Here is a 57,303-nt window from a genome sequence, read left to right as displayed (position 1 = left end):
CGCGCGCGGAGGAACACCTTTACAACCGTTTTTACAAGCCAATGAACATTCAATTCGAAGACATCAACCCGACGCGCAAAGCGGCGAACGTCGTCGTTCCCGCCGCCTCCGTCGAAGAAGCGCAGAAGAAACTTTTCGGCGAATACGCCTCGCAGGCGCGCATTCCGGGCTTCCGTCCCGGCAAGGCGCCGCTCGCCGTCGTCCGCCGCAAATACGGCAAGGATCTGGAAAAGGAGCTCGTGCAGCGCGTCGTGCGTCTCGCCTACGGCGCCGTCCGCGAAAACAAGGATCTCGAGGTCTACGCGCTCGTGGACGTGAAGGAGCCGACGATCGAGGTCGGCAAGGACGCCGAAGTCCGTTTTGAAATCGACGTCGTTCCCGCGTTCGAGCTGCCGCAGTACAAGGGGCTCGAAGTTCCCGCCGAAGACCTGAGCGTCTCCGACGAGGACGTCGCCAAGGCCGCCGAGAGCATCCGCGCGCAGCGCGCCGAGTTCAACGAAGTCGAGGAACCCGCTCTGAAGGGCGACTACGTGAAGCTTTCCTACGAAGGCAAGATCGACGGCGAAGCCTTTCCGGAAGCCGCCGCCGTTTACGGCAGGCAGACGGGAACGTGGGAGGAAGCCGGCGCGGAAGAGGCGCTCGGCGCGTCCGTCAAGGAAATCGCCGCCGCGCTCGTCGGCGCGAAGGCGGGCGACAAGAAGGAAGTCACGGTGACGTTCGCGGACGATTTCGCCGCCGAGGCGCTCCGCGGCAAGACCGCCGTCTACGCGCTCGAAATCGCGAAGGTCAGCCGCCGCGTGCTCCCCGAGCTGAACGAGGAATTCTTCAAGTCCGTGCACGTCGCCGACGAAGCCGAGTTCAAGAAGCAGATCCGCGAAGGGCTTGAGGCGAACAAGAAGACCGCCGCGACCGCGAAGACGCGCGAGCTCCTCATCAACAAGCTCAACGAAAGCGTCGATTTCCCGCTGCCGGAAAGCGCGATCGACCGCGAAGCCTACAACATCTTCGTCGAATTCGCGAACACGCAGCTCCGCCGCGGCGCGAAGGTCGAAGACATTCAGGCGAAGCGCGACGAGCTGATGAACGAAACCAAGGACGCCGCGAAGACGCGCGTCAAGACGCAGATTCTGCTCAACGCCATCGCGAAGGCGGAAAACGTCAAGGTCGAGCAGGGCGACATCACGACGCGCATTCAGCAGGAAGCCTACATGAGCGGCATGCCGACGGAAAAATTCGTCAAGGAACTGACGAAGGACCGTTCCCGCCTCATGGAAATGCAGGCGAACCTGCTCTGCAACAAGGCGCTCGACCTCGTCGTCGCCGCCGCCGTCACGAAATGATTGCTCTCTGAAATCCTTTCGAGACGCCGTTCCCGCGAAATCCGTTTCGCGGGAACGCGCGTTTTGGGAAAAGCGATGAACTGCGATTCTCCGAAAATCATCGAATGCTCCGGGCTGACGGTCGTCCGGGGCGGCAAAAAAATCTTTTCCGACGTTTCGTTCGACGTTCCCGCGGGCTGCAGCACCGCGATCCTCGGACCGAACGGCGCGGGAAAATCGACGCTGCTCAAGCTCGTCACGCGCGAGCTTTATCCGGCGGCGACGGCGAAGGGCTCTCTGAAGCTCTTCGGCGAGACGAACTGGAACGTGCGCGAGCTGCGTTCCCGCATCGGCATCGTCTCCAACGACCTGCAGCGTATGTTCCCGGCGGATACGAGCGGAATCGACGTCGTGCGCTCCGGATTCTTTTCCAGCATCGGTATGTGGCGCGATCAGCGCGCGACGCCGGCGCAGGCGAAACGCGTCCGCGAGATCCTCGACTTCATCGGGCTCGCGGGCATCGCCGCGCGCGAGTTCGGCACGTTCTCCACGGGCGAGCAGCGGCGCTTCATTCTGGCGCGCGCGCTCGTGAGCCGTCCCGAAGCGCTCGTGCTCGACGAGCCGACGAGCGGGCTCGACCTGAAGTCGTCGATTCTCTACGTCGATTTTCTGCGCGAACTGATGCGCGCGGGAACGACCGTGATTCTCGTCACGCACAACATCAACGAGATCGCGCCGGAAATCCGCCGCGTCGCGCTGATTCGCGCGGGGAAGATCGTCGGCGTCGGCGAGACGGAAAAGATGCTGACGTCCGCGAAGCTCTCGGAGCTCTTCGACGTGCCGCTGAGCGTTTCGCGCCGCAACGGATTCTGGCGCGTCTTTCCCGCCTGAAGAGGTTTCCCGAAAAACAAAAAAACGTTCCCGCGATTCGGATTCGCGGGAACGTTTTTTTCGTGGAAACGCGTCGGCGCTCAGCGGGCGACGAAGTTGCCGGTCACGTTGTAGCGTCCGGTTTCGCCGATGCCCCACGCCGGGACTTCGTCCAGCGGCTCGAGCGTGAACATCGGGAAGTTGTTGTCGTCGTCCTTGCCTTTTTTCTGCAGACCGAGACAGGCGCCGCCGAGACCGCCCGCCGCTTCGCCGAAGGCGACCTCGATCGTGTAGTTGTGGCCCTTCTTCATCGTCTTCCAAGAGCCCTTGTAGAGCGACTGGCGCTGGCCGCGCTGGGGAATGTTGGTGCCGTCCGTGCCGCCCTGGCCGCAGAAGTTCTTGGGTTCCCAGCCCTGCTGGTATTTCACCGCGGGACCGTGACCTTCGCCCGGCCAGAACGCGTAGAGGACGGTCTTCTTGTCCACGCGGACGATCATCGCGTCGTCGCCCATGCCCACGAAGCGGTATTCGCCGTCTTCGGGAACGGAAAACTTTCCTTTGTAATAGCAGAGCCAGCCCGGCGCCTTGAACGGCGGCTTGCCGCCCTTGTCGATCGGCGGATCCGCGAACGCCTCCGTCGCCTTCGTCGCGTCGAGCGCCTGCCCCTTGTCGTTGACGATGAAGACGCGCGTCGCGTAGAGCGCCGTGGGGGCGCGCGCGTAGTCGCGCTTCAGCTCGGTCGCGCCGTAGTTCTTCGTGTCCATGAGGGTGAACACCTTGTGCAGTTCCTCCTTGCGCTTGCCCTGGTCGCCGGGCGCGATCGTGGCGATCGTCGTGCCGTTGGCGCGGACCTTCAGGTCGAAAAGATAGCCTTCGAGCGCGGTCTTGCTCTTGGTGCGGGAACCGAATCCGGCGAGGAAGTTCGAGCCGTTGCCGATGCCCTTGCCGAGCCCCTTGCCGATGCCGCCGCCTCCGCCGCCGCCGAAGCCGGAAGAAGGCTCGCCGCCCATGCTGCCGCCGGAGAACGACGCGTTCATCGCCACGACGGGCATTTCCGGAAGCGCGATCGCGGACTTGGAAGACTTCGACGTGATGCGCGATTTCGTCTGCATCATGGACTGGCGCGGCTTCATGCGCTGGTTGTTCATGCGCGCGTTGTCGCCGTTGTTGCCGCCGCCGGCGCCCGTGACGAACGCGTCAGGCTCCTCGACCGGCTTGTCCACGATGTGGCGTACGACGAGGAAGACCGCGACGACGAGCAGAATGCCGTGGAAAACGAGCGAGAAAATGAAGCCGGGGCCGCCGAAACTCTTCCAGGAGAACTTCTTGCTGCGTTTCAGCGGGTCGATGCCGTCGGCGTCGGCGTGTTCGCCGCCGATGCGGATGAACTCGCCTTCTTTGTGCGTCAGCTGCGTCTGTTCTTCGGCGGACTGGATTTCCGTCGATTCCGCCGCAGGAGGCGTTTCCTGCGTTTCGGCTTCAAGGGTCGGGGTTTCTTTTGAATCTTCCATGGTTCAACGATTATCGGGTAAGAAAGCTTAGATTTTCGGCAAAACGAAAAATTTTTCAAATCATTTTTGACGGCGGAGCCTCCGCCCGCGCGCAAAAAAACGTTCCCGCGCGGAAAGCGGCGGGAACGTTTCGCGGGCGCGCCGCGGAAGCGGCTTACTGCGCGGCGGGAGCGTCGAGCCCGAACGCCGCGTGGATCGCGCGCACGGCGTCGTCCGCCTTGTCCGGAGCGACGCCGACGGAAATCTTGATTTCGGAGGTCGTCACGAGCTCCGAATTGATGCCCGCCTCGGAGAGCGCGCGGAAGAGCGTTCCCGCGACGCCGGGGTGGGACGTCATGCCGACGCCGACGATGGAGACCTTCGCGATTTCGCCGGAGGAGCGGAACGTGCCCGAGCCGATCTTCTTCAGCGCTTCGCCGATCGCCTTTTCCGCGCGCTGCACCTGGTCGGTGTTCACGGAGAAGGTGAGATTCGCGGCGCCCGCGCTTTTGGCGACGTTCTTGACGATGAGGTCCACGCTGACGGCGGCTTCGCCGAGCGCGTCGAAGATCGCCGCGATCGCGGCGGGCGTGTCGGGCAGATCGCCGACGGTGACGCGCGTCTGCGTGCGGTCGAGAGCGACGCCGGAAACGACGGCGTCTTCCATGGTTTTTTCAAACGATTTCACGATGGTTCCTGGTTGATTGTTGAAAGAGGAGCGCACTTCGAAGGTGACGCCGTATTTCTGCGCGAATTCGACCGAACGCGACTGCATGACCTTCGAGCCGTTCGACGCCATTTCGAGCATTTCTTCGTAGCAGATGCGCTGCAGCTTGCGTGCCTTGAGGACGATGCGCGGGTCGGCGGTGTACACGCCGTCCACGTCCGTGTAGATCTGGCACACGTCCGCCTTGATCGCCGCCGCGAGCGCGATCGCGGTGAGGTCGCTCCCGCCGCGGCCGAGCGTCGTGATCTCGTTGTCGGAGGAAATCCCCTGGAAGCCCGCGACGATGACGACCTTGCCTTCTTCGAGCCGGTCGAGGATGTCGCCGCCCGTCAGCCGCGAAATGTGGGCGCGGGAATGGCAGACGTCCGTGATGATGCCGGCCTGCGCGCCCGTGCGCGAAACGGCGGGAACGCCGATCGCGTGCAGCGCCATCGCCGTCAGCGCGATCGTCTCCTGCTCGCCGGTCGCGAGCATCATGTCCATCTCGCGTTCGCTCGGGTTCGGCGAAATCGACTTCGCCCGCGCGATCAGTTCGTTCGTCACGCCGCTGCGCGCGGAAACGACGACGACGACCTTGTCGCCCCGATCCCAAAAGCTCTTGATCTTAGCCGCGACGTTCTTGATGCGGTCCACATTGCCGACGGAGGTTCCGCCGTATTTCTGAACGATGAGTGCCATCTTTTTACTAAATTGCCCGACTATAAGCCTTCCCGCACCGCAACGCAAATACAGAAATGGCGCCGCGCGCGTTCCCGCGACGGGCGCCCTCCGTTAAAAATCCGCGTTTCCGCGTTTCTCAGAACGGGAACCTGCCGCCGCCCATGCCGGGGATTTTCCCGCCGAGGCCGCGCATCAGCGCCTTCATCTTGCCGCCCTTGAGCATCTTCATCATCTGCCGCATCTGCGAAAACTGCTTCAGCAGCGCGTTCACGTCGGACACCTTCGTCCCCGAGCCCTTCGCGATGCGCGCGCGGCGCGAGCCGTTCAGAATCTCCGGGCGGGCGCGCTCCTTCTTCGTCATCGACTGAATGATCGCCTCGGTACGCTTGAGCTTGCGCTCCTCCTTTTCGCCGACCTGAACGCCGCTCATGCCGGGCATCATCTTCATGATGCTGCCGAGCGGCCCCATCTTCTTCATCTGCTGCAGCTGCGCGAGAAAATCCTCGAGGTCGAAATCCGCCTTCTTCATCTTTTCGGCGAGGCGTTCGGCCTCCTTTTGGTCGATCGTCTCCTGCGCCTTTTCGACGAGCGAAACGACGTCGCCCATGCCGAGAATGCGCTGCGCCATGCGGTCGGGATGGAACGGCGAAAAATCCTCGAGCTTTTCGCCCGTGCCCATGAACTTGATCGGCACGCCCGTGACCGCCTTCATCGAGAGCGCCGCGCCGCCGCGCGCGTCGCCGTCGAGCTTCGTCAGAACGATGCCCGTGAGGCCGACGGCCTCGTGGAAATGCCGGGCGACGTTGACGGCTTCTTGCCCGAGCGCGGCGTCGGCGACGAGCAGCGTCTCGTCGGGCCGCACGCGTTCCCGCAGACGCTTGATCTCCTCGATCAGCGTCTCGTCGATCTGCAGGCGCCCGGCGGTGTCGAAGATCACGAGGTCGGCGGAGGCGTTCAGCGCCTCGCGCAGAAATTTTTCGCCGATGGCGGGAACGTCCTTCGACTCGCGGTCGCAGAAGAACGGCGTTCCCGTGGCCTTCGCGAGCGTTTCGAGCTGGTCGATCGCGGCGGGGCGATACACGTCGCACGCGACGAGCGCGGGGCGGTAGTTGCCGTGCGCGCGCAGGTAGCGCGCGAGCTTGCCGGCGGACGTCGTCTTGCCGCTCCCGTGCAGCCCGACGAGCATGATCTTGAGCGGGCGCACGGGCGAGAATTTCGTCGAATCCTCGCCGAGCAGGCGCACGAGTTCGTCGTGAATGATCTTCACCGCCATCTGCCCGGGCGTGACGCTCGCGAGCACCGCCTGCCCGAGGCACTGTTCCTTGACGCGTTCGCAGAACTCGCGCGCGACGCGGAAATGCACGTCGGCGGAAAGCAGCGCGGTGCGCACTTCGGCGAGCGCGTCCGCGATGTTGGATTCGGAAATTTTGCCGAGACCGCGCAGATTGCGCAGCGCGTTGGTCATCTTGTCGGTCAGGTTTTCGAACATGGCGTTTTATCAAACATTGTTCCGCCCCGCCCCGCAAGCGCGTTCCCGCGCGGAAAATCCGCGGGAACGCCGCGCGGGGTTGCGCGGGAGGGCGTTTTCGTGTTTAATGCCCGTTCAAATTTTTTCAGACATGCCGGACCTTCGCCACATTCGCAATTTCTGCATCATCGCCCACGTCGACCACGGGAAGACGACGCTCTCCGACCGTCTGCTCGAACAGACGCAGACCGTCGAGCTGCGGCAGATGAAAGACCAGCTGCTCGACGCCATGGATCTCGAGCGCGAAAAGGGCATCACGATCAAGAGCCATCCGGTCTCGATGAACTACACCGCGAAGAACGGCGAGACGTACCTGCTCAACCTCATCGACACGCCCGGTCACGTGGATTTCTCCTACGAAGTCTCGCGCTCGCTCGCCTCGTGCGAAGGCGCGTGCCTGCTCATCGACGCCTCGCAGGGCGTGGAGGCGCAGACGGTCGCGAACGCGACGCTCGCCATGCAGCAGGAGCTCGAAATCATCCCCGTCATCAACAAGGTCGATCTGCCGAGCGCGCAGCCCGAACACGCGAAGAAGCAGGTCGAGGACGTGCTCGCCATTCCCGCGGACGACGCCGTGCTCGCCTCCGGCAAGAGCGGCATCGGCATCACGGAGATTCTCGAGGCGGTCGTGAACCGCGTTCCCGCGCCGCGCTGGGCGGACTATCCGGCGCCGCGCGCGCTGATCTTCGACTCGAAGTTCGACGTGTACAAGGGCGTGATCTCCTACGTGCGCGTCTTTTCGGGAACGTTCCGCCCCGGCGATTCGATCGAGCTCATGGCGACGGGCGCGAAGAGCCAGATCAAGGAAGTCGGCGTCTTTTCGCCGAAGATGAAGCCCGCCGACGCGCTCGAGCCCGGCATGGTCGGCTACGTCGTGACGAACATCCGCGACGTCACCGAAGTGAAGATCGGCGACACGCTCACGCACGCGTCCGCGCCGGCGAAGGATCCCGTTCCCGGCTTCAAGGAAGTGCGCCCGATGGTCTTCAGCGGCATCTACCCGCTCGACACGACGGACTACGAAAAACTCAAGGCGGGCATCGCGAAGCTCGCCATCAACGACGCCGCGCTGACCTACGTCGCCGAGAGCTCCGTCGCGCTCGGCTTCGGCTTCCGCTGCGGCTTCCTCGGTCTGCTCCACATGGAGATCATCCAGGAGCGCCTGCGCCGCGAATACGATCTGGACATCATTTCGACGTATCCGAGCGTCATTTACAAAGTCTATTCCAACGGCGGAAAACTCTCCTGCGTGGACAACCCGACGCTCATGCCCGACGCCTCCGAAATCGAGCGCATGGAGGAGCCCACGATCCGCGCCCACATCCACATTCCGGGCACGAGCATCGGCGACATGCTCTCGCTCATCCAGGAAAAACGCGGCGTCTGCGACCACATCGACACCATCGACGAGCAGCGCGTCATGCTCTCGTGCACGCTCCCGCTGAACGAAATCCTCGTCGACTTCAACGACCGCATGAAGTCCGTCACGCGCGGCTACGGCTCGATGGACTACGAGCTCGGCGACTACGTCGAGAGCAGGCTCGTGAAGCTCGACATTCTCGTGAACGGTGATCCCGTGGACGCGTTCTCGAGCATCGTGCACGAATCGAAGGCGGAATCGCACGGGCGCAAGCTCTGCGAACGCCTCAAGGAACTGCTCCCGCGGCAGCTCTTCAAGGTCGCGATCCAGGCGGCGGTCGGCGGGAAGATCATCGCGCGCGAGACGCTCGGCTCCGTCGGCAAGGACGTGCTCGCGAAATGCTACGGCGGCGACATCACGCGCAAACGCAAGCTCCTCGACAAACAGAAGGAAGGCAAAAAGCGCATGAAGCAGATCGGCAAAGTCTCGATCCCGCAGGACGCCTTCATCAAAATCCTGAAGAACGAAGGCTGACGCGCGCGTTCCCGCAAGTTTCCGCGTGAAATCTCCGCGCGTTTCTGCTTAAATCGCTCCCGCGAAACGCAAAACATCCAATCCATTTCATTACCCTAAGTCATGATCAAGGAATACTTCAAATCTCAGTTCAACTGCGAACCGACGGCGGTCGCCCAGGCTCCGGGCCGTCTCGAATTCATCGGCAATCACGTCGACTACAACAAGGGCGTCGTCATGGGCGTCGCCATCGAAAACCACATCACCGTCGCGGTCTCGATGCGCGACGACGACGAAATCCACATGGCTTCCGAAGGTCTGCGCTGCTTCGGCAAGGTGAAGCTCTCCGAAGTCGCCCTGCAGGAAAAGAAACAGAAATTCATGAACTACCCGCTCGGCGTCTTCGCGATGCTCCGCGAGGCGGGCATGAAGGCGGACAAGGGCTTCAACCTCGCGGACACCTCGACCGTGCCGACGGGAGCGGGCGTCAGCTCCTCCGCGGCGATCGAGCTCGCGACCGCCTACGCGCTCTGCAAGCTTTACGACTTCCCGCTTTCCAAGATCGACACCGTCCGCATCGGCAAGGCGGCGGAAAACAATTTCGTCGGCATGCCCTGCGGCATTCTCGACCAGGGCGTCTCCGGCTTCGGCGAAAAGGACGCCATCGTCCGCATCGACTGCAAGGCGGAAGAATTCTCCACGCTGCCGCTCCCGGCGGGAACGTATTTCTGGGTCTTCAATTCCGGCGTGAAGCACGCGCTCGTCGCCGGCGACTACGCGAAGCGCCACGCCTCCTGCATGGAGGCCGCCGAAACGCTCGCGAAATACGACCCGAAGATCACCTGCCTCGCGGACGCCGAAGCCAGCGCCGTCGAAGCGAACAAGTCCAAGCTCTCGCCGGAGACCTTCAACCGCGCGATGCACGTCGTCTGCGAAAACCGACGCGTCCATGAAATGGAACGCGCGCTCGCCGTCGGCGACCTCGAGGCCGTCGGCGACCTGATGAAGGCTTCGCACATGAGCTCGCGCTTCCTCTTCGAAAACTCCTGCAAGGAAATCGACTTCCTCGTCACCGAGCTTTCCGCGCAGAAGAACGTGTACGGCGCGCGCCTTTCCGGCGGCGGCTTCGGCGGCATCGCCATCGCGCTCACGAACGAAAACTTCTCCGAAGCCCAGGCGAAGGAAGTCGCGGAAAAATTCCACGCGAAATTCGGCGCGTTCCCGAAGTTCTTCCGCACGACGACCGGTCCCGGCGCCGGCCTCGTCGAGTGACGGAACTCCCTCCCGAAAAACTCCCGCGCCTCCCGCGGGAGTTTTTTTGCGCCCGGAGCAGGAGGCGACATTCCTGCCGCTTTTCGAAATCTGCCCGCACAAACTTCCCTTTAAGCTTTTCTAAACACAGAGGAACAGAAAAACAGAGGAACGGAAAGGAGGGTAAGCGTCTCGCTTGCCCTCGAAATCCGCCCGCACAAACTTCCCTTTAAGCGTTACCCCTTAAGCTTTAAGCTTTTTCCGCGCCCCGACGGGGCGAAACAAACGTAACCCCATGCGCGCGGCGAAGCGCGCGCTTGGGGAACAACCCGCACATGCGCCGCGCCTGAAAGGCGCAACCTCCCGAAACGTTCGACGGTTTCTCGGCGCGGCGTTCCCGCGAGGCAGTTGCGCTTTTCAAGCGCGTGTGGGCTTGCGGGCGCAGCCCCAAGCGGCGTCGCCGCATGGGGTTATTTCTGTTTCGCATTTCATGCGGGAACGCGCTTCGGGAGCAAAGAGAGATTTGCCCGAAGCGACATGGCTCCACGCTTCGCTCACTTGTCGCTTCTCGAAATCCGTCTGCACAAATTTTCTTTTGGGGAAGCGATCTTTCCAGTCGCTTCATCGAAATCCGCAGAGGCAAATTTTTTTGAACCGGGAAGGAACAGAAGAGAAAAAAGCCTTTTATAGGAGGGTAAGCGTCTCGCTTGCCCTCGAAATCTTCCCGCAGAAACTTTTCTTTAAGTCGTTCTTTCTCCGCGGGAGATTTTTTCTTGCGTCCGCGCGGCGGGAAGCCGAAAATCTCCTGCAGTTTAACACAAAACACCAAGAAAAATTCCGCGAACGCCCCGAAAAGGCTTCGCCGCACTAAGAAACAATCATGATCCGCAAAAGCAGTTTTCCGCTGCCTTCGTCGCGTCGCGTTCCCGCGCGTCGCGGGCTTTCGCGCGCCCGTGCCTCATGATTTTTCGCCCCTTTTCAAAATTCAAAAAACACTAAGAAAAATCATGAAAAACTCAAAATTACTCCTCACCTCCCTCCTCGCCGCCGCGAGCGCCCTTAGCGTTCCCGCGTTCGGCGCAGGAAGCGCCGACACGATTCTGATCAACTTCACAGGCGGAAGAAGCGACACCGACGCCGTTTCTGTGGACAACGACACCGAGAACGGCATGTGGAACAACGAAGACGGCGCAAGTCAGTCCACGGCGCAGACGCTCTTCTTTTCCGATGGGACGAATTCTTCCGCGACCATCACGTGGTCGTCCAAGAACACCTATACAACGGGTCTCACTGAAGCCGACGAAGTGCTTACTGGCTACCTCGACGACGGCGACAATCGGGCGCAGATAACAGTCAGCAATATTTCTTATACGGTTTACGACGTCGTTGTTCTCGCCGCGACGGATACCCCGAATGCGAACTTCTCGGCTGTGACCATAAACGGCACAGTTTACACTTCCGCCGGCGGCATCGCCGTCGCGGGCAACGAAGCATGGGGTGTGTCTCAAAATACTACGATTGCTCCGGGTGTGAATTCCATGACGCTTTCGGGAGTTACGGGCGCCTCTCTCTCAATCAAGGGTGGGGCAAGCGCTAACAGTGCTACAACCCGCGGCGGCATCGCGGGCGTTCAGATCTTTAACCAGACGGGACGGATTTGGGGCGCGACGCTCTCGGGAGACGTCAATTGGGGCGACATTTCCTGGTCGTGCACGGACGGCACGGAACCGGAAGCCAAGGCGTGGAGCGCCATTACGGCGGACAATCTCACGGCGGATTTCTCCGGTACGGGAACGGTCACCGTCGGAGCGGAAGGCGTGACGCTCAATCGCCTGCGTGTTTTGAGCGGAACGACTACGCTCGCGGGCGGAACCGTGACGTTCAATGGTTTCCAAAACGAAATCAATGTTCTTTCCGGCGCGACGCTCGCATTGAACGCGGCGGACGTCGCTTTGGGGACGACCGTTTCCGGCGTCAACCTCGTAGGTGCGGGAACGATTAATTTCAAAGACTCCTTTAATTCCGAAACATACGGGAAATTCTCCAATCTCGCATCTTTCTCGGGAACGGTGAAGTTCGACGGCGCGGTGAATCTCGGCACCGACGCGCTCTCTGTTTCTTCCGGAATTCGCGAGTTCGCAGGCGGATTGACGGCGGGGGGCGTGACCGTTGCCGGCGGCACGACGAATTTCAACAGTGCGGCGGAGCTTGGCGGAGTGTACGTCACCGGCGGCACACTGAACCTTTATTCCGCGGTAGAAGTTTCGGGAAACACGTCGGATTCTAAGGGCTTCCGTCAGCAGGGCGGCACGGTCAATCTCGGCGACGGCACGAACGCCGCGTCGCTGACGGTCGTGGATTTTGTAGGTAGCTCCGACGGCAGGGCTAACGGCGAGTTCAACATCAAGAATAATGCCGTGATGACCGTCACGGGAACGAAAACCAATGCGACGGTCGGTTTTGCGCATTCGTTCCAGCTTGCGCACTGGGACGCGACCGAAACCTTCAACGTCGCAGGCGTGCTGAACTTGTCGAACGTCTCGCTCTCCTCCAAAGACGGTACCGGCGTCGTGAACGTCAACGCCGGCGGCGAACTGAATCTTAACGCCGGTCTCGCGATGGCGGTTAACGGCGGCTCCGTCAGGCTCAACTTGTCCGGCGGCACGATGAACATCGGCGCGAGCGGCATCGCGGCCGGGCAGACGCTCAACCTGAACTCCGGCACTATCGGCTCGTTGGCGGACTCGTGGACGTCCTCGCGCGATATGGCGCTCGGCGGCGCGATTGTCGTCGATACGACGAAAAAGATTTACACGGAGGGCGCGGCGGCTGCCGCGACGGCTTCCGGTTCCGAGGTCACTCTCAACGGCGTGCTTTCCGACGCGTCCGAAGCGACCGGCTCGCTGACGAAGCGCGGCGCGGGAACGCTGACGCTCGGCGGCGCGAACACCTACACGGGCGCGACGACGGTCGAGGTGGGAACGCTGGTCGCGGGCAACGCGACGGCGTTCGGTTCAGCCGATACGGCCGCGCTGACGGTGAAGACCGGCGCGGCGGTCAGGGTCGATACAGGCGTTTCTCTGAAAGATCTTACGCTTGAAAGCGGCACGAGGCTTCTGCTCGGAAACCTTGCGGTCGGTGGTACGGCGTTCACGGTTTCCGGGATGGCGTCCGTTGCTGAAAATCTGACGATTGACGTCTTCGGGCTCGCTTCGGGAACCTACACCGTCGTTTCCGGCGGCGGTTCAATCAATTGGTCTTGGCTTGATGCGTCGGACTTCGTTTTGAGCGGCACTCACCAGACGATTTCAAACATCAATACGACTATGTCGTCCTTTACGATTTCCTCCTCGAACATCGACTTGGTTTGGAATGGTACGGACGGCGATAAGTGGAGCAACGGCGGCGAAAAAGTCTGGACGGTCGCGGGCTCGGCGACTGAGTCCGACTTCATGAACGGCGACAACGTGACGTTCGCCAAGGACGCCACCGTGGCGGTCGACGCCGCGGGCGTGACAGCGGGAACTGTGACTATTGCTTCCGGCAAGACGGTTACACTCAAGGGCGGGAACCTCACGGTCAGCGACCGCATTGTGCTCGAAAGCGGTTCTTCGACATTGGCTCTCGGCGCGGGCAGCACGAACAACGCCGTTTCGGGCTCGGGAACGGTCGCCGTGGTCGGAAACGTCGAAGACTTCTTTGGAGATGCCGCTCAATCGACGATTTCTTTGCGCGATGCGGGAGAGGACGCGAAATTCACGGGAACGGTCGAGCTGCGCGGCGTTCAGGCGATCGTCTCGGGCACCAACGCGAGCACGTTCGGCAGCGCGTCGAAAATCGTGCTCAACAGCGCCGCGCTGCATTTCAATAACGCCGCGGCGGATTTCACGAAAGACATCGAAATCAAAGATGGTCAGAACGGTTACATCCGCTCTTATGCAAACAATAAAATCGCTTCGGGGCGGGGCGCGACGATTTCAGGAAACGTGAGCGGCGCGGGAACGCTGACTTCGTCGGACGACGGCGACGTCACGTTCACGGGAACGGTGAACATCGGCGCCTACGTGGGGAACAAAGCCAACGGAATTTCTGTGTTCAATGGCGATTCGACGACTATCGGCACACTGACGGTCAACTCCAGCGTGACGGCGCGTTTTGGCGGCGCGACGGCGACGGTCAACGGGATTTCTTGTGCCGGTACCCTTGAAACGATTGATGGCGCGGGAACTCTGAACGTCTTCGGAACGGCTTCCGTCGGAACATTGCGTGTTGGGGCTGGCACGGTCAATCTCGGCGGGACGTCGACGGGCACGACGACGCTCGCGGCGAACGCGGGAATCCTGAACATCGGTTCGACGTGGAATCTGACGTCGGGCGTCGTTCTCGGCGGCGAAATCAACATCGACGGCGGCACGCTCACGCTTACTGGCAATGACACCAATCATACGGCGACGTTCAACGTCAAGGCTGGCGGTACGCTCAAGGCGACGGGGCACGATTCGTTCCATTACAACAACACCAACGAGCCCGGCGAAATCGTCATGACGGGCGCCGAGGGCAATCTCGCGAAGTTCATCGTCGCGGATAAGAATTCCAACGGTACCGCCGCGAGCCTGACGCTGTCGAAGAACATCACGCTCCATGGCTACACGGAAATTTCGAGCGAAGGGGGCTCGTCGTTCAATTCCTTTGGCGGAAAAATCACCGCCACGGGAACGAACAACACGGTTTCCTCTGCGATTCAACTGCGCAAGGAATTCACGGTCGAAGTGACCGGCGCGGACGACGCTTTGCTGTTTTCCGGGACGTTGAGTGATGCCAACGAATTATACACCAGCGATCGTCCGAAGACGATGGTGAAGACTGGCGACGGCAAGCTGACGCTCTCCGGCGACAATTCGAACTGGACGGGCGGCGCGACGATTTCGACGGGCACGCTCGTCGTCGAGCACGAGAATGCGCTCGGCAGACTTACGGCACAGGTTTTGAACGCCAATTCTAACGTTGATAAAACGCCTGCGAAGATTACGGTCGTGAAGGGCGCGAAGCTGCAGATTTCGACGTCGAACGTGAATCTCGGCACGGCGGAGGGCACGGGCGTCGTGCTCGAACGGGGCGCGAAGCTCGTGATCGATTACGCTAATCTGACTGCGACGGCGGAAAGCACCGCCACGGAAAAGACGTTCGAAATCATGACGGCGGCGGTGTTCTCGATTTACGGAAATACGCTTTCCGCCGGCGACGTGACGAACGACATGGACGGCGCGTGGGAGCTCCTCGGCGGAGATTCCGCGTGGCTCGACAGCGCTAAGTGGACGCTTGCGAACAACACGCTTTCGCTGACGCTGACGATTCCGGAGCCGAGCATGTTCGGGCTGTTGGCGGGGCTCGGGGCGCTCGCGCTCGCGGGAACGCGTCGACGCCGCCGGAAAGCTTGAAGGTTAAAGCTTAGAGCTTAAAGAAAGACGTTCCCGCGGGGAAATCTCGCGGGAGCGTTTTTTTGTGCCGCTTTTGGGGGCGAAGACGTCCACGTCTTCGGCGCGGGGCGTGCGAAAACGAACAGGGATTTCGGGGATTCTAAGGGATTGGATTCACTCCCGCGCCGCGCCCTGCCGGGAGACGGAAAATCAACGCCCCGACGGGGCGGAATTGCCCAGCGTAGGGTTTCAACCCTACGTGACGGACAAAACGAAGCGCGCTGTAAGTGCGCGATTGCGGGAACGCTGCGCGGCGGATGTTCGTCTCCGGGCGCTCGCCCGCCGCGGGAACGAAGACAGGAATGTCTTCGCCCCCATGTTCCCGCATGAAATGCGGAACAAAAATAACCCCATGCGGCGGCGCCGCTTGGGGCTACGCCCGCCAGCTCACACGCGCTTGAAAAGCGCAACTGCCCCGCGGGAACGGCGCGGACGCGAGGCCTCGGACGTCTCGGGAAGTTGCGCCTTTCAGGCGCGGTCGATACGCCGACGTTCCCCAAGCGCGCGCTTCGCCGCGCGCATGGGGTTACGTTTGTTTCGCCCCGTCGGGGCGCGGAAAAAGCTTAAAGGGAAGTTTGTGTAAGCAGATTTCAAAAAGCGACAGGAATGTCGCCTCTCCACTAATTAACTTATCTTTAATTTAAAATCTTTGCGCCTTTGCGTCTTGGCGTCTTGGTGGGAAATTTCTGCGGGAAGGATTTCGAGGAAGCGGCAGGTAAACGAAGCGTGGAGTCATGCCGCCTCTAAAAAACATCCGTGTGCATCCGCGTTCATCCGTGGTTTCAAAAAATCTGCGGAAGTCTGCGGGATCCGCGGGGAAAAAGTTTGTGCGGACGGATTTCGAGGGCAAGCGAGACGCGTACCCTCCTTTCCGTTCCTCTGTGTTTAGAAAAGCTTAAAGCTCAGTACGATTTCGCGAAGACGACGCGGCGCGCGGACGGCTCGCCTGTGAACGGGCACGTGCCGGGCGTCGGCGGGAACGCTTCGTCGTCGAGCGGGACGCAGCGGATCGTGACGTTCAGGTCCGCCTTGATCTGCGCCTCGACTTCCGGCGAGCCGTTCCAGTGGCAGAGCGCGAAGCCGCCGTGCACTTCGGGCTTTTCCTTGTTCTTCGGCGTGAAGAACTCGTAGAACTCTTCCTTGGTGTCGATTTCGCGCGTGTTGTCGGCGCGGAATTTTTTCGCGCGCGCGAGCAGGTTGTCCTGGATTTCCTGCAGCTTCCGCGGGAGCGTCGCGACGAATTCCGCGCGCGGGAACGCCGCCTTTTCGCCCGTGTCGCGACGGCCGACGAAGACTTTGCCCTCGGCGATGTCGCGCGCGCCGACTTCGACGCGCAGCGGAATGCCTTTCTTGATCCAGCCCCAGGTCTTTTCACCGCCGCGCAGGTCGCGGTCGTCGATCGAGACGAGAATCGGCCTCCCGTCGAAGCGCTGCGCGGCGATTTCCGCCTTGAGCGATTCGCAGTAGGCGAGCACTTCGGCGCGCTGCGCGGGATCGCGGTAGATCGGGAGAATCACGACGTGCTGCGGCGCGAGGCGCGGCGGGACGACCATGCCGTCGTCGTCTGCGTGCGTCATGATCATGCCGCCGATGAGGCGCGTCGAGACGCCCCACGAGGTCGTCCACGCGTGCTGCAGCTGGCCGGCTTCGTTCTGGAACTGAATGTTGCAGCTCTTCGCGAAATTCTGCCCGAGGAAGTGCGACGTTCCCGCCTGGAGCGCCTTGCGGTCCTGCATCATCGCTTCGATGCAGAGCGTGTCCACCGCGCCGGGGAAGCGCTCGGACGCCGTCTTGTGCCCGCGGATGACGGGCATCGCCATGTAGTTTTCGGCGAAGTCGGCATAGACATCGAGCATCTTGCGCGTCTCCGCCTCGGCCTCTTCGGCGGTGGCGTGCACGGTGTGGCCTTCCTGCCAGAGAAATTCCGCCGTGCGCAGAAAGAGGCGCGTGCGCATTTCCCAGCGGACGACGTTCGCCCACTGGTTCACGAGAATCGGCAGGTCGCGGTAGCTCTGCACCCACTTCGAATACGTCGCGCCGATGATGGTCTCCGACGTCGGGCGCACGATGAGCGGCTCTTCGAGCTCGCCCGCGGGAACGAGTCTGCCGCTGCCGTCCGCCGCGAGCCGCGAGTGCGTGACGACGGCGCATTCCTTCGCGAAGCCTTCGACGTGCTCGGCTTCCTTTTCGATGAAGCTTTTCGGAATGAAGAGCGGGAAATACGCGTTGACGTGCCCGGTCGCCTTGAACATGGCGTCGAGGTCGCGCTGAATGTTTTCCCAAAGCGAATAGCCCCAGGGCTTGATGACCATGCAGCCGCGCACGGGAGAGTTTTCGGCGAGGTCTGCGGCCTTGACGACCTGCTGGTACCACTCGGGATAATCTTCGTCCCGGCGCGGAGAAATTGCGGTTTTAGCTGCTTTGGCGCACATGATTGCTTCCTTGGTTGCGTGAAGAAAAAAATGAAAGCGCGAAATCTACCCGCGTTCCCGCCCGAACGCAATTTTGAAAACTGCGGAACAGGGCGCGCGGGGGCGTTCCCGCATTTTCAACTTTTCAATTCGGCGTCGTTGGTTTTTAATGTCGTTTCCGATTTTACGTTCTTTGAACTGCCGGGTTTTCGCGCGCGTTTTTTTTCGCGCGCGCCGCACGAGCGCAGCGCCTTTCGCGCGCCGGCGGCGTTTTCGGCTTCGCGTTCCCGCGCGTCGCCGTTCCCGAGTCCGCGTCCGGCGGACGCTCCCGGTAAGCGAAGACAAAACCAAACCATACAAAAAATACAGCAACAACATGTCAGACAACATCCGAGAAGAGAACGCCGCAGCGCCGGCGGACTCGCCAGAAAGCCCCGCCGCCGGGCTCAACGAAGCGGCGAACGTTCCCCAGGAAAAACCGCACCACGTCGGCCTCGCCGAATCCGCCCTCGAATCGTCGCTCAGCGACGTGCTTCCGCTCAGCCCGATCGGCGGCGAACCCGAAAAATCCAACGACGGAAAATCCGAAAACAAGTTCGGCCGCAACCGCCGCAACCGCAACGCGTCCGCCAAGAAGAACGGCGCCTCCGCGGCGGTGGGCGTCATCGACGATCCCGCGCAGTTCACGGAAACGCTTTCCGGCAACGGTCCGAAGCCGCGGGAACGCCGCCGCGACCGCCAGGAGCGCCGCGAAAAGGCGCCGACGGAAGCCGCTTCCGCCGAACAGCCCGCCGCGCCGGCGTCCGAGGAAGTGCTCCCGCCGAACGCCGCCGTCGCCGAAAAGATTGAAGAGACCCGCCAGGGCGGCAGCTGGCGCGTGCAGGAAAAGCGCGAAAAGAATTTCCGCCACTTCCAGGCGAAATCCGGCGCGCAGTGCCCGAAGCTGATCATCGAGCCGGCCCCGATTCCCGTGCAGGAAGAGGAACCCTCGTTCTGGAGCAAGCTCAAGGCGCGCATCCTTTCGATCTTCGGCGTCGGCAAGAAGAAGCAGAAGAAGAACCGCCACGGGCGCCGTCGCGGCGGCAAGCGCCGCGGCAACCGTCCGTTCGACAAGAAGGATTTCCACGGAAACAATCAGAACGGAAACGGAAAGAAGAACTTCGGCCGCAACCGCAACAGCGGTTTCCGCGGCGGCAACCGCAACGGCGGCGCTTCGCGTCCGCAGGGCGGCAAGCCGGAAAACAACGGCTGAGATCCGTCGGCTTTCCGAAAATCAGAAGCGTTCCCGCGATTCGTTCCGCGGGAACGCTTTTTTTTGAGACGCGGAGGAAGAAAAGCTTAAGGCTTAATGGTTAAAGCTTAAAGGGGAGTTTGCGTTCGAGGATTTCGAGGAAGCGGCAGGTAAGCGAAGCGTGGAGCCATGCCGCTTCGCCCCGGATAAATCTTTCTTTGCTCCCGAAGCGCGTTCCCGCATGAAATGCGGAACAAAAATAACCCCATGCGGCGGTGCCGCTTGGGGCTGCGCCCGCAAGCTCACACGCGCTTGAAAAGCGCAACTGTCCCGTGGGAACGGCTCGGACACGAGGCCTCGGACGCCTCGGGAAGTTGCGCCTTTCAGGCGCGGCGCATGTGCGGGATTTGCCCCAAGCGCGCGCTTCTCCGCGCGCATGGGGTTACGCTTGTTTCGCCCCGTCGGGGCGGTGAAAAAGCTTAAAGCTTAAAGGGAGATTTCTTCGGGAAGGATTTTCGGAGGAAGCAGACTGGTCGTCTTTCGGTAAAAATTCGCGAAATTCGTGCAATTCGTGGATTCAAAAAAAATCTGCGGAAGTCTGCGGGATCCGCGGGGAAAAAAGTTTGTGCAAGCGGATTTCGAGGGCAAGCGAGACGCTTACCCTCCTTTCCGTTCCTCTGTTTTTCTGTTCCTCTGTGTTTAAAAAAGCTTAAAGGGGAGTTTGCGTTCGCGGATTTCGAGGAAGCGGCAAGTAAGCGAAGCGTGGAGCCATGCCGCCTCTCCCCTAAAACTTTTCTTTAACTTTCTTTGACTTTGCGGTCTTTCTTTGCGTCTTGGCGGGAACGGGCGCGTCAGGTGTTCGGGTAGGAGCCGAGGTGTTTGACGTACACGGCGTTTTCCTCCAGCTCGGCGATGGCGGCGCGGACGTTCTCGTTTTCCCAGGAGCCGATGAAGTCGATGAAGAACATGTATTCCCAGGCGCGGGCGCGGGCGGGGCGCGATTCGATGCGCGCGATGTTGAGCGAGCGCTTCGAGAACGGTTCGAGCGCGCGCTGCAGCGAGCCGGGCGTGTTCTTCACGAAAATCACGATGCTCGTCTTTTCCTCGCAGAGCGTGCACGGCGGATTCGTCTTTTTGCCGATCACGAGGAAGCGCGTCACGTTCACGCCGGGATTCTGCACGGCGTGTTCGAGCACGGGAACGCCGCGCATTTCGGCGGCGATCGCGCTCGCGACGGCGGCGACGCTCGGATCCTTCGCGGCGCATTCGACGGCGGCGGCGGTCGAGTCCGTCGGCACGAGATCCGCCTGCGGCAGGTGGTGCATCAGCCATTCGGAGCACTGTTCGAGCGCGATGTCCTTGGAAAGCACGCGGCGGACGCCGTCGAGCGTTCCCGCGCAGACGAGGCACTGCTCGATGGGCAGCAGAATCTGCGCGACGATCTTCAGATCCGTTTCCGCGAGCATGTCGAGCGTTCCCGTGACGGCGCCGGCGTTCGTGTTCTCCACGGGAACGACGCCGTAGGCGCATTTGTCGCGCGCTACGGATTCGAAGACTTCCGCGAGCGTGCGCTTGGGAAGCAGCTCGACGCCGCCGCCGAAGTTCTTGCGCGCCGCCTGGTGCGTGAAGGTCCCTTCCGGCCCGAGGTAGGCGATCGGGCGGCGCATCTGCAGCGCGACCGACGCGGAGATGATTTCGCGGTAGATGCCGCGGATGTTCGCGTGCGGAATCGCGAGCTCGGCGGCGAGTTTTTCCAGCTTGCGCAGCAGCTCTTCTTCGCGTTCGGGGACGACGACGTTTTTGCCTTCGCGCGCCTTGTTTTCGCCGATGATCTTCGCGCAGTCCTGGCGCTGCGCCAGCAGGCGGACGATTTGCGCGTCGATGGCTTCGATGTCTTCTCGGGCTTCGGAAATGCTTTTCATTGAGAGAGAGGATTGGGGGAAATTTTTTCGTAAGGGCGCGGGAACGCGGTCACGCGGCGGGCTCGGGCGGAGGCGTCGCGTCGGCGGCGTCCGCGGGCGCGGGAGCGTCTTCGAGAGCCGCGATTTCGAGCTGCGCCGCGGGGTGCGCGTCTTCGACGTGCAGCCCGACGTCGGCGTTCGTCGGCCGGTTCGGATTCATCGCCTTCTGAATCCACGCGGAAATCTGCGCGGGCGAAAGCACGTCGGATTCCGGGAGCTCGGAAATCGTCTGCAGTCCGACGAACTCGAGGAATTTCGGCGTCGTCGAAAACTGCGACGGGCGCCCCGGCAGATCCGCGCGTCCGGAGACCGTGATCAGCTCGAGCTCGAGCAGGCGCGAGATCGCGGAATCGACGGAGACGCCGCGCAGCGCCTCCATTTCCGCGCGCGTGACGGGCTGGCGGTACGCGACGATGGCGAGCGTCTCGAGCGCGGCGGCGGTGAGGCGCTGCGGCTTCGGGTCGTTGCGGAGCAGGCGGATCCATTCCGCGTAGTCCGGCGAAATCGTCATGCGGAAACCTTCGGGCCCGACGACGATGCGCGTCGCGTCGCGCGTCTCCTTCATCTCCTGGTTCAGTTCTTCGACCGCCTCGCGGATCTGCGTCGCCGTGAGCAGCGTCGGCACCTGGTTGATGATGTCTTCGATCACGCGCTGTTCCGGTTCGTCCGCGTCGGCGGCGCGTTCCACGGGAACGCCGGCCTCGTCCGTCTCGGGCGCGGTCGCGCGCTGCGCGGATTTTTCGCGCTGTTCGTGGTAACGCGTGACGACGGCCTGAACGTCTTTGATGGAAAGCGGCTCCGAGGTCGAGGCGAGGAGCGCCTTCAGAATCTTCTTCAGATTGAATTCCATGGACGGGAACGTTGCGGATTATTTTTCGGAAACGATAACGGACGCGCGCGCAAAGCTCAAACACGTTCGCGCCGCGGGAACGCGCTCAGAGCTCCGTCGCCTTCGCGACGACGGCCTCGTCGAAGAAGTTCCAGCCCATGCCCGCGTCCACGACGAGCGACTGCGCGTTCACGCCCGACGAACGCGGCGAGAGCAGCCACACGATCGCGTCGGCGACCTCCTGCGTCGTCAGGTTCGCCTTGCGCATCGTGAGCTGCTCGGCGAAGAGGTAGTTCTTCAGATAGCCCGGAATTCCCGCCGAGGCGGACGTCTTCAGCGGGCCCGCGTTCACGGAGTTGAAGCGGATGCCCTGCGCGGAAAACGATTTCGCGAGAAAGCGCGACGCCGATTCGAGCGCCGCCTTGATCGGCGACATGTAGCCGTAGTTCGCCGCCGTCACCTGCGAGGAAATGCCGACGGAGACGACCGCCGCGCCCGCGTTCATGCGCGGCGCGAACGCGCGCGCGAGCTCCACGAGCGAGAACGCCGAAATCGCCGTCGCCTGCAGGAAGTCCGCGCGCTTCGTCTCGTGAAACGGCTTGAAGCCCTCGGAAAAATTCGCGAACGCGATGCTGTGCACGAGCCCGTCCACGTTCCCGAAATCGCGCGCGACGGCGTCCGCGAGCGCGGGAATCTCCTCCTCGCGCTCGACGTCGCAGACGTACACGGGCTTGCCCGCGAGCGGCTTCGCGAGCGCCTCGGCGCGTTCCCGCGAGCGCACGGAATAAATCACCTGCGCGCCCGCCTCTTCGAGCGTCTTCGCCGTGAACCACGCCACGGATTTTTTGTTCGCCATCCCGGTGACGACGATTTTTTTCCCTTCAAGTTTCAGAAAATCGGACATCGTTTTTTTGTTTTCGTTTGGAATCTAAAACCACGGATGAACACGAATCGACACGGATTTCTTCATTAGAGAACGATTCGTTCCCGGGAAAGCCTGGGATTCTTGAAATTGATCAGCATGCCCACGCGGAGTCCCGTCGCCCGAAGATAGTTCAGAATCTGGGCGCGTTCTTCGGCGCAGAACGCGGAAACGCATTTCGCGTCGACGATGATCTTGTCGAAAACGACCAGATCCGGAACGAACTTGCCGACCATGCGCTTTTTGTAAAAGACCGGAAACGCCTTCTGCTGCGCGAACGGAATGCCGTTCAGCGCGAACTCGCAGCAAAGCGCGTTTTCGTAGATTTTTTCGCAGAAGCCGTGTCCGATTTCGTTCAGCACGGCCATCGCGCAGCCGATGATGCGGCGCGCCTCTTCTCCGAAAAGCAGCTTCCCTTCGCCCGGCGCGGGCACGGCGATTTCGTTATCCGTGTCCATTGGTGTTCATCCGTGGTGTTTCGCACCGGATCGGCGGTCATTTTTTCTCGATCATCGCCAACGCGAACTTGATCTGCAGAACGATCTTGCCCGCGCTGCGCACCGTTCCCGTGAGATAGTAGAAGCCCGCGAGCGTTTCCCCGTCCTTCACGTCGATGACGATTTCGTCGCCGGGGAAGACCATGCCCTTGAACTTCGCGTTCTCGATGCGGCAGAGCACGGGCGTGCGGTTCGCGAAATCCGCGTCCCCGCTCGCCTGCGCCTTCTTCACGAGATAGATCGCCGCCGCCTGAAAGACGCTTTCGCAGAGCAGCACGCCCGGCGTGAGCGGCGCGTTCGGATAGTGCCCTTCGTAGAATTTTTCGTCCGCGCGGAACGTGCGGGAACACGTGATGCCGTCCGCGCGGGTCTCGACGACCTTGTCGATGAACAAAAACGGCGGGCGGTGAGGAATGGCCTGGAGAACTTCTTCTGTCATAGCGCGCAAGAGCTTAGCGTTCCCGCGCCGCGGATGAAAGCGCGAAAAACCGCCGCGCGCGGGAACGCCGTCGCGCGCGTCGTTCCGCTCCGCGGAAAACGCCTCAGAAAACGCGCTTTTTCTCCCGGAAACGCGTCCGTTTCCCAAAAGAAAGCGGAAGATTTCCAGGCCGCGATGAAAAAAGTTTCCTTTATTTATGCGGCTTCCAAGGCGGTTTTAAAAATTTTTCAAAAAAGTGCTTGCGCATTTCCCGAAAAAAAGATTTATTCATTCACATAATTTTAAAACTTTTTCTCTCACGTAGTGAGAGATGGGGTAATAAGCAACGAGATATAGAAAATAAAGGCGGGCGGCTTAGGGGTAGGCCGCCCGTCGTCATTTTCTCGAAAAACGACGTTTCGCGCTTCGGTCTGTATGCGGTTCCGGGCGCGGGACGCGGGCGCGCTCAGAACGCGCACGGCGCGAGCGAGGCGGAGCTCATGCCGTGGATGATCTTCTTGTCGGCGGGGCAGACGGTCGCGAGCGCGCCGCCGAGCGTCGTCGAGCCGTCCGGACCGACGAAGTAATACGGGCAGATCCGCGCGCGGCCGAGCGTTTCGCGGCGCGTTCCCGCGTCGTCGAAGACCGCGAAGGGCACGCGCTTCGGCTTGCGGAATTCCTGGAGCACGTAGAGCGAGCCGCGCGCGCCCGCCGAGAGCGCTTCGTCCACCGCCGCCGCCCATTCGGTCTGCGACGCGTCGTTCCCGACCGTCACGCTGCGCGCGCCCCACGCGTTTTCCGCGAATCCGCTCGCCTTGAGCACGAAGTCGCGTTCCCGCCGCGGCGCGCGCGCCAGTTCCTGCCAGTCGCGCATCGGGCGCGGCGCGTGCAGCAGCGCGCCCGCGGGCAGTTCGCCGAGCGGCTCGACGATCCACGTCGCGGGAACGATTCCGCGCAGCGTCCCGAAATGCCGTTCGCCGAGCGCCTCGCGCCAGAACGGTTCCAGGCTCGGGTGGCGGAACAGGGCGAGGGAAAGTTTTTCTTCCTGAAACGCGCGCATCGGCGGCACGACGCGCACGTTCCCGCGTTCCGCCTGCGCCGCGAGCGCCGCCGCGCCGCGGAAGTTCGCCAGGTCGAAAAGCTCGAAGAAGCGGTAGACGACGTCGGCGCGCTTTCCCGCGAAAAAGACGCCCGCGTCCGAGATTTCGAGCTCGTTCGGATCGCAGACTTCGATCGCCGCGCCGCGTTCCCGCCGCAGCGTCTCCGCGAGCCATTCGAATTCCGGACGGTACGTCGCCGCCTCTTCGGAGACCGCGACGACGACGCGCGCGTCCGCGTTCCCGCCGCGGACCGCGTTCAGAAAAAGCTCCGGCATCGCGTCGGCGCAGCCGTAGAGCCGCGCGAGAAACGCCGTCAGCCCGACGCCGCCGGGCACGCTGTCGAGCTCCGTCAGCGCGAAGCCCGTCTCCGTCGCCAGCAGGTCGGGGCGGATGACCGGCGGGAGCGTTCCCGCGAGCGCGGGCGCGCGGCCGTGCGCGAGGAGCTCCGGCGGCTTTCCGCGGTCGAGAATCTCCGCCGCCCACGGAGCGCGGAGCTCGCCGTTGCGGAGCAGATTTTTTCCCGCCGCGCCCGCGAGATAAAGGCGTTCCAGCGCGCGGTAAAACGCCGCGCAGGCGTCGCCGATTTCGCGCAGTCCGCGCGCCGCTTCTTCGGAAAAACGCCACGGCTCCGCGGCGACGCGCCACGTCTTTCCGGAAAAGAGCGGCGTTCCCGCGAGCGCCTCGGAAATCTCTGAAAAGTCCTTCATCGCGCGCGTTCCCGCCGCGTCGCCGCGCTTACTCGGCGGCGTGCGCCTCTTCCCAGGCGGACATCTTTTCCGCGAGATCCTTGAAGAGCCGCGGGTCGTCGTCGCCGGACCGCATCGCCTCCGACGCGCCCGAAAGCCGCGTGAGCTCGGTGCCGTCCGGCGCGAACACGATGAGCGTCGGCAGCCCGCCGCCGCCCGAGACCGCGGGACGCGAGCCGAGCGGCAGCGCCAGCCATTTCTGCTTGTTCATCTTGTACTGTTTGGCGTAGGCGATCATGGCGGACTCCGACTTGTCCGAGCTGGAGAACACGACGGCGAAGCGCGCCCTGTGCTTCTTCTGGAATTTCGCGAGCTGCGGCGTGAAGTAATGGCAGAAGCCGCACCACTTCGCCGAAAAATAGACGCCGACGAACTTGTCTTCGAGCTCGCGGAAATGATTCTTGTTCGCCTTCGAGGCTTTTTCGCCCGCGACGATCAGGCCCGACGGGAAGAGCTTTTCCCACGGGCTCGCCGCTTCGGCGGCGGATTCGGGAACGGCGCGCGTCTGCTGCGCGATTGCGGGAACGCCGACGCTCAGCGCGAGCGCGGCAGTCAGAAGAACAATCAGGGGTTTTGTCATGGTGTTGATGAGTTTGAGAAATCGTCCGCGCTTTGCAAGCCGAAATCCGCGGAAACGAGACGAATTCCGCGCCCGCTCAGAAGCCGAAGCCGGCGGAGGGCGGGAGGAAGGCGCTCGGGTCCACGACGGAGGCGTTCCCGCAGCGGCCGGCGACGGCGGCGAGCGACGTGCCCGCGATGCGGTCGAGCGCGTTGCATTCGCGGCTCACGTGCGCGAAAAAGACGTGCCGCAGGCGCGCGCAGTCGTGTTCCGCGAGAAATTCCGCGCACTGGCCGTTGGAGAGGTGCCCGTGCGTGCCGCGGATGCGGTTCTTCAGCTCTTCCGGGCGGTCGGAGCGGTTCAGCAGCTCCGGGTCGTAGTTGGACTCGATGGCGAGCGCGTCCGCGTCCGCGAGCTTCGCGCGCACGAGATTCGTGATCTTCCCGCAGTCGGTGAGCCAGACGAGCTTTTCGCCGCCGAACTCGAACGCGTAGCCGACGGCGTCCTGCGAATCGTGCGGGATCGCGAAGGTCGTCACGCGCAGGTCGCGGAACTCGAAGGAGTCGCCGGAATCGAAGAAATTCCACGGGAGCGCGCGTTTGTAGCGGCGCTCGATTTCGCGCGCGGTGCCGCGGTTGGCGAAGAAGCGCAGGCCGTCCGTCGCGGAAATGCCGGGAACGCCCGCGGTGTGGTCCGAGTGCTCGTGCGTGAAGAAGACGGCGTCCACGCGGTCGAGCGAAAGCCCGAGCGTCTTGAGCCCGTCCCGGATTTTCCTGCCGGAGAATCCGGCGTCGACGAGCACGGTCGCGGAATCGCTCGAAATCACGGCGCAGTTGCCGCCGCTGCTCGAGCCGAGAATCTGAAATCGGAATTTCATCGGGCGGCGCGTCCGCGTTTTTTCGCGAAGGCTTTTTTCAGCGACGAGGCGTGAATGAGGCAGACGCAGTCCGACGCGTCTTCGGTCGCGAGCCAGTTGAATTCGATCTGCGGGAACGCGGCTTCGAGCGCGTCCTGCAGGCCGCCGACTTCGATGAGAAGCAGCCCTGAGGGTTTGAGCTTTTCCGCCGCCTGCGGCAGCAGCCTGCGGATGACGTCCATGCCGTCCGCGCCCGAAAAGAGCGCGCCGTCGGGCTCGCGGCGGAATTCCTCCGGAAGCGTCTCGCGGAGCGCCTCGGGCTCGTAGGGCGGATTGGATATGATGACGTCGTAGGCGTCTTTTTCCGCGGGAACGTCGGCGAGCACGTCGGAGCGGAAGAGCGAGACGCGCCCGTCGAGCCCGTAGTCGGCAACGTTCTTCGCGGCGACTTCGAGCGCGGCGTCGGAAATGTCGCACGCGTCCACGCGGGCGTTCGGGAACGCGCGCGCGAGCAGGACCGCGAGCGAGCCGCCGCCGGTGCAGACGTCCGCGACGCGCTCGACGGCGTCGATGTCCGCGATCCACTGCGGGAGCTGTTCGGGAATGATTTCCGCGAAATACGAGCGCGGGATGATGACGCGTTCGTCCACGTAGAAACGCAGGTCGCCGAGCCACGCCTCGCGCGTGATGTAGGCGGCGGGAACGCGCTCGACGGCGCGGCGGAACAGCGCGTCCTTCACGGCTTCGGTTTCGGCGGGCGTGAGGCGCGCGTCGAAAAAGGTCTCCGGCCCGTCGAGCGGCAGATGCAGCGCGCTCTGCACGAGGTAGAGCGCTTCGTCGTAGGCGCTCGGGCAGCCCTGCCCGAAAAAGAGATTTTCGCGGCGGAAAAGCGACGTGCCGAAGCGCGTCCAGTCGCGGAGCGTCTCGAATTTTTCCGTTCCCGCGAAGAGCTTTCGCCTGTCTGCATCGGATTTTTTCATGGCGGGGAAAGATAAGGCTTAACGCCCGGAGCTTAAAGCCTAAAGAGGCGTTCCCGCGCGCGACGCCGATGAAACGGGCGGCGGGCGTTCCCGCGCGCTATTCCCACGAGCCGCCGAGAAGGATGATTTCCGGGTCGAGGCGGACGCCCGTTTCCGCTTCGACGACGCCGCGCACGCGCCGCACGAGCGCCTCCACGTCCGCCGCCGTCGCGCCCGCGTCCGTCGTGATGAAGTTCGCGTGCGCGGCGGAGACGACGGCGCCGCCGACGCGCGATCCCTTCAGCCCGAGCGAGTCGATGAGCCTGCCCGCGCTTTCGCCGGGCGGATTCTTGAACGTGCAGCCCGCGGAGCGTTCCCGCGGCTGGGACGCGCGGCGGATTTCCGCGAGCCGCCGCATTTCCGCGAAAATCGCCTCGCTCGGGCGCGTTCCCGCCGCGCGCAGACGCGCCCCGAGCACGATCGCGCCGTGCAGCTCGGGGCAGTCGCGGTAGCGCGGATTCAGGCTCTCCCGCGGCGCTTCGCGGCGGACGCCTTCGGGCGTGAGCCATTCGACGGAGACGACGCGGTCGAAGACGGACGCGCCGTGCGCGCCCGCGTTCATGCGCAGCGCGCCGCCGAGCGTGCCCGGAATGCCGTCGAGAAATTCGAAGCCGCCCAGCCCTTCGCGCGCGGCGAAGGCGCAGAGCTCCTTCAGCTTCGCGCCCGCGCCGACGTCCAGCGTCGCCGCGCCGTCGGCGGCGTCGCGTTCCCGCCGGACGCGCGCCCAGCCTTCGCCCGCGAGGCGGACGACGAGCCCCGGGAAGCCAGCGTCGGAGACGAGCAGGTTCGAGCCGCGGCCGAGCGCGAACGTCGGCAGCCCGTAAACGCGCGCGCCGCGCAGCAGCACGAGCAGGGCGTTCGCGTCTTCCGGCTCGGCGTACCACGCGGCGTTCCCGCCGACGCCGAGCGTCGTGCGCGCGCCGAGATTTTCGTCGGCGCGGAAAACCGTCTTCGGCGGGAGCAGGCGAGCCATGCGCGTCCCGAAATCCTCGGCGTTCCCGCGCGGGCGCCCCGCTTCGCGCAGCCAGAGTTCGCGCGCGAACGGCGCGGCGGCGATGCGGTCGATGTCGCCCGCGCCGACGAAGGCGACGACGGTCTCCTCGCCCGCGCCGGAAAAAATCTCCTCGGCGATTTCGCGGAGCCGCGCGAGGGTTTCCTCGGCGTCCGCGCAGACGCGGAGCGGGCGCGTTCCCGCGGCGACGGCGGCGAGGATGTCCTCGCTTTCGCCGCCGGAAATCTTCGCCTCGCCCGCGGCGTAAACGGGCAGAATCATCGCCTCGTCGGCGAGCGAAAGCGCCTCCGCGAACGCCGCCGCGTACTGCCGTGTGCGCGAGTGGCGGTGCGGCTGAAAGACGACGACGAGGCGCCCCAGGTGCGTCTCGCGCAGCAGGCGGAGCAGCGCCGCGATCTCCGTCGGATGGTGCGCGTAGTCCGCGAACACGCTGAGCCGCTCGCCCGCGTAGAGGCGATCCTGGCGTCGGCGCATTCCGGGAAATTTTCCGAGCGGGGCGACGCCGATTTTCCCGCCGCAGACGAAAGCCGTCGCCGCGAGTGCGAGCATCGCGTTCTGCGTGTTGAACGTTCCCGCGACCGGCAGGACGAGCGGCCCGTGCGGGAACGCGCCGCCGAGCTCGACCCGCGTCTCCGCCGCGCCCGCGCGCACGACGCGGAAGGCGTAGTCGCCGCCGTCGCCGACCGTGAACACGGGAACGCGCAGCCCGCGCGCGAGGCGTTCGAGCCGCGCGTTGCCCGCGGGAACGAACACGGCGCGGCGCGTGCGCTCGAAGAGCTCGCGAAACGTGCGCTCCAGATCCGCCTCGGTCTTGTAGTAGTCGGGATGGTCCCAGTCGAGATTGACGGCGACGGTGATTTCCGGCGAAAAATGCCGGATCGTGCCGTCGCTTTCGTCCACTTCGGCGACGAGCCAGTCGCTCGTCGTCGAGCAGCGCGCGGGCGGCATTTCCGCGTCGCGGTAAAGCCCGCCGAGCACGTAGCCCGCGTCCGTTCCCGCCGCGGCGAGCGTCTGCGCGAGCATGCCGCTCGTCGTCGTCTTGCCGTGGCTGCCGCAGACGGCGATCAGCTTTTTGGACGCGGCGCGTTCGGCGAGCAGCTCCCCGCGGCGCAGCAGGCGGCAGCCGTTCTTCACCGCCTCTTCGTAATGCGGATTGCCCGGCTTCACGGCGCTGGAACGCCCGACGACCGCCGTTCCCGCGGGCAGACGCTCGACGAAGCGCACGCCCGCGCGGACGAGAAACGCGCGCATCGGCGAATCCGCCGCGTCGTCCCAGCCGGAGACGTCCCAGCCCTCGCCGCGCATGTAGATCGCGAGCGGGCCGACGCCCATGCCGCAGACGCCGAGCAGCCAGGCGCTCCGCGCGTCCGCGGAAGCGGCGGGAACGCGCGCCGCGTCGTTTTCGTCTCGGAAAAAATCGTTTTCGTAAGCCGTCATTTTCGTGCGCGCAAGCATGAGCGTTCCCGCCGCGCGAGGCAACACGCGAGCCGCGGGAAAAGGCGCGGATTTTCACGGAAGGCGCCGTTCCCGCGAAGCGGCGGCGGCGGGCGCGCCTCAAGGGCGCCTCGCCTTGGCGGAGAGGCGGTCGGGGAGGATTTTGAAGATCGCGGTGACGGCGAACGAACGCGCGATGTGCTCGTCGGCGACGTCCATGTGTTCCGGCAGGTATTTGCGGCAGAGCTCGCGCAGCGCGGCGCGCTTTTCGGCGTCGTCGGTCACGGGAACGATTTTCCCCGCCGCCATGACGGATTCGTAGAAGCTGGTGAAGTAACGCGTGAACACGGCGCGGACGTTCCGCGCGGCGGAAAAGTGCACGCGCGGCGCGTCCGCGAAGACGCGGAATTTCCTGCCCTCGCGGGCGGAATGAATCCAGATCGCGCCGTCGAAGAAGACGAAGGAGACGGGAACGCCGTAGGGCTCGTTCCCGTCGGGGTCGATCATCGAGATTGTGCCGTATTCGGCTTCGCGCAGCACGCGTTCCGCCTCTTCGGGCGGGAGCGTGCGGTCCGCGCGGCGCGGACGGAATTTTTCGTCGTCGGTCATGAAGCGGGGGCGCTCAGTCGGCGTTTTTGCCGGAGGAGCGCCTGGAGAAGAACGTGCGGAGCACGAAGGCGACGACGTTGCCCCAGAGCGCGGAATTGAGGAGGACGAAAATCCACCACATCGGCTTGTCGGCGATGCAGCCCATGAAGTCGGCTACCCAGAGACCGGGCTGCATCAGCACGGTCTGCGCCTTGTCCGCGAGCGAGCCCGCGTCGCCCGAGGCGAGGACGTCCGGGCGGAATTTCATCAGCACGATGACGCAGAGGAAGTGGAGGACGCTCAGCCCGAGCGAGGAGAACAGCGTGCCCTTGTCGAGTCTCATGGTCGTGAAATCCGGTCGTGAATCAGAAACGGTATTCCGCGCCGAGCGAGAACAGGTGGTACTGCTGGTCGCGGAACTTCAGCGCGCTGCCGCCGACGGAGGCGGTGTTGCCGAAGTACGAATAGCCGCCGTGCACCGCCCATTTTTCGTTGAACGCGAAGGTGAAGCCGACTTCCCCGGCGTAGGCGAGGCAGAGGTCGGAATCGCTGCTGTAATGATCCCAGCCGCCGGCGCGCCCTTCGTCGACGACGTAGCCGACGACGGCGAGCCCGAGGCGTGCGCCCGCGTGCAGCGTCAGTCTGTCGGGAACGAGGTCGAACGTCGCGCGGTAGCCGCCGAGCAGGGCGACGGAGGTCGAAGTGAGGTCGTCGTCGTAAAAATCCTCTTCGCCGCCGAGCATGAGCAGACCGAGGTCGATGCGCGAGTTTTCGTCGATTTCGCGCGCGATGCGGACGTCGAGACCCGCCATGTCCACGCCGCCGCGCGTGGCGCTCGCCGTCGCGGACGCGTAAACGAGGTCGAGCGAAACGGCGCAGCCGAGGGGATCCGTTTCGGGAACGGCGACGGTCGCGTCGGTTTCGGCGGCGAGAGCGGTCGCCGCGAGCAGGAGCGCGAGCGTTCCCGCCGCGCGTTTCGTCGTTTTTTCGAGGAATGAGTTTTTCATGATGCGTGAAAGTTAACGCTCGGAACGGAAATTGACAACCGCGAAGGCGAAGCGGCGCGACGCGCTTTTCTCAGGCTCTCAGCGCGGCGAGGTCGCCGAGGCGGGAACACAGGTCGCGGGCGAAGGAACCGCGGTTCATGATGTAGAGATGGACGCCCGGCGCTCCCGCGGCGACGAGCGCGCGGATCTGCTTTTCCGCCCAGTCGAGCCCGGCGCGCGCTCCCGCGGCGGCGTCGCCCGCTTCGTCCGCGGCGCGGAGAGCTTCGCGCAGTTCGGCGGGAACGTGCGCGCGGCTGAGCGCGTTGACGCGGTCGAGCTGCCTGAGCGAAAGCACGGGCATGATGCCGGGAACGATCGGCACGCGGATTCCGACCGCGCGCGCGCGCTCGACGAAGGAAAAATATTTCTCGTTGTCGAAGAACATCTGCGTCGTGACGAAGTTCGCGCCGCGTTCGACCTTTTCCTTCAGAAAGCGCAGGTCGGTTTCCGCGTCCGGCGCTTCGGGATGTTTTTCCGGGTAGCCGGCGACGCCGACCATGAACGCGCCGCCGAAGTTTTCGCGGATCAGCGCGACGAGTTCGGACGCGTGCGCGAGCCCGTCCGGCGCGGGAACGAAGTTCGTTTCGCCGCGCGGCGGATCGCCCCGGAGCGCCATGACGCTGAAGAAGCCCGCGCGGCGGTAGCGCTCGAGCACGGCGAGCAGTTCCGCGCGCGAGTGCCCGACGAGCGTTAGGTGCGGCATGATGCGGAAGCCGAAGATGTCGGCGATGAGCTCGCCGTAGTCGAGCGTGCGTTCCCGCGAGGAGCCGCCCGCGCCGTAGGTGATGGACGCGAAGTCGATCGGCAGATCCTTGATCGCGTTGGCGGCGCGGAGCAGCTGGCGCGCGTCCTTTTCCTCCTTGGCGGGGAAAAATTCGACGGAGAACGTCGGCGTTCCCGTGGCCCATTTCGCCGCGACCGCGGAGGCGGATTCTGATTGGCTGTCGTAATTCATACGAAAAGACTTTGATTTTTGAGAACGATTCAACGCCCGTTTTCGCGGGAACGCAATTTTGAAAGTCGCGCGGCGGAAGCGCGCTTTTCTCGCTTTCGCTGTTGCCCGTCTCGGCGGGAATGCGCGATAATGGCGACATGTCGGATAACTCCAAAGAGGAAAAATCTTCTCAGCAGCAGACTGCGAAGCGGAAAAAATTCAGCAACGACCGTTATTGGGGATTCGCCGCCTACGTGCGGACCGAGTCGGGCAAGTGGCGGCTCGCGGTCAACTGGAAGCGCATCGTGCTCGTCGTCGCGGCGCTCGGCGCGCTCGGCTACGTCGGCATCGCCGCGGCGCGTTACTTCAACGACAAATACGGCAAGGGGCTGGAGGAGACGGCGTTCGTGGACATGCTCAAATATCCGCTCAGCCGCGCGACGCGCATCGAGCACCGCAAACGTCTCGGCGACATGTACATCGAGCGCGCGAAGGAGGCGAAGACGCCCGGCGAGATGATCGCGAACGTGCGCACCGGGCTTTCCCTCTCGCCGCAGAATCCGGACGGGCGCATCTACTATTCCTATCTCATGTTCTACCAGCGCATGACGAAGGAGGCGATCCGGCTGCTCGCCGAGGGGCTCGAGGCGGGGCTCGACCACAAGGACTACGTCGTCTATTTCGTGCGCCGCTGTCTGGAGACGACGGAAGACCGCACGCTGATCGCCGCCGCCGCGGAGATGATTCCGGAAATCGACGCGCGCCTCGCCGCGATCGACGGCGACGCGAAGGCGGAGCTCGCCGCGCGGGAACGCCAGCTCGAATTTTACCGCACCGTTCCCGCCGTCGCGCCCGAACGCGCGCGGGACGTGCGCGCGCGCTTCGAACGCCGCCGCGCCGAGACGGAGGAGAAGATCGCCGAAATCTCCGCGCGCGGGAACGCCGCCGCGACGCCCCCTGCCGCGCTTTCCGACGAGGAAAAGGCGGAACGCGCCGAGCTCCGCGCCCGCCTCGAGTCCAACCGCCTCATTCTCGCCGTCGGCGCGGTGCAGGCGCTGATTCTGCGCGGCGACTTCGCCGACGCCGCCCGGCTGACGGGCGAATACGGCATCGACAGGACGATGACGGGGCAGGTGCTGCGCGCGCAGGTGCTTTGGGAAAGCGGCGACCGCGAGGAGGCGCTGCGGACGCTCGACCGCGTCGTCGCCGGCAGCCGCGGGAACATGCAGGTGACGCTGCTGCGCGCGCACTATCAGGAGCTCGCCGGGAACGTCGCGCAGGCGCGCTCCGGGCTGCTCAACGCGGCGATTTCCACCGAAAATCCCGAAGCGCTCGCGAGGCTGATCTTCCTCTTCGACGCGAAGACCGAGGCGGAGGCTCGGGAACGGCTCGTCGCCGATTATCTCCGCCGCTACGCGGACAAGCCCGACGCGCTTTTCCTGCTCGCGCAGACGGCGGCGAACAAAAACGATTTCGCGCTCGTCGAGCGCCTCTACAAGATCGCCGCGGAGAGAATTCTGGAGAACATCACGCGCTTCGAGATGGTCTACATCGAAATGCTCATCGCCGCCGACCGCCCGAAGGACGCCCTCGACATGCTCAAGAAGCTGAGCGAGGAAAACACGGACTGGGTCGAGCGCAACGCGCCGCTGATCAACTGCCTGCGCACGCTCGCGTACTACAAGAGCGGGAACGGGCAGCTCGGCAAGCTCGGGCTCGAGAACATGGTGAAGAGCCGCAGCGTCGCCGTGCAGCAGCTCGTGCTCGTCGGGCGCCGCCTGACGGAGATGGGGCTGCTCGACGAAGGCAAGAGCGCCTACGAGGCCGCGTATCTGACGGAGAACTTCAACCACAAGGCGCTCGTCGCGCTGGTGGACTACGCGCTCGAAAAGAAGGACGTCGAAACGCTTTTCCGCTACCTGCCGGAGCTGCTCGACGCGCGCCGGCCGCCGCGCCGCACGCTGGAACGCATCCGCCGTTTTCTCGGCAGCGACCGCATGCTCTTCGTCGCCGAGCGCGACGACTATCTGCGGCGCGTCTCCGAGCTCCTCGAATCGCAGGGCGCGACCAGCGCTTCGGACGCGGACGCTCCGGAAGCTCCGAGCATTTTCTGAGAAGGAGAGGACGCCTGAAGGCTTGAGAGTCCGGCGGAAAATTTTCTTTCCGTCTCTTGAGCTTCTTCCTTTTCCTTCAGTCCGCGCCGCGCTTGTCTTTTCGCGGGAACGCGTGTATCGTTTCCGCAATTTTTTACGAAACATGAGCGAAAAATCACCTTCCTCCACCCTGATGAACGACATCATCAACCTATGCAAGCGCCGCGGGTTCGTCTTCCAGTCCTCCGACATCTACGGCGGCTACAACGGGTTCTTCGACTACGGGCCGCTCGGCGTCGAGCTCAAGAACAACATCAAGCAGGCCTGGTGGAAGGACATGGTGCACCGCCGCGACGACATCGTCGGGCTCGACTCCACGATCATTCACCACCCGATGACGTGGAAGGCGTCCGGGCACGTGGACAACTTCACCGACCCGCTCGTGGACTGCAAGGAATCGAAGATGCGCTACCGCGCCGACCAGCTCTATTTCGCGCCCGTCGTCGTCGCCGGCGAAACGATCGGCTACGTCTCCGTGCTCGAGGACGAAGGCATGCAGGCGCAGGCGGAGGAAATGGCGCACGACCTGAAGCGCAAGCTCGCGAAGCAGGGCGAAATGGCGCCGATCGTCCTCAAGGACTACACCGAGGCGAAGCCCGAGGAATACGCGCTCATCCCCTCGCCCGCGACGGGCAAGCCGGGTTCGCTTACGCCGCCGCGCGCGTTCAACATGATGTTCCAGACCTACGTCGGCGCGCTCCGCGACGAGACCGCGATCGCGTATCTGCGCCCCGAGACCGCGCAGGGCATCTTCATCAACTTCAAGAACATCGTGGACACCGGCCGCGTCAAGGTGCCCTTCGGTATCGCGCAGGTCGGCAAGGCCTTCCGCAACGAGATCAACCCGCGCAACTTCATCTTCCGTTCCCGCGAGTTCGAGCAGATGGAAATCGAATACTTCATCTCGCCCGACGCCGACTGGCAGGCGCTCCACAAGGGCTGGATCGAATACTGCATGAACTGGTTCGACGGCATCGGCATTCCGAAATCGCGCCTTTCGCTCTACGACCACCCGAAAGAAAAGCTCGCGCACTACTCCAAGGGCACGACGGACATCATGTTCGAGTTCCCCTTCGGCGTGCAGGAGCTGCAGGGCGTCGCCGCGCGCGGAGATTTTGACCTCACGCAGCACCAGACCGTTTCCGGCAAGTCGATGGAATACTTCGACGAAGCGGCGAAAAAGAAATACGTGCCGCACGTCATCGAACCCTCCGTCGGCGTGGACCGCATCTTCCTCGCCGTGCTTTCCGCCGCGTACTGCGAAGAGGAAGTCGAGGGCGAAAAGCGCCTCGTGCTCAAGCTGCACCCGCGCCTCGCGCCCTACAAGGCGGCGGTGTTCCCGCTCGTGAAGAACAAGCCCGAGCTCGTCGCGCGCGCCGAAGCGCTCTACAAGCGCCTGAAACGCCGCTGGAACGTGTTCTACGACGCCGCGGGCGCGATCGGCCGCCGCTATCGCCGCCAGGACGAAATCGGCACGCCCTACGGCGTCACGATCGACTTCGACACGATCGAAAAGGACGGCAAGGTCACGCTCCGCGACCGCGACACGCTGCAGCAGGTGCGCCTGACGGAAGACGAGCTCGTCGCCTTCCTCTCCGAAAAAATCGACGGATGAACGAAAAGAGCGTTCCCGCGCGCGGGAACGCTTTTTGACCGATGACGAATAAACGGGCAGTGGATAATTTTTTCCGCATTTTCGCCGCCGCGACCGCGGCCCTGCTGTTCGCCGCCTGCGCGACGGACGAGGCGCGGCGCGTTCCCGCCGGCGAGTCCGCGGGCTTTCCTCTGTTCTCGCTGAACGAGGTTTCCGTGCTCGAATGCGACCCGCAGAAGCCGGAGCTGAAGATCCGCGTCGAGCTCGCCTACGTCCGCGATTCCGAAAATCCGGAAGCGGCGCGGCGCGTCAACGACGAGATTCTGCGCGCCGCGCTGCCCGCCCGCGAAGGCGGGAAGAAATACGACGCGGCGGACGGCATCGCCGCGGGCGTGGAACGCTACGTCGCCGACGAAGTCGCCGCCTATCAGGCGACGTGGACGGAAATCTTCGGAGACTGGGGGCATTCCGCCGGCTCCGAGAACGCGATTTCGGTCGCGGGCGCCCCGCGGCGCGTCGAAGGCGATCTGCTGGTCTATGAAATCCGCGTCGTGCAGGATCTCGGCGGCGCGCATCCGAGCCACGCGACGAAAGCGCTGAATTTCGATCTGAAGACAGGAAGGCGGCTGACGCTGAAGGACGTCTTCAAGCCCGGCTTCGAGCCCGCGCTGGAGGCGGTGCTCGCGCGCAAGGCGGCGGCGAAGGGAAGCGTTCCCGCGAGCGGCTTCCCGAAACCCGTTCCGCACGAGAATTTCGCGCTCGACGCGGACGGCGTCGCGTTCGTCTTCAACCCCTACGAAATCGCCCCGTATTCGAGCGGCGAAATCACGCTGAAGGCGCTCTATTCCGAAATCCGCGAATGGCTTCTCGCCCCGCCGGAAACGGCGAAGTGACGGGAACGGCTTTGCCGCAGAACGCCTCGCGGACCGCGCGCGTTCCCGCGTTTCTGCGCTTGCAGGGAGCGGGCGAAAATGGGAGATTATAAGGGCTTTTACCGAAGCTTCCCCTTCAAAATCATTTTTCGAATTTTATGAAAAAAAACATCCTCGCACTTGTTTTGTCCGGAATTGCGCTTTCCTGCTTCGGCGCCATGCCGCAGCTTGAAGGCTTCCGCTACGGGAACGCCGCCGCGCCGACCGGGAACGAATGGGATCCCGCGCGCGACGTGGACTGCGTGCGCAATCTCGCGCTGAACAAAGAAATGCCGCGCGCGACGTTCGCGTCGTTCCCCGACGCGAAGTCCGCGAAAAAGATTCTGCCGGAAAATTCGCGCTACTGGCGCTCGCTCGACGGCGCGTGGAAATTTCACTGGTGCCGCACGCCGGAGGAACGCCCGAAGAACTTTTTCGAGAAAGGCTTCGACGCGTCGGGCTGGGACGAGATTCCCGTGCCGTCGAACTGGAACGTCGTCGGCGTTTCCGAGAAGGGCAACGGCCACCACAAATACGGCCTGCCGATGTACGTCAATCAGCCGGTGATCTTCGAGCACCAGGTCGCCGTCGGCGACTGGAAGAAGGGCGTCATGCGCGAGCCCGCGAACAAGGCGCGCACGACGTATTTCTACCGCAACGAAGTCGGCTCCTACCTGCGCGAGTTCGACGTTCCCGCCGACTGGAAGGGACGCGAGATCTTTCTGAACTTCGACGGCGTCGATTCGTTCTTCTACGTGTGGGTGAACGGCAAGTACGTCGGCTTCTCCAAGAATTCCCGCGATCCCGCGTGCTTCGACATTTCGAAGTTCGTGAAGCCGGGCGAAAAGGCGCGCGTCGCGGTCGAGGTGTACCGCAATTCCGACGGCTCCTTCCTTGAGGCGCAGGACATGTTCCGCCTGCCGGGCATCTTCCGCACGGTCTCGATTTATTCGACGCCGAAAGTGCACGTGCGCGACCTCGTCGCCGTGCCGAGCGGCGACGCGATGAACGTCGTCGCCGACGTGCGCAACCTCGGCGGAAAGGCCGCCGCGGGCTGCGAAATCGTCTATTCGCTCTACCCGCAGAAGGCGCTTTATTCCGACGAGTTCGCGGACGTTCCCGCGGCGACGGCGAAGACGGCCGTTCCCGCGGTGAAGCCGGGCGAAAACGTCGAGCTCCCGCGCGTCGCGCTCGCGGTGAAGAACCCGAAACGCTGGTCCGCCGAAGAACCGAACCTCTACGTGCTCGTCGCCGAGCTGAAGCGCGGCGGGAAGACGATCGAGGCCGTCTCCGCGCAGGTCGGCTTCTGCGAAGTCGAAATCCTCGCCGACCAGACGGACGAATTCGGCAAGCGCGGCCGCTATTTCTACGTCAACGGCAAAACCGTGAAGCTCAAGGGCGTGAACCGCCACGAATCGCATCCCGAGCGCGGGCACGCCGTCACGCGCAAGGACATGGAGGAGGAAGTCCTGCTCATGAAGCGCGGGAACATCAACCACGTCCGCAATTCGCACTATCCGCCGGCGCCGTATTTCTATTACCTCTGCAACAAGTACGGGATTTATCTCGAGGACGAGGCGAACATCGAATCGCACGAATACTATTACGGCGAGGCGTCGCTCTCGCACCCGATCGAGTGGCGCCCGGCGCACGTCGCGCGCGTGCTCGAAATGGCGCACCGCAACGTGAACCAGCCTTCCGTCGTGATCTGGTCGCTCGGCAACGAAGCCGGTCCGGGCGACAACTTCAAGGCCGCCTACGAAAACCTCAAGGCGTTCGACGCGTCGCGCCCCGTGCAGTACGAGCGCAACAACGCGATCGTGGACATGGGCTCGAACCAGTATCCGTCCGTCGGCTGGGTCGTCGCCGCCGCGCAGGGCCACTGCAAGCAGCCGTTCCACATCTCCGAATACGCGCACTCGATGGGCAACGCGATGGGCAACCTGAAGGATTACTGGGACGCGATCGAATCGTCGAACTACATCTGCGGCGGCGCGATCTGGGACTGGGTCGATCAGGCGCTCTACAACTACGACGGCGCGACGGGCAAGCGCTTCCTCGCCTACGGCGGGCAGTTCGGCGAAATCCCCAACGACGCCGACTTCGTCTGCAACGGCATCATCTTCGCGGACCGAGCGCCCAAGCCCCAGTTCGCCGAAGTCAAGAAAGTCTATCAGAACATCGGCGTTGCGCCCGTCGCGGAAACGCCGAACGCCGTCGAGGTCTTCAACAAGAACTACTTCACGGACCTTTCCGCCTATGATCTGGAATGGACGCTTTTCGCGGACGGCAAGCCCGCGCTCGTCGGCATCATCGAAAAGCCCGCCGTCGCGCCGCGCGCGCGCGCGGTCTTCAAGCTGCCGTTCGACGCCGCCGCGTTCGATGACGCGGAATATTTCCTGAACCTGCGCTTCCGTCTCCGCGACGACAAGCCGTGGGCGGCGAAGGGCTACGGACAGGCGGAAGAGCAGATTCTCGTGAAGCCCGCGGGAACGCGCCCCTCGATCGCGCAGGTCGCGCGCGGCGCCAAGCCGACGCTCGCGACCGAGCCGAACGGCGACGCCGTCGTCCGCGGTGCGGATTTCGAAGTCCGCTTCTCCGGCGCGACGGGAACGATCGACTCGCTCCGCTACGGCGACGAGACCGTCATCGCTTCCGGCGACGGCCCGAAGCTCGACGCCTTCCGCGCGCCCGTGAACAACGACGCGCCGCGCGGCCGCTGGGAAAGCGCCGGTCTGCGCGACCTCGCGCAGCGCGCCGCGGGAACGCCGACGATTTCGCAGAATCCCGAAACCGGCGTCTGCACGCTCTCCTTCCCGATCCGCGCCGAAGGCAAGAACGGTTTCGCGTTCGACGCCAATCAGATCTGGACGGTCTATCCCGACGGCTCCGTCGAGCTTGAGGCCGCCGTTTCCGCGACTTCTCGCCTCGACCTGCCGCGTCTCGGCTACGCGATGCGCGTTCCCGCGAAGTTCGCCGACTTCGTCTATTACGGACGCGGTCCCGTCGAAAACTACGCCGACCGCAAGAGCGGCTCCTTCGTCGGTCTCCACCGCGGCCCCGTCGCCGAAAACTTCACGGACTACATCCGCCCGCAGGACATGGGCAATCGCGAGGACGTGCGCTGGTGCGCGCTGACGGACGGCAAGGCGGGCGCGGCGTTCGTCGCGGCGGACGGCAAGTTCTCCGTTTCCGCGCTGCCCGTTTCCGCCGCGCAGCTCGCCTCGGCGGCGAATCCGTATCAGCTCGACGACGCCGTCGGAAACGCGGCGACGACGACGCTCTTCCTCGGCGTCGGCGTGCGCGGTCTCGGCGGAGCCTCGTGCGGGCCGGACACGCTCGACCGCGACAAGATCTTCTCCGCGCCGACGAATTTCGGATTCATCATCCGCCCGCTCGCCGGCGCCGCGCCGGAGACGGTCGCGAACGTCTCGCCCGCGGGCGCGACGCCGCTTTCGATCACGCGCAACGTGACGGGCGCCGCGGCGATTTCCGCCAAGAACCCCGACGCGGAAATCCGCTTCTCCGTGGACGGCGGCGAACCGTGCGCCTACGAAGGTTCGTTCCCGTTCCGCGAAGGCGGCAAGATCTCCGCGTGGCTCGCGTCGAGCCCCGAACTGAAGACGGAAATCGTCTTCCCGAAGCTCGAAAAGGTCAGCCTCGCCGTCGCGTTCTGCAGCAGCCAGGAAGGCTCCGAACCCGCGGAAAACCTCACGGACAACGACGCGGGAACGATCTGGCACACGGCGTACAGCGTCACCGTCGCGAATTATCCGCACTGGATCGATTTCGACGTCGGCGAGCTGAAGGCGATCAAGGGCGTCTCCTACCTGCCGCGCCAGAACGGCGAGAACGGCGACGTGAAGGATTACGAAATCTGCGTCAGCGCCGACGGCAAGACGTGGAGCGAGCCGGTCGCCAAGGGCGCGTTCCCGCGCGACAAGACGGAAAAGAAGGTGCTCTTCGCGGCTCCCGTGAAGGCGCGCTTCGTGCGCTTCCGCGCGCTCTCGTCGCAGAACGGCCAGGACTTCGCTTCCGGCGCCGAATTCGGCGTCCTCGCGGACTGAGCCGCTTCCGCTCCTTCTCCACGACAAAACGTTCCCGCGCGGTTTCCCGCCGGGAACGTTTTTTTCGCCCGCGCGCCGCGGCGGTTTTGGGTATGCTGCGCGGCATCAGCGTTCTCGTAAACATGCTTTCGCCGCGAAACTTAGACCGTGTCCCCGGCGTCCTTTCCGAAGGAGGAGTTACGGTGCCTTCCGGTTTCTTCTTTTTTTGATTTCCAAATCCAGCCGCTGCCCGTGAGTGATTTTCGTCTCTTTTTCGTCGAGACGAACACTTCGCTTTTCTCTGAGCCAAAATGCTATCGCCTCACGTGCGACGGCGCCGAACGAATCGAATTCACCAGAATCGACCATCGCCTGCAGATGACGCGCGACCACATTCGTCAGAACTATCGTAATGTAGCGCGTGGGCTTTTCTTTCATGACGGCAATGCTAATTCCTAAGCTGTTTTTCGCAAGAGCGTAAAATTGAAATTGGCACTCCTATGAGGAGTGTTATTCTGCCTTTACGATTGTTCAATGAAGAGGATTCGCGTTGAGATTTCCGCCCAAGAGCTTGAAAAACTCGGGAAAGATAATCCCGAAGAGCTCCTTGCCGAAGTGATAACGCGATTTCTTCATGAGCGAAAACGTTCTCAAAAAAAGCATAAGAAAGGCAAAAATGAAAAATTCGAAACTGTTAAAAATCCTTAGCGTTCTCGTTTTCGTCTCTTTGTCGGGGGCGATTTTCCCAGCCTGTTCTTCGGGAAGAGACTATTACTATCAAGGGGATGATTACTATGATAAGGGGCGCTATGATGCCGCGTTTAAATCCTATTTGCGCGCGGCTGAAAAAGGCGACGCCGATGGAACATGCGCTGTCGGCATATGCTACTACAACGGCATCGGGACAAGCAAAAATTTTTCGGCGGCTGTTCGTTATTTCAGAAAAGCTTCGGATATGGGGAGCGAGGACGCGAATGTGATGCTCGCCGTTTGTTACTGGAAAGGAGAAGGCGTGAGCGCGAATCGTAATCTCGCGAAGCAATATGCTCGTTCCGGCGGAAGCGAGGGGAGAGAGCTCTTGTCGCTGATGAACGCAATTGAGAACGATGAACGTCAGCCGGAAAAGAGCGATGATAACAGCGATTTTTGGCGCAATTTCGCAGAGTTCACCGTGGGCTTCATCGGCGGATTTATTCGTGGTTATAGCGCCACGAGCGACTATTGATTCAGCGAATCAACAAAAAGACGTTCGCGTTCCTTCGACTTGTCGAGGGAACGCTTTTTATATTTCTGAAAAGTTTTTGGAAGTTAAGCTTCTGCGCCGAGGAGGTTTTTCAGGAAGGCGACGCCGCCGGCCTCGTCGGTGAAGGCGCCGTCGAGCTGCGCCTCGAAGCAGCGGCTGAGAATCGGCTCGAAGTCCGCGCCGGGCTTTCTGCCGAGCGCGATCAGATGCCGCCCCAGCACGATCGGGCGCGGCGCCGAATCCTTCAGCCGCAGCGCCTCCGCGCGCGCCGTCAGCCACGTTTCCGTCTGCCGGAAATCGTCGCTTTCGTGAAAGCGGCTGCCGAGCGCGTCCGCCTTGCACACGCGCAGCAACCGGTCGATTCTGCCCACCGCCTTCGCGAGGCGGCGGACGGCGGCGTCGCCGGAGCGCGCGAGAAACAGCGCGCGCGGGCGCATGTGCGCCTCGACGAGCACGGGAACGTCGGCGAGAATTTCGCGCTGTTCCGTCATGCGCGCGAGGAATTTTTTCGTCGGTTCGACGCCCGCGCCTTCGTGGCCGTAGGAGTGGATTCTGCCGTCGGCGCCGAGCGCGGTCGTCGCGGGTTTGCCGAAATCGTGGCAGAGCACGGCGAAGCCGACGACGACGTTCTCGAAATCGTCCGCGACGCGTTCCCGCGCGAACGCGTCCATGGCGCGCAGCGTGTGGTTCCACACGTCGCCCTCGGGGTGCCAGAGCGGATCCTGCTCGACGCCGACGAGCGCCGCGAGCTCGGGAAAATACTTCACCCAGCCGCACGCGCGCAGGAAATTCAGACCGCGGGAAGGCTCCTCGCCTTTGACGAGCAGCTTTTTCCACTCTTCGAAAACGCGTTCCCGCGAAAGCCCTTCGGGCTCGATTTTTTTGCAGAGCTCGAGCGTCTCCGGCGCGACGTCGAAACGGAATCGCGCGAGAAACTGCATCGCGCGCAGCACGCGCAGCGGGTCCTCCGAAAACGCCGGCGACGTGTGCCGCAGCACGCCGCGCGCGAGGTCGCCGCGCCCGTCGAACGGGTCTTCGATTTCGCCGGAAAGCGGGTCGAGGTAGATCGCGTTCACGGTGAAGTCGCGCCGCGCCGCCGCTTCCTTCAGCGGCATGAACGGGTCGCCCTCGACGACGAACGCCGTGTGTCCGAGCCCGCATTTCGACTCGCGCCGCGGGAGCGCGACGTCCACCGGCGCGTCGTGGATCTTGAAGACGCCGAACGAGCGTCCCGCCGCGCCGAAACGGATCTTCAGCCCGCGCAGCAGCGCCTCGATCTCGCGCGCGGAAAGCCCGTAGACTTCGACGTCGAAATCCTTGGGCGTCTCGCCGCGCAGCGCGTCGCGGACGCAGCCGCCGACGAAGAGCGCGCGCCCGCCGCGGGAACGCACGGTCTCGAAGAAGCGCCGCAGCGGCACGGCGGGAGAATCGGGAAAGGAAAGCATATTTTCGGAAAAACGAAGTTGAAACGAAAACGCGCGTTCCCGCGAGACGGAATTTCGCGGAAACGCGCGCGTCGGCGTCGCGCCGTCGGGGCTCTCAGTTCTTCTTCGAGTCCTTGAGCGTGACGGTGAGGTTGAAGACGGGCGCGCCGGGCTTCGAGTCCGGGTCGGCGCAGAAATAGCCGATGCGCTCGAACTGGAAGCGCGCTCCCGCGGAGACGTTCTGCAGCGAGGGCTCGACGAGCGCCGTCGCGACCTTGAGCGATTCCGGGTTGAGGTTGTCGCGCCAGTCGCCGCCTTCGGGCACGTCGGAGGGATCCTCCTTCGTGAAGAGGCGGTCGTAGAGCCGCACTTCGGCGGGCTTGGCGTGCGCCGCCGAAACCCAGTGAATCGTCGATTTGATCTTGCGGCCGTCGGGCGTGTTCCCGCCGCGCGTCTCCGGATCGTAGGTGCAGTGCACGGCGACGACGTTCCCGTCGGCGTCCTTGTCGCAGCCGACGCACTTCACGACGTAGGCCCAGCGCAGGCGCACTTCGCGGCCCGGCGTGAGGCGGAAGAATTTCTTCGGCGCGTCCTCCATGAAGTCCTCGCGCTCGATGAAGAGCTCGCGCGAGAACGGCACGACGCGCGTTCCTGCGGATTCGTCCTCGGGATTGTTCACGGCGACGAGCTCTTCCGTCGCGCCCTCGGGATAGTTGTCGATCACGAGCCGCAGCGGGTTCATCACCGCCATGGCGCGCGGCGAAGTCCTGTTCAGGTCGGCGCGCACGACGTGTTCGAGCAGGGCGACGTCCGTGAGCGAATTGTATTTCGTCACGCCGATGATTTCGCAGAAATTGCGGATCGCCTCGGGCGTGTAGCCGCGACGGCGCAGCCCGCACACGGTGGGCATGCGCGGGTCGTCCCAGCCGCTCACGCGCTTTTCCTGCACGAGCTCGAGCAGGCGGCGCTTGCTCATCATCGTGTAGGTGAGATTGAGGCGTGCGAACTCGTACTGATGCGGCTTCACGGGCGGATCCAGCGTGTCGATCACCCAGTCGTAGAACGGGCGGTGCACCTCGAACTCGAGCGTGCAGATGGAGTGCGTGACGCCCTCGATCGCGTCCTCGAGCGGATGCGCGAAGTCGTACATCGGGTACACGCACCATTTGTCGCCGGTGTTGTGGTGGGCGGTCTTGCGCACGCGGTAGATGACGGGATCGCGCATGTGCATGTTCGGCGAAGCCATGTCCACCTTGGCGCGGAGCGTCGCCGCGCCCTCGTCGTATTCGCCGCGCGTCATCTTCGCGAACTCGGCGAGATTCTCCTCGACCGAGCGGTCGCGCCACGGCGAGTGCTTTCCGGGCTTTTCGGGAACGCCGCGGTAGTCCTTCCACTCCTCGGCGGAAAGGTGGCAGACGTAGGCCTTGCCGAGCTCGATGAGCTTTACGGCGTAGGCGTAGATCTTGTCGAAATAGTCCGAGGCGTGGAAATAGCCGTCGCCCCAGTCGAAGCCGAGCCAGCGCACGTCCTGCTGAATCGCGTCCACGTATTCGACGTCCTCGCGCGTCGGGTTCGTGTCGTCCATGCGCAGATGGCACTCGCCGCCGTATTCCTTCGCCATGCCGAAATCGAGGCAGATCGCCTTGGCGTGGCCGATGTGCAGGTAGCCGTTGGGCTCGGGCGGGAAGCGCGTGACGACTTTCGAGACCGTTCCCGCGGCGAGGTCGGCGTCGATGATTTGGCGGATGAAATGCCGGTTCGCCGCCGGCGTTTCGGCTGAATTGGATTCTTCGCTCATAGCTTTGAGGCGTAAAAGAAAATCACGTTCCCGCGACAAACGCGAGGCGGTTTTGAGCACCCGCGGGAACGGCGAGTTCAGCGGCGGGCGGAGGCGAGCGCCTCTTCCGCGGTCTTGAAGTGCAGCTTCGCGAACTCGCCGAAGCGCTCGCGGCCGAACTTCGCGACGAGCGCCTCGCCCGCCTTGCGCGTTCCCGCGGAACAGCCTTTCGGCAGCGCCGCGCCCGCGATTTTTTCCAGCTCCTTGACGGCGCGCACATAAACCGCGCGCGCGACGATCGACGCCGCCGCGACGACGGGATCGCTTTCCGCCTTCGTGCGCATGCGCAGGTCGAAATCGACGCCGTTGCGCGCGAGCTCGCGCTGCACGAGCGGCGTCTTCGAAAACTGGTCGAGCAGCCCCCACTCGGGCGTTCCTGCGGCGGATTCCCGCGCCGCGAAAAGCGCCTCGCGCAGCGCGACGAAGTGGAAGTGCGCGAGCATCGTGTTCAGGTTCCCGAATTTGCCCGCGTAAAGCGCGTTGTATTTCGGCATCGTCGTCGTCGCGGTCTTGACGACGACGCCCGGCGTGGCGCGGATTTTTTTCTCGAGCTCGAAAATCGCGCTTTCGGCGACGGTCTTGGAGTCGCGCACGCCCGCTTCGATCCAGCCCTTCACGGCGTCGCCGCCCGCGATCACGCAGCACGAGACGAGCGGCCCGAAGAGGTCGCCCTTGCCGGATTCGTCGAGCCCGGCGTGGCGTTCGAACCATTCCGGGTGGTGCACGTCGTCGTAGCCGAGCTTAGCGACGCCCGTGATCCGCGGCTCCACGACGTTTTCGACGAACTCGCGCGTGCCTTTGCCGCTGACGACGACCTTGCGCGACGTGTAGGCGACGACGGTGACCTTCAGCGGCTTGGAGCGGCAGGAAAAAATCGCGTAGGGCGTCTCCGTCGCCTCGAAGCCGTTCGCGGTCGCGCAGAAGTCCCGCAGCGCAGCGATCTGCGCGTCGGTGAAGGTTTCGGTCCAAAGAGTGAGCGGCTGCATGGAGGAAAGGGAGGTGATGAGGTTTTGAAATCGTGAAGGGCGCCTGCGGCGACGTTCCCGCCGCGCGTCATTTGTCCCAGAACTGCCGCATTTGGTCGGCGACGGAAAGCACGTAAATCGCGGCGGTGACGGCGCGGAGGACGTTCGCGCCGAGACGCGCGGGAACGAAGCCCGCGTCGCGCGCGGCGGCGTATTCCTCCGGCGAAAAATCGCCTTCGGGACCGACGAGCCAGAGGATTTCCTCCGGCGGCTCGGCGGCGCGTTCCCGCATGATTTCCGGGCAGGGACGCGTTCCCGCTTCGAGACTCGCGACGAGACGCAGCGCGGCGTTCCCGCGCGTCTCCGCGGCGAGCGACGCGAAAAACTCCGCCGGCGTCCGCACGGGCTCGATTTCCGGCAGGAAACGCGTGCCGCACTGTTTGCAGGCCTCGACCGCGATGGCGCGCCAGCGTTCGAGCTTGTGCGCGGCGCGCGCGGCGTCGAGCCTCACTTCGCAACGCTCGCTCGCGAGCGGGAAAATCCGCGCGGCGCCGATTTCCGTCGCCTGGCGGACGACGTCGTCCATCAGCGAGCCCTTCGGCATCGCCTGCGCGAGCGCGATGCGGCGCCGCGGCGCGGGAACGCGTTCGCGCGTCTCGACGGAAATCGTCAGCGCCTTCGCGTCGCCGCCGAGGATTTTTCCCGCAAAGACGCCGCCGCGCCCGTCGAACGCCTCGACGGCTTCGCCCGGGCGCGCGCGGAGCACTTTCGCGAGATGGCGGCTTTCGTCCGCGGAAAGCGTGAGCGTCGTCGCGTCGGCGGGAACGTCGAACGGATGATGGGCGCGGAGCATGGCGTCGCGTCGCGGGAACGGTTCGGCGGCGGCGCGCTTATTTCGCGCGGGCGCGCAGAGCCTTGCGGATTTCGTCCGCCGTTTCCGCGATGCCGCCGAGGCTGTCGATCTGCAGATACGGGAACGTGCCCTTGAGCGACTGAAGCGGCTCGAGCGTCGTTTCCGCGAAGACGCGGTAGCGCACGCGCGTCTTTTCCGGATCGACGTCCGTCTCGCGCACGGGCTTGCCCGCCGCCTTCATTTCGCGGCCGCGCTTGAGCTGGCGCTCGACGGATTCGTTCTCCGTCACGTAAAGCATGAGCATCGTGAAGTCCGCCGTCGGGAATTTTTCCGGATTCGCGGCGTGGAGCGCGTTCAGCTTCTTCGCGAGCAGCTTCAGGCACGCGACCTGGCCCGCCGTGCGCGGGAAGCCGTCCACCATCACGCCGTCGCGGTATTCGAGGCGCGTCAGACGGCGGAAGAGCAGGCCGATGACGGTCGCGTCGTCGATGAGCTGCCCGGTCGCCTTGATTGCCTCCATCTCGGGAGTCTTGAGCAGATCGCTCATGACGATCGGCTGAGATTTGAGCCCGAGCTCTTCGAGAATCACGTCCGTCTGCGTGCCTTTGCCGGCGCCGGGAGCGCCGTTGAGCCAGTAAATCGCCTTCGGGAAAGTCAGCGCGGCGACGCCGAGATTGCTTTCCAGCGACGACCAGATGCTGTCGAAAAGCGCGATCGCCGCGGGATTGTTTTCGTCCGTTTCTTTGAAGCTTGTATTGCTCATGATGAACCTTGATTCTGACGCATTTTCGCGGCGAATGCAAGCCGCGCGGCGCGCTTCGGACGCGAAGGCCGCGAAGATTTTTGACCGCGAAGTCAAAGGAAGTTAAAGAAAGTTTTTAACCGCGAATCGGCGCGAATTTTCACGAATTTCGAGCGACGTTCCCGCGAAAACGGCGTTACTTCTCCAAAAATCTTTGCGTCTCGGCGTCTTCGCGGGGAATTTTGTGCGGGAGAATTTCAAGGAGGCGGCGGGTAATCGAAGCGTGGAGCCATGCCGCCTTCTCTCCGCTGAATTTCCGTGTCTTTCCGTGTTTTCCGTGGTTGAAGACGCATTTGCGGTTTGCGCGCGGGCGGATTCTGGCTTGTAATTTCCGGCATGAAAAAAGCGATTCTTTTGGGCGTGAACATCGACCACGCCGCGACGCTGCGCCAGTCGCGCTATCGCGGTTACGAGTCGAGCTGCGGGAAGATGGTGGAGCCCGATCCCGTCGCCGTCGCGTTCGCGGCGGAACAGGCGGGAGCCGACGGCATCACCGTGCACCTGCGCGAAGACCGCCGCCACATTCAGGAAAGCGACGTGCGCCGCCTGCGCGAGGCGATCCGCACGCGCCTGAATCTGGAGATGGCGCCGACGCCCGCGATGGTCGATTTCGCGCTGAAGCTCAAGCCGGATTCCGTCTGCCTCGTTCCCGAGCGGCGCGAGGAAGTCTCGACCGAAGGCGGGCTGGATGTCGCGTCCCGCGTCGCCGAGCTGCGCGACGTCGCCGCGCGCTTCACCGCCGCGGGCGTGATCACGAGCCTCTTCATCGATCCGGACGAGCGCCAGATCGCCGCCGCCGCCGAAATCGGCGCGCCCTGGGTCGAGCTGCACACGGGCGCGTACGCGAACGCGTATTACGAGACGGCGGCGCGCGCGCGCGAATTCCGGCGGCTCTGCCTCGCGGCGGAATCGGCGGCGAACGTCGCGATTTCCGTCAACGCCGGGCACGGCATCAATTACGTGAACATCGGCGAGGTCGTCGAAATCCCGCACCTGCACGAGCTCAACATCGGGCACTCGATTCTGTGCCGCGCGCTGCTTTCCGGCATCGGCGAGGCGGTGCGCGAGATGAAGGCGCGCATGCGCGACGGCATCACGATTTCGCCGCGTCCGTAAGGTTTCCGCGCGCGTTCCCGCATGGAAAAATTTCCGGAGAAGATCGGCGTCGGCGCCGCGGTGAAGGTTCCCGCGGGAACGAACGTCGTCGGCGTCGGGATCGACCTGGAATCCGTCGCGCGCGTGCGCGCCGCGATCGGGCGCAGCGGGGACGCCTTTCTCGAAAAAGTCTTTTCGCCGGAGGAGCGCGCGCTGTGCCGTTCCCGCGGCGCGCACGCGTGGGAAAGCTTCGCCGCGCGCTGGGCCGCGAAGGAGGCGTTTTCCAAGGCGCTCGGCACGGGCGTCGGCGCGGAAGTCGGGCTGACGGATTTTTCCGTGCTTTGCGGAGAACGCGGCGAGCCGCGCGCCGTCTTTTCCGCGCGCGGGCGTGCCGCCCTCGAAAACGCCGGCGCCGCGGACGCGCTGGTTTCCCTGACGCACACGGCGGAATTCGCCGAAGCCGTCGTGATTCTGATTCGCTGAAATGAAACTCAAAAAAATCCTCTTCGCGCTCCTCGCGCTTTTCGTTCTCGCGGTCGCGGGAACGGTCGGCTACGTCAAATTCTTCACGGAGACGACGCCGCGCTTCACGCGCAGCCTCGACGAAATCGCGCCGGCGAAGCTCGACGGCTGGACGGTTTCGGAAGTGCCGATCGGCTCCACGCAGGGCATGATCGACTACGTGCGCAATCTGCTCCGTTTCGACCAGTGCGTTTCGCGGCGCTACGAGAAAGGCCCGCTCGCGATCACGTTCTACGCGGCGTACTGGAAGCCCGGGAAAAAATCGCCCATCGACGCCGGCGGCCATAACCCCGACGCGTGCTGGGTGGACAACGGCTGGACGCGCGTCGGGCGCGAATTCGGCGTCGCGGGAACGCGTCTCGGCGGGCGCGAGCTGCGCCCCTACGAGCTCGGCCGCTACGAGCGCGAAGGCATGAAGCTGCCCGTCATGTTCTGGCATCTCGTCAACGGCGAAGTCCACGCCTACAAGGACCACCGGCAGGGCTGGCGCGAGGGCTTCGCGGGCGTGATCTTCCGCCTGCCGAAGCGCATCGAGGACCTGCGCCGCCTCGGGCTGAACCAGCGCGCGGAACAGATTTTCGTGCGCGTTTCCTTCGAAGATCAGGACCTGGACGCGGTGCTGGCGAATCCGGATTTCGCCGAGTTCATGCTGCGGCTCGACGCGCTCGGCATCTTCGCGGACCGCGGCTGGGACGGCGATTCCGGGACTTGAGCTCCGCCCGTTTTTCTCTCGAAACCAACCTCCAAAACGTCTTCCCATGCGCATCCTCTGCCTCGACGTCGGAAACACGCACACGCATTACGCCGTGCTCGAAAACCGCCGCTCGCTCGTCTGCGGCGAGCTGGACACGCGCCGCCTCTCCAGCGCCGCCGACGGCGTTCCCGCGCTGCTCGCCTCGGAAAAAATCCGCACGCTCGCGCCCGACGGCATCTCCTTCTGCAGCGTCGTTCCCGCCGCGACGGAGCGGTTGGAGCTCGCGCTGAAGAACTGCACGCCGCTGCCCGTCTGCCGCGTCTATCACGGCAACTGCCCCGGGCTGGGCATCCACTACCCGACGCCGCAGGAAGTCGGCCCCGACCGCCTCGCCAACTGCATCGGCGCGCAGGCGCGTTTCGGCGCACCCGCGGTCATCATCGACATGGGCACGGCGGTCACGTTCGACATCCTTTCCGAGCTCGGCTACGAGGGCGGCATCATCGCGCCCGGAATCGGCGTCATGACGCGCTATCTGCACGAGCAGACCGCGCTGCTGCCCGCGCTGGAGGCGCGCGACCTGCTTCTCGCCGAGGACGCCGACGCCGTCGGCAAATCGACGCTCGCGGCGATGCGCTTCGGCTGCGCCGTCGGCTTCGCGGGAATGATCGGCGCGCTGCTCGAGACCGTGCTCGAACGCCTGAAGAAGGACGGCGTTCCCGAGCCCAAGATTCTCGCCACCGGAGGCTGCGCCGGCATTCTCCCGCGCGCGTGGAAGAACCGCGTCCATTGGACGCCGTTCATCACCGTGCAGGGACTGGAAGAGGCGTTTTTGCGCTCCATGAGGTGATGAAGTTGCGGCGGTCACGAGGTTATGAAGTTCATTGCCTCATAACTTCCGCAACCTCGTCGCTTTCTCCCGCGGATTTTTCGCTTTAAGCCTCGCGCGCGCTGAGGCAGAATTTCTCCCCATGAAACCGATCGCCATTTACGGCGCCGGCGGCTTCGGTCGCGAGACCGCCTGCCTGCTCCGCGAAATCAACGAAGTCTCGCCGACGTGGGACTTCGTCGGTTTTTTCGACGACGCCGTTCCCGCGAGAACGCGTCTGCGCGCGGGCGAAGTCCTCGGCGGCATGGACGCGCTCAACGCGCGCGGCGGCGAGCTTTCCGTCGTCTTCGCCGTCGCCGCGCCGCGCGTCGTCGAATCGCTCTTCAAAAAAATCACGAACCCGAACGTCGCGTTCCCGAACGTCGTCGCGCCGACCGCGCGCGTTCTCGATCCCGAGACGCTGAAGCTCGGATGCGGCAACCTGATTTCGCACCATTCCTCGATTTCGTGCGACGTCGAGCTCGGCGACTTCAACCTCTTCAACACGCAGATCTACGTCGGGCACGATTCCCGGATCGGCAGCTTCAACATGTTCAATCCCTGCGTGCGCGTTTCCGGGAACGTGCGCGTCGGCGACCGCAATTTCTTCGGCGTCGCCTCCGTCGTGCTGCAGGGCGTTCCCGTCGGCGACGACGTGACGCTCGGCGCGAACTCCGTGCTTTTCCGTCCCGCGAAAAGCGCCTCCACCTACGTCGGCAATCCCGCCGTGCTCTTCAAGATCTGAAAACATAATTTGAAAATGGATACGCAGAAATTCGTCGACGACTTCGCCTCGCTGCTCAGAAAGACGCCGCGCGAGACGCTCTCCGCGGAAACGCGCTTCAAGGAGCTTCCGGACTGGAACTCGCTGCTCGCGCTCTCGCTCATCGCGCTCGTCGAGGACGAATACGACGTGCTTCTGAAAAGCACGGACATCCGCGACGCGGAGACGCTCGGCGGGCTCGCCGCCGTCGTCGCGAAACAGCTTTGAACACCGGATAAAACCATGACCGACAAAACGTTCTCTCTCGAAGGAAAAATCATTCTCGTCACCGGCGCCTCGTCCGGCATCGGCCGCGCCTGCGCGATCGAATGCGCGCGCGCCGGCGCGTCCGTCGTCGCCACGGGACGCGATCCCGCGCGGCTCGAAGCGACGTGCGACGCGTTCCCGCGGCCGTGCGGCGCGTATTCCACGTCCCGCGTCGCCGACCTGACCGTCGAAAAGGACTTCGAAAATCTGCTCTGCGCGTGCCCCGCGCCCTACGACGGCGTCGTCCACGCGGCGGGAATTTCCGCGCTGCGTCCGTTCGCGTTCACGAAGCCGGAACTTTTCGAAAAGCTCCTCGCGCTCAACACGCGGATTCCGCTCGAGCTGACGCGCCGCCTGCTGAAGAAGGGAATGATCCGCGACGGCGCCTCGATCGTCTTCATTTCCTCCGTCGCGGGAACGGGCTCCGCTGCGATCGGGCAGACCGCCTACGCCGCGTCGAAGAGCGCGCTCTGCGCCGCCGCCGAAGTGATGGCGATCGAGCTCGCGTACCAGCGGACGCGCGTGAACTGCATCTGCCCCGGCGTCGTCGACACGCCGATTCACGCGAGCGTCGGCGCGGACGTCGGGAAGCTCGGCGTCGCGTCCTGTCCGCTCGGGCGCGCCGGCAGACCCGAGGAAATCGCACACGCCGCGCGCTACCTGCTTTCCGACGCCGCCGCGTGGATCACGGGAACGCGCCTCGTCGTCGACGGCGGCCTCTCCCTCCGCTGATTATTTAAAGCGCATTTCAAATAATCTCCGAATTATTTAAAGTGTATTTCAAATAATCCGCGTTTCTCCGTGCTCTCCCGCGGGCTGAGGGCGCGCGGGGCGCGTCCGCCCTCGACATTTTCGGGCGCGTCCTTTACGCTCGCGCTCTCGAAATTTTTATGTTCCGACCGAAATTTGCATTGCCGTTTCTTTGCGCCGCGGGCGTCGCCTTCGCTTCGGGCTTTTTGAGCGCGGAAGAGATTTCCGTCCCCACGACGATCCGCGACGTCGACGAGTTTTCGTCCGCGTATTCGGCGGATTTCGCCGTGGCGGAAAACGTCCGCCTCACCTTCGCGCAGGGCATCGACGGCGCGTTCGCGGGAACGCTTTCGGGCAAAGGCTCCTTCGAAAAGTCGGGCGAGGGCGATCTCCGCTTCGACGGGAAGTTCGGCGCGGACGCGGGCGCGTTCGAGGGCTACGTCGTCGTGAGCGGCGGCTCGCTGACGTTCACGGACGAGACGGAGCTGCTTTCCGGAAACCGGCTTGAAATCTCGAATTCGGCGACGCTGGTCTTCAGCTGCAACGGCGATTTCGGCGTCGCTGAAGGCGCCACGGCGTCGAACATCGCGATTTCGGGGCACGACGGGAACGGGCGCGTCGGCGTCGTCGAAAACGTCGGCTCGGGCACGGTGCGGCTCAATTCCGCCGAGGGCGCGGAGCTGCGCGTGCTCGCGGGAACGCTGATCGTTTCCGGGAACACGGAGTTCGACGCGATCCGCGTCGCGGGCGGCGCGGAGCTGCGCGTCGGCGACGGCGGCGCCACGGGCGGGCTTTCCGGCGCGACGACGCTCGACGCGGGTTCGACGCTGCGCTTCAACGTTTCGGGCACGGACGTCGGCGTGAACGGCGGCGTTTCCGGCGCGGGCGAAATCGTCTTCGACGGCTCCGCCTCCGTCGTGCTGCGCGGCGAGATGCAGGATTTCACGGGCAGGCTCGTCGTCAACGCGGGCACGGCTCTGCTCGCCACGGGAACGGAAAAGGCGCTCGAGACGCGCGCGTCGGAAGTCGTCGTCAACGGCGGTTCCTTCGGCGGCCACGGGAGCACGGCGGGCTCGGTGAACGTGAAGGGCAAGTACGTCGCCTCGGGCGAGATTTCGCTCGGCGACGCCTCCACGATCGGCGGCGCGCTTTATCTCGGTTACGCGGGCGGCACGCTGCGGATCGGCGGGGACCTGAACTTCGATTCCGTGCGGCAGGAAATCCGCTTCGACGCGGAGACGGAAACGTATTCGATCGTCACGACCGACCTCGGCGGGCGGACGGTCGTCGTGCTCACGGAAAACGGCTGCGGGCGCGCGGAGGTGGCGGGAACCGTCAATCTCGCGGGAACGCTGGTGCTGCAGGGCGCGGAGAATCTCGCGCCGGGCAAGGTCGCGGTCTTCCTGCGCGCGGACGACGTGCGCGGCGATTTTCAGATCGTTTCGGCTTCGGAGAACGTGATGCTCGTCTCGCCGGGCGTCGGCGGAATCGGCGGGAACGAATACGGAATCGCGAGCATCGAGAACCGCAAGCTGCGGGAACGCGGCGCCTTCCGCGAGCACGACGGCATTTCCGAGTTCGTCGATTACGTCGCGTCGCAGACGGAGCTGAACCGGCCGAACGAGGTCGGGCAGGCGGTGAATCTCGCCATGGGCGACGCGCTCTCGGACACGGTGAACAATTTTTCTCCGCTGGCGCACTGCGCGCTTTCGGGCATGGCGGTGCATCAGTCCAACCTCGAAGTCGATTACCTGCAGCGCGTCTTCGCGCCGGGGCTTTCCGCGCCGCATTCGCCGGACGGACTGAGCGTTCCCGCGAACACGCAGTATTTTTCCGCCGTGCTGACGGAGTTCGTCCGCAACGACGACGGCGTCTCCTCGCCGATCTACGACGCGGATTCCATGGGCGTGATGGGCGGCTTCTACCGCTGGGCGGACGGCGAGCGCCTCGTCGGCGCGAGTCTCGCGATTCACCGCGGGACGGCGACGCCGCACGGTTTTTCCGACGGCACGTTCACCGACACGGCGTTCCGCGCGCGCGTCTTCGCGGGGATGATGCCCGCGGAGGCGGGTTGGAACGTGCTCTTCGGCGCCTCCGCCGCCGTGCACTACTACGACGTCAACCACGAGACGGGCACGGGAACGAACCGCGCCGAGGAAGGCGGGCTCGAGGCGGGCGCCTTCATCGCGTGGAGCCTGCGCGAGGATCTCGGCGACGGCTGGGAGCTGCGCCCGTTCGCGCGCTTCGACTTCAATTACGTCCGCGTGGACACCGTGCGGGAACGCGGCTCGTATTCCGCGCTGGAGATCGACGCGTTCGGCTACTCGAGCTTCCGCCCGCGCTTCGGATTCGGCGTCGAAAAGAAGCTGCGCCGCCGCCCCGCGGGGCGGGACACGCTCACGCTCGGCGCGGATTTCGCCTTCGTCGGCGAGCTCGGGCGCGACCCGAAGATCACGTCGCGCTTCGTCGCCTACGAAAATTCCGAGACGACGATCCGCGGGACCGTGGACGAGCGCGCCGCCTTCGAGTTCACGCCGCGCATGGATTTCGAAATCGAAAAAGGCTGGACGCTCGGCGCCGCGTGCCGCATCCAGGCGTCGCCCTCGGGCGGCGTCTCCACGGCGTTTTCGATCGGGCTGAACTCGCGCTTCTGAGCGCGCGCGAAGAAACGACGGCGCCGAAAGACGCGCGTTCCCGCGGATCGCCGTAAAGACGTTCCGCAGAGGCCTGGGGTTGAAATAGTCGTCCGGATTTTCGCTCTAATCTCCGTCCTTCCGTCGCCGCCAAAGCGACAAAAGCACAAATGCCGCCGCCAGAATTACGACGGAAAAACCGCAACGAAACAGATTTTGCCGGTTCATTCGCGGGAGCATCTTCATTTTTTTCAATCGGAGCAGCCTTCATACTTTATGAAATGAAAAATCGAAGTTTTTTCTTCATGGATCAAAGGGCGCGCTTCCACGGAAAAAAAGAAAGAGCCGGATGTCGTCCCCATGCTTCCGTGAACGAATTCGATGTAATTGCATCTGTAATATTTACCCTCCCGCAGGATTTGAACTTTCACCTAGTGAGGTTCGGTTTCCGTCATTTCCTCCGGCGCGCAATGATGGAGTTGCCACAGGGGAACATCCCAAGAAAGTTTGACCCAGCCGTCGCTTAACTCGGTTCTCCTGAAATTGTCGTTGCATTCGACCCGAAGATTGCTCCTGGCATACTCTTCTATCGCCACGCTGCCGACAAAGCTTAGCCCTCTGTCGGCGAGTGGCGGAATAAACTGCAGCAGCGCGCCGTGGAGAAATTCCGGCGGAAGCTCATTGTCCGCGTTGCCGCAAGAGCAAAAACAAAAAGCCGCGCCTGCAAATGCGGCCGCCGAAAAAAATTCGCTTTCATCGTGCCGGAACATAGATAGGTTCATTTTCTGAAATCGCATACAAATTGCGCCCTCCCTGCTCTTCAATTGGGTCGCGGGAGAGGAAGCGCCCGAGGGCGGGCGAGTAGTGACGGTAGTTGTAATAGACGAGGCCAAGTTCGGAATCGTAGAACTCGGAGGAGAACTGGAACTGGTTCGCGGGAACGGCGGAGGCGGAGGGCGTTCCCGCGGTGACTGCGCCGAAGGGCGCGTAATCGTAGGTCGCCGCCACGTCCCCGTAGAAATCGACGAGCTCGCAGACGTTCTTCGTCAGATCGACGGTCGGGAAATAGAGGTTGTCACCGAGGACGTTGATTGCGAGCGGGCGCGTCGCGGTCGGTTCTTCGGA

46 protein-coding genes are annotated in these 57,303 nt (G+C 63.7%); 20 read left to right on the top strand and 26 right to left on the bottom strand.

Going from position 1 to position 57,303, the window contains the following annotated elements:
- The first annotated feature begins 41 nt into the window (after positions 1-41).
- Entirely contained in the window at positions 42-1,340 is a 1,299-nt protein-coding gene (tig, locus tag ACQREB_RS08310; protein WP_427767607.1) for a trigger factor, read from the top strand.
- A 75-nt stretch (positions 1,341-1,415) separates the two neighbouring features.
- Positions 1,416-2,210, top strand: a complete 795-nt coding sequence (locus tag ACQREB_RS08305) for an ABC transporter ATP-binding protein (RefSeq protein ID WP_427767604.1) — start codon at positions 1,416-1,418, stop codon at positions 2,208-2,210.
- Positions 2,211-2,290: 80 nt separating this feature from the next.
- Here ACQREB_RS08305 and ACQREB_RS08300 read toward each other — a convergent pair whose 3' ends face one another.
- The 3 genes from ACQREB_RS08300 to ffh all read right to left on the bottom strand — a co-directional run bounded on the left by ACQREB_RS08300 (position 2,291) and on the right by ffh (position 6,555).
- Positions 2,291-3,700: a hypothetical protein gene (locus ACQREB_RS08300; RefSeq protein WP_427767602.1), complete on the bottom strand. Its 1,410-nt coding sequence runs from the start codon at positions 3,698-3,700 to the stop codon at positions 2,291-2,293.
- Between the two features lie 154 nt (positions 3,701-3,854).
- Complete coding sequence (locus ACQREB_RS08295) at positions 3,855-5,084, bottom strand: aspartate kinase (RefSeq protein WP_427767599.1); 1,230 nt, start codon at positions 5,082-5,084, stop codon at positions 3,855-3,857.
- A 118-nt stretch (positions 5,085-5,202) separates the two neighbouring features.
- Complete coding sequence (gene ffh / locus ACQREB_RS08290; protein ID WP_427767597.1) at positions 5,203-6,555, bottom strand: signal recognition particle protein; 1,353 nt, start codon at positions 6,553-6,555, stop codon at positions 5,203-5,205.
- 130 nt (positions 6,556-6,685) lie between these two features.
- Between ffh and lepA the strand changes: the two genes are divergently transcribed.
- The 4 genes from lepA (at position 6,686) to ACQREB_RS08270 (ending at position 15,156) form a co-directional block, all read left to right on the top strand.
- Positions 6,686-8,488 carry a translation elongation factor 4 gene (gene lepA, locus ACQREB_RS08285; protein WP_427767594.1) on the top strand — a complete coding sequence of 601 codons (1,803 nt, stop codon included), beginning with the start codon at positions 6,686-6,688 and terminating at the stop codon, positions 8,486-8,488.
- A 102-nt stretch (positions 8,489-8,590) separates the two neighbouring features.
- Positions 8,591-9,739, top strand: coding sequence for a galactokinase (galK, locus tag ACQREB_RS08280; RefSeq protein ID WP_427767591.1), 1,149 nt, complete (start codon positions 8,591-8,593; stop codon positions 9,737-9,739).
- Between the two features lie 274 nt (positions 9,740-10,013).
- Positions 10,014-10,589 carry a hypothetical protein gene (locus tag ACQREB_RS08275; protein ID WP_427767588.1) on the top strand — a complete coding sequence of 192 codons (576 nt, stop codon included), beginning with the start codon at positions 10,014-10,016 and terminating at the stop codon, positions 10,587-10,589.
- 136 nt (positions 10,590-10,725) lie between these two features.
- On the top strand, positions 10,726-15,156 hold the full coding sequence (locus ACQREB_RS08270; protein ID WP_427767586.1) for a beta strand repeat-containing protein: 4,431 nt from the start codon (positions 10,726-10,728) through the stop codon (positions 15,154-15,156).
- 941 nt (positions 15,157-16,097) lie between these two features.
- Here ACQREB_RS08270 and proS read toward each other — a convergent pair.
- Positions 16,098-17,627, bottom strand: a complete 1,530-nt coding sequence (gene proS, locus ACQREB_RS08265) for a proline--tRNA ligase (protein ID WP_427767584.1) — start codon at positions 17,625-17,627, stop codon at positions 16,098-16,100.
- Positions 17,628-17,982: 355 nt separating this feature from the next.
- Between proS and ACQREB_RS08260 the strand changes: the two genes are divergently transcribed.
- Positions 17,983-18,858, top strand: coding sequence for a hypothetical protein (locus ACQREB_RS08260; RefSeq protein WP_427767582.1), 876 nt, complete (start codon positions 17,983-17,985; stop codon positions 18,856-18,858).
- An 830-nt stretch (positions 18,859-19,688) separates the two neighbouring features.
- Here ACQREB_RS08260 and pheA read toward each other — a convergent pair.
- The 14 genes from pheA to ACQREB_RS08190 form a co-directional block, all read right to left on the bottom strand.
- A complete protein-coding gene (gene pheA, locus ACQREB_RS08255) occupies positions 19,689-20,759 on the bottom strand; it encodes a prephenate dehydratase (RefSeq protein WP_427767580.1) in 1,071 nt (356 codons plus the stop codon).
- A gap of 49 nt (positions 20,760-20,808) precedes the next feature.
- A complete protein-coding gene (scpB, locus tag ACQREB_RS08250) occupies positions 20,809-21,648 on the bottom strand; it encodes an SMC-Scp complex subunit ScpB (protein ID WP_427767578.1) in 840 nt (279 codons plus the stop codon).
- A gap of 85 nt (positions 21,649-21,733) precedes the next feature.
- The gene (locus ACQREB_RS08245; RefSeq protein WP_427767576.1) at positions 21,734-22,531 is read right to left on the bottom strand and encodes an enoyl-ACP reductase FabI; all 798 of its coding nucleotides are present in this window, start codon (positions 22,529-22,531) and stop codon (positions 21,734-21,736) included.
- Between the two features lie 65 nt (positions 22,532-22,596).
- Complete coding sequence (locus ACQREB_RS08240) at positions 22,597-23,007, bottom strand: GxxExxY protein (RefSeq protein ID WP_427767574.1); 411 nt, start codon at positions 23,005-23,007, stop codon at positions 22,597-22,599.
- Positions 23,008-23,044: 37 nt separating this feature from the next.
- Positions 23,045-23,485, bottom strand: a complete 441-nt coding sequence (locus ACQREB_RS08235) for a 3-hydroxyacyl-ACP dehydratase FabZ family protein (RefSeq protein ID WP_427767572.1) — start codon at positions 23,483-23,485, stop codon at positions 23,045-23,047.
- Positions 23,486-23,930: 445 nt separating this feature from the next.
- Entirely contained in the window at positions 23,931-25,271 is a 1,341-nt protein-coding gene (locus ACQREB_RS08230; RefSeq protein ID WP_427767570.1) for a hypothetical protein, read from the bottom strand.
- Between the two features lie 28 nt (positions 25,272-25,299).
- Positions 25,300-25,890, bottom strand: a complete 591-nt coding sequence (locus ACQREB_RS08225; protein ID WP_427767568.1) for a thioredoxin-like domain-containing protein — start codon at positions 25,888-25,890, stop codon at positions 25,300-25,302.
- A 76-nt stretch (positions 25,891-25,966) separates the two neighbouring features.
- Positions 25,967-26,746 carry an MBL fold metallo-hydrolase gene (locus ACQREB_RS08220; RefSeq protein WP_427767566.1) on the bottom strand — a complete coding sequence of 260 codons (780 nt, stop codon included), beginning with the start codon at positions 26,744-26,746 and terminating at the stop codon, positions 25,967-25,969.
- A complete protein-coding gene (prmB, locus tag ACQREB_RS08215; RefSeq protein WP_427767564.1) occupies positions 26,743-27,705 on the bottom strand; it encodes a 50S ribosomal protein L3 N(5)-glutamine methyltransferase in 963 nt (320 codons plus the stop codon). The genes ACQREB_RS08220 and prmB overlap by 4 nt, the downstream gene beginning before the upstream one ends.
- 97 nt (positions 27,706-27,802) lie before the next feature.
- On the bottom strand, positions 27,803-30,238 hold the full coding sequence (gene murB, locus ACQREB_RS08210) for a UDP-N-acetylmuramate dehydrogenase (RefSeq protein WP_427767562.1): 2,436 nt from the start codon (positions 30,236-30,238) through the stop codon (positions 27,803-27,805).
- Between the two features lie 72 nt (positions 30,239-30,310).
- Complete coding sequence (locus tag ACQREB_RS08205) at positions 30,311-30,799, bottom strand: pyridoxamine 5'-phosphate oxidase family protein (protein ID WP_427767561.1); 489 nt, start codon at positions 30,797-30,799, stop codon at positions 30,311-30,313.
- Positions 30,800-30,812: 13 nt separating this feature from the next.
- Positions 30,813-31,121, bottom strand: coding sequence for a hypothetical protein (locus tag ACQREB_RS08200; RefSeq protein WP_427767559.1), 309 nt, complete (start codon positions 31,119-31,121; stop codon positions 30,813-30,815).
- A gap of 22 nt (positions 31,122-31,143) precedes the next feature.
- Entirely contained in the window at positions 31,144-31,785 is a 642-nt protein-coding gene (locus ACQREB_RS08195) for an outer membrane protein (RefSeq protein ID WP_427767557.1), read from the bottom strand.
- 70 nt (positions 31,786-31,855) lie between these two features.
- Positions 31,856-32,779: a methylenetetrahydrofolate reductase gene (locus tag ACQREB_RS08190; protein WP_427767555.1), complete on the bottom strand. Its 924-nt coding sequence runs from the start codon at positions 32,777-32,779 to the stop codon at positions 31,856-31,858.
- Between the two features lie 137 nt (positions 32,780-32,916).
- Here ACQREB_RS08190 and ACQREB_RS08185 point away from each other — a divergent pair, with 137 nt between their 5' ends.
- From ACQREB_RS08185 to ACQREB_RS08170, 4 genes are all read left to right on the top strand, one after another.
- On the top strand, positions 32,917-34,872 hold the full coding sequence (locus tag ACQREB_RS08185) for a tetratricopeptide repeat protein (RefSeq protein ID WP_427767553.1): 1,956 nt from the start codon (positions 32,917-32,919) through the stop codon (positions 34,870-34,872).
- Between the two features lie 142 nt (positions 34,873-35,014).
- The gene (locus tag ACQREB_RS08180) at positions 35,015-36,526 is read left to right on the top strand and encodes a glycine--tRNA ligase (protein ID WP_427767551.1); all 1,512 of its coding nucleotides are present in this window, start codon (positions 35,015-35,017) and stop codon (positions 36,524-36,526) included.
- Between the two features lie 41 nt (positions 36,527-36,567).
- On the top strand, positions 36,568-37,398 hold the full coding sequence (locus tag ACQREB_RS08175; protein WP_427767549.1) for an RsiV family protein: 831 nt from the start codon (positions 36,568-36,570) through the stop codon (positions 37,396-37,398).
- A gap of 137 nt (positions 37,399-37,535) precedes the next feature.
- Entirely contained in the window at positions 37,536-41,483 is a 3,948-nt protein-coding gene (locus ACQREB_RS08170; RefSeq protein ID WP_427767547.1) for a glycoside hydrolase family 2 TIM barrel-domain containing protein, read from the top strand.
- 177 nt (positions 41,484-41,660) lie between these two features.
- Here the strand turns inward: ACQREB_RS08170 and ACQREB_RS08165 are convergent, their stop codons facing one another.
- Complete coding sequence (locus ACQREB_RS08165; protein ID WP_427767545.1) at positions 41,661-41,900, bottom strand: hypothetical protein; 240 nt, start codon at positions 41,898-41,900, stop codon at positions 41,661-41,663.
- 196 nt (positions 41,901-42,096) lie between these two features.
- Here ACQREB_RS08165 and ACQREB_RS08160 point away from each other — a divergent pair, with 196 nt between their 5' ends.
- On the top strand, positions 42,097-42,687 hold the full coding sequence (locus ACQREB_RS08160; RefSeq protein WP_427767543.1) for a tetratricopeptide repeat protein: 591 nt from the start codon (positions 42,097-42,099) through the stop codon (positions 42,685-42,687).
- Positions 42,688-42,770: 83 nt separating this feature from the next.
- Here the strand turns inward: ACQREB_RS08160 and ACQREB_RS08155 are convergent, their stop codons facing one another.
- The 5 genes from ACQREB_RS08155 to ACQREB_RS08135 form a co-directional block, all read right to left on the bottom strand.
- Positions 42,771-44,150 (bottom strand): CCA tRNA nucleotidyltransferase, encoded by a 1,380-nt coding sequence (locus ACQREB_RS08155; protein ID WP_427767540.1) that lies wholly within the window; start codon positions 44,148-44,150, stop codon positions 42,771-42,773.
- A gap of 94 nt (positions 44,151-44,244) precedes the next feature.
- The gene (locus tag ACQREB_RS08150) at positions 44,245-45,927 is read right to left on the bottom strand and encodes a glutamine--tRNA ligase/YqeY domain fusion protein (protein WP_427767538.1); all 1,683 of its coding nucleotides are present in this window, start codon (positions 45,925-45,927) and stop codon (positions 44,245-44,247) included.
- 77 nt (positions 45,928-46,004) lie between these two features.
- Entirely contained in the window at positions 46,005-46,952 is a 948-nt protein-coding gene (gene rnhC, locus ACQREB_RS08145) for a ribonuclease HIII (RefSeq protein ID WP_427767535.1), read from the bottom strand.
- Between the two features lie 67 nt (positions 46,953-47,019).
- Positions 47,020-47,784, bottom strand: a complete 765-nt coding sequence (locus tag ACQREB_RS08140; RefSeq protein ID WP_427767532.1) for a 16S rRNA (uracil(1498)-N(3))-methyltransferase — start codon at positions 47,782-47,784, stop codon at positions 47,020-47,022.
- A gap of 37 nt (positions 47,785-47,821) precedes the next feature.
- Positions 47,822-48,547 carry a nucleoside monophosphate kinase gene (locus ACQREB_RS08135; RefSeq protein WP_427767529.1) on the bottom strand — a complete coding sequence of 242 codons (726 nt, stop codon included), beginning with the start codon at positions 48,545-48,547 and terminating at the stop codon, positions 47,822-47,824.
- 375 nt (positions 48,548-48,922) lie between these two features.
- Here ACQREB_RS08135 and ACQREB_RS08130 point away from each other — a divergent pair, with 375 nt between their 5' ends.
- From ACQREB_RS08130 to ACQREB_RS08095, 8 genes are all read left to right on the top strand, one after another.
- On the top strand, positions 48,923-49,702 hold the full coding sequence (locus tag ACQREB_RS08130) for a pyridoxine 5'-phosphate synthase (protein WP_427767527.1): 780 nt from the start codon (positions 48,923-48,925) through the stop codon (positions 49,700-49,702).
- A 21-nt stretch (positions 49,703-49,723) separates the two neighbouring features.
- A complete protein-coding gene (gene acpS, locus ACQREB_RS08125; RefSeq protein WP_427767524.1) occupies positions 49,724-50,164 on the top strand; it encodes a holo-ACP synthase in 441 nt (146 codons plus the stop codon).
- A 1-nt stretch (position 50,165) separates the two neighbouring features.
- A complete protein-coding gene (locus ACQREB_RS08120) occupies positions 50,166-50,915 on the top strand; it encodes an exosortase-associated EpsI family protein (RefSeq protein ID WP_427767521.1) in 750 nt (249 codons plus the stop codon).
- Positions 50,916-50,961: 46 nt separating this feature from the next.
- A complete protein-coding gene (locus ACQREB_RS08115; protein WP_427767518.1) occupies positions 50,962-51,747 on the top strand; it encodes a type III pantothenate kinase in 786 nt (261 codons plus the stop codon).
- 121 nt (positions 51,748-51,868) lie between these two features.
- Positions 51,869-52,510: an acetyltransferase gene (locus tag ACQREB_RS08110; protein ID WP_427767516.1), complete on the top strand. Its 642-nt coding sequence runs from the start codon at positions 51,869-51,871 to the stop codon at positions 52,508-52,510.
- A gap of 15 nt (positions 52,511-52,525) precedes the next feature.
- A complete protein-coding gene (locus ACQREB_RS08105; protein ID WP_427767514.1) occupies positions 52,526-52,756 on the top strand; it encodes a phosphopantetheine-binding protein in 231 nt (76 codons plus the stop codon).
- Positions 52,757-52,771: 15 nt separating this feature from the next.
- Positions 52,772-53,527, top strand: coding sequence for an SDR family NAD(P)-dependent oxidoreductase (locus ACQREB_RS08100; protein WP_427767512.1), 756 nt, complete (start codon positions 52,772-52,774; stop codon positions 53,525-53,527).
- A gap of 158 nt (positions 53,528-53,685) precedes the next feature.
- Positions 53,686-56,199: an autotransporter outer membrane beta-barrel domain-containing protein gene (locus tag ACQREB_RS08095; protein ID WP_427767510.1), complete on the top strand. Its 2,514-nt coding sequence runs from the start codon at positions 53,686-53,688 to the stop codon at positions 56,197-56,199.
- A 410-nt stretch (positions 56,200-56,609) separates the two neighbouring features.
- Here the strand turns inward: ACQREB_RS08095 and ACQREB_RS08090 are convergent, their stop codons facing one another.
- Positions 56,610-56,960 carry a hypothetical protein gene (locus ACQREB_RS08090; RefSeq protein ID WP_427767507.1) on the bottom strand — a complete coding sequence of 117 codons (351 nt, stop codon included), beginning with the start codon at positions 56,958-56,960 and terminating at the stop codon, positions 56,610-56,612.
- Positions 56,932-57,303 (bottom strand): RHS repeat-associated core domain-containing protein (locus ACQREB_RS08085; RefSeq protein ID WP_427767505.1); only part of this gene is annotated, 372 nt, incomplete at its 5' end. The genes ACQREB_RS08090 and ACQREB_RS08085, both read right to left, overlap by 29 nt.

This window comes from Candidatus Spyradosoma sp. SGI.093 (assembly GCF_050314555.1).
Taxonomy (GTDB): Bacteria; Verrucomicrobiota; Verrucomicrobiia; order Opitutales; family UBA953; genus Spyradosoma.
The sequence above is the reverse complement of the archived record's forward strand: the minus strand, read 5'-3'. Positions and strand labels throughout refer to the sequence as shown.

What these genes read in the sequence shown, in the direction of transcription:
- tig (WP_427767607.1), top strand. Translation starts at nt 42, where the DNA reads ATGAACATTCAATTCGAAGACATCAACCCGACGCGCAAAGCGGCGAAC.
- ACQREB_RS08305 (WP_427767604.1), top strand. Translation starts at nt 1,416, where the DNA reads ATGAACTGCGATTCTCCGAAAATCATCGAATGCTCCGGGCTGACGGTC.
- ACQREB_RS08300 (WP_427767602.1), bottom strand. Translation starts at nt 3,700, where the DNA reads ATGGAAGATTCAAAAGAAACCCCGACCCTTGAAGCCGAAACGCAGGAA.
- ACQREB_RS08295 (WP_427767599.1), bottom strand. Translation starts at nt 5,084, where the DNA reads ATGGCACTCATCGTTCAGAAATACGGCGGAACCTCCGTCGGCAATGTG.
- ffh (WP_427767597.1), bottom strand. Translation starts at nt 6,555, where the DNA reads ATGTTCGAAAACCTGACCGACAAGATGACCAACGCGCTGCGCAATCTG.
- lepA (WP_427767594.1), top strand. Translation starts at nt 6,686, where the DNA reads ATGCCGGACCTTCGCCACATTCGCAATTTCTGCATCATCGCCCACGTC.
- galK (WP_427767591.1), top strand. Translation starts at nt 8,591, where the DNA reads ATGATCAAGGAATACTTCAAATCTCAGTTCAACTGCGAACCGACGGCG.
- ACQREB_RS08275 (WP_427767588.1), top strand. Translation starts at nt 10,014, where the DNA reads ATGCGCGCGGCGAAGCGCGCGCTTGGGGAACAACCCGCACATGCGCCG.
- ACQREB_RS08270 (WP_427767586.1), top strand. Translation starts at nt 10,726, where the DNA reads ATGAAAAACTCAAAATTACTCCTCACCTCCCTCCTCGCCGCCGCGAGC.
- proS (WP_427767584.1), bottom strand. Translation starts at nt 17,627, where the DNA reads ATGTGCGCCAAAGCAGCTAAAACCGCAATTTCTCCGCGCCGGGACGAA.
- ACQREB_RS08260 (WP_427767582.1), top strand. Translation starts at nt 17,983, where the DNA reads ATGTCAGACAACATCCGAGAAGAGAACGCCGCAGCGCCGGCGGACTCG.
- pheA (WP_427767580.1), bottom strand. Translation starts at nt 20,759, where the DNA reads ATGAAAAGCATTTCCGAAGCCCGAGAAGACATCGAAGCCATCGACGCG.
- scpB (WP_427767578.1), bottom strand. Translation starts at nt 21,648, where the DNA reads ATGGAATTCAATCTGAAGAAGATTCTGAAGGCGCTCCTCGCCTCGACC.
- ACQREB_RS08245 (WP_427767576.1), bottom strand. Translation starts at nt 22,531, where the DNA reads ATGTCCGATTTTCTGAAACTTGAAGGGAAAAAAATCGTCGTCACCGGG.
- ACQREB_RS08240 (WP_427767574.1), bottom strand. Translation starts at nt 23,007, where the DNA reads ATGGACACGGATAACGAAATCGCCGTGCCCGCGCCGGGCGAAGGGAAG.
- ACQREB_RS08235 (WP_427767572.1), bottom strand. Translation starts at nt 23,485, where the DNA reads ATGACAGAAGAAGTTCTCCAGGCCATTCCTCACCGCCCGCCGTTTTTG.
- ACQREB_RS08230 (WP_427767570.1), bottom strand. Translation starts at nt 25,271, where the DNA reads ATGAAGGACTTTTCAGAGATTTCCGAGGCGCTCGCGGGAACGCCGCTC.
- ACQREB_RS08225 (WP_427767568.1), bottom strand. Translation starts at nt 25,890, where the DNA reads ATGACAAAACCCCTGATTGTTCTTCTGACTGCCGCGCTCGCGCTGAGC.
- ACQREB_RS08220 (WP_427767566.1), bottom strand. Translation starts at nt 26,746, where the DNA reads ATGAAATTCCGATTTCAGATTCTCGGCTCGAGCAGCGGCGGCAACTGC.
- prmB (WP_427767564.1), bottom strand. Translation starts at nt 27,705, where the DNA reads ATGAAAAAATCCGATGCAGACAGGCGAAAGCTCTTCGCGGGAACGGAA.
- ACQREB_RS08205 (WP_427767561.1), bottom strand. Translation starts at nt 30,799, where the DNA reads ATGACCGACGACGAAAAATTCCGTCCGCGCCGCGCGGACCGCACGCTC.
- ACQREB_RS08200 (WP_427767559.1), bottom strand. Translation starts at nt 31,121, where the DNA reads ATGAGACTCGACAAGGGCACGCTGTTCTCCTCGCTCGGGCTGAGCGTC.
- ACQREB_RS08195 (WP_427767557.1), bottom strand. Translation starts at nt 31,785, where the DNA reads ATGAAAAACTCATTCCTCGAAAAAACGACGAAACGCGCGGCGGGAACG.
- ACQREB_RS08190 (WP_427767555.1), bottom strand. Translation starts at nt 32,779, where the DNA reads ATGAATTACGACAGCCAATCAGAATCCGCCTCCGCGGTCGCGGCGAAA.
- ACQREB_RS08185 (WP_427767553.1), top strand. Translation starts at nt 32,917, where the DNA reads ATGTCGGATAACTCCAAAGAGGAAAAATCTTCTCAGCAGCAGACTGCG.
- ACQREB_RS08180 (WP_427767551.1), top strand. Translation starts at nt 35,015, where the DNA reads ATGAGCGAAAAATCACCTTCCTCCACCCTGATGAACGACATCATCAAC.
- ACQREB_RS08175 (WP_427767549.1), top strand. Translation starts at nt 36,568, where the DNA reads ATGACGAATAAACGGGCAGTGGATAATTTTTTCCGCATTTTCGCCGCC.
- ACQREB_RS08170 (WP_427767547.1), top strand. Translation starts at nt 37,536, where the DNA reads ATGAAAAAAAACATCCTCGCACTTGTTTTGTCCGGAATTGCGCTTTCC.
- ACQREB_RS08165 (WP_427767545.1), bottom strand. Translation starts at nt 41,900, where the DNA reads ATGAAAGAAAAGCCCACGCGCTACATTACGATAGTTCTGACGAATGTG.
- ACQREB_RS08160 (WP_427767543.1), top strand. Translation starts at nt 42,097, where the DNA reads ATGAGCGAAAACGTTCTCAAAAAAAGCATAAGAAAGGCAAAAATGAAA.
- ACQREB_RS08155 (WP_427767540.1), bottom strand. Translation starts at nt 44,150, where the DNA reads ATGCTTTCCTTTCCCGATTCTCCCGCCGTGCCGCTGCGGCGCTTCTTC.
- ACQREB_RS08150 (WP_427767538.1), bottom strand. Translation starts at nt 45,927, where the DNA reads ATGAGCGAAGAATCCAATTCAGCCGAAACGCCGGCGGCGAACCGGCAT.
- rnhC (WP_427767535.1), bottom strand. Translation starts at nt 46,952, where the DNA reads ATGCAGCCGCTCACTCTTTGGACCGAAACCTTCACCGACGCGCAGATC.
- ACQREB_RS08140 (WP_427767532.1), bottom strand. Translation starts at nt 47,784, where the DNA reads ATGCTCCGCGCCCATCATCCGTTCGACGTTCCCGCCGACGCGACGACG.
- ACQREB_RS08135 (WP_427767529.1), bottom strand. Translation starts at nt 48,547, where the DNA reads ATGAGCAATACAAGCTTCAAAGAAACGGACGAAAACAATCCCGCGGCG.
- ACQREB_RS08130 (WP_427767527.1), top strand. Translation starts at nt 48,923, where the DNA reads ATGAAAAAAGCGATTCTTTTGGGCGTGAACATCGACCACGCCGCGACG.
- acpS (WP_427767524.1), top strand. Translation starts at nt 49,724, where the DNA reads ATGGAAAAATTTCCGGAGAAGATCGGCGTCGGCGCCGCGGTGAAGGTT.
- ACQREB_RS08120 (WP_427767521.1), top strand. Translation starts at nt 50,166, where the DNA reads ATGAAACTCAAAAAAATCCTCTTCGCGCTCCTCGCGCTTTTCGTTCTC.
- ACQREB_RS08115 (WP_427767518.1), top strand. Translation starts at nt 50,962, where the DNA reads ATGCGCATCCTCTGCCTCGACGTCGGAAACACGCACACGCATTACGCC.
- ACQREB_RS08110 (WP_427767516.1), top strand. Translation starts at nt 51,869, where the DNA reads ATGAAACCGATCGCCATTTACGGCGCCGGCGGCTTCGGTCGCGAGACC.
- ACQREB_RS08105 (WP_427767514.1), top strand. Translation starts at nt 52,526, where the DNA reads ATGGATACGCAGAAATTCGTCGACGACTTCGCCTCGCTGCTCAGAAAG.
- ACQREB_RS08100 (WP_427767512.1), top strand. Translation starts at nt 52,772, where the DNA reads ATGACCGACAAAACGTTCTCTCTCGAAGGAAAAATCATTCTCGTCACC.
- ACQREB_RS08095 (WP_427767510.1), top strand. Translation starts at nt 53,686, where the DNA reads ATGTTCCGACCGAAATTTGCATTGCCGTTTCTTTGCGCCGCGGGCGTC.
- ACQREB_RS08090 (WP_427767507.1), bottom strand. Translation starts at nt 56,960, where the DNA reads ATGAACCTATCTATGTTCCGGCACGATGAAAGCGAATTTTTTTCGGCG.